This window comes from Halanaerobium sp. MA284_MarDTE_T2 (assembly GCF_003337245.1).
Classification (GTDB): domain Bacteria; phylum Bacillota; class Halanaerobiia; order Halanaerobiales; family Halanaerobiaceae; genus QPJE01.
The window spans coordinates 115344-156284 of sequence record NZ_QPJE01000004.1; the positions used below are offsets into that span (position 1 = coordinate 115344).

Annotated in this window: 36 protein-coding genes (1 of these 36 cut by a window edge); 31 read left to right on the top strand and 5 right to left on the bottom strand. The window is 35.0% G+C overall.

Features of this window, described 5'->3' with window-relative positions:
• The 5 genes from DFR78_RS03340 to DFR78_RS03360 form a co-directional block, all read left to right on the top strand.
• A protein-coding gene (locus tag DFR78_RS03340) for a TolC family protein (RefSeq protein ID WP_233486961.1) crosses the window boundary here: on the top strand, positions 1 to 825 show its 3' portion. It extends 504 nt beyond the left edge of the window; only the last 825 of its 1329 coding nucleotides appear in the window; the start codon falls outside the window, past its left edge; it ends in the stop codon at positions 823 to 825.
• Positions 815 to 2290, top strand: coding sequence for an efflux RND transporter periplasmic adaptor subunit (locus tag DFR78_RS03345; protein WP_114457425.1), 1476 nt, complete (start codon positions 815 to 817; stop codon positions 2288 to 2290). Before DFR78_RS03340 ends, DFR78_RS03345 begins: the two co-directional genes overlap by 11 nt.
• Entirely contained in the window at positions 2290 to 5364 is a 3075-nt protein-coding gene (locus DFR78_RS03350; protein WP_114457426.1) for an efflux RND transporter permease subunit, read from the top strand. The genes DFR78_RS03345 and DFR78_RS03350 overlap by 1 nt, the downstream gene beginning before the upstream one ends.
• 42 nt (positions 5365 to 5406) lie before the next feature.
• The gene (locus DFR78_RS03355) at positions 5407 to 5745 is read left to right on the top strand and encodes a hypothetical protein (protein WP_114457427.1); all 339 of its coding nucleotides are present in this window, start codon (positions 5407 to 5409) and stop codon (positions 5743 to 5745) included.
• A gap of 451 nt (positions 5746 to 6196) precedes the next feature.
• Positions 6197 to 8251: an S-layer homology domain-containing protein gene (locus tag DFR78_RS03360; RefSeq protein WP_114457428.1), complete on the top strand. Its 2055-nt coding sequence runs from the start codon at positions 6197 to 6199 to the stop codon at positions 8249 to 8251.
• A 197-nt stretch (positions 8252 to 8448) separates the two neighbouring features.
• Here DFR78_RS03360 and nrdJ read toward each other — a convergent pair whose 3' ends face one another.
• Positions 8449 to 10836, bottom strand: a complete 2388-nt coding sequence (nrdJ, locus tag DFR78_RS03365) for a ribonucleoside-triphosphate reductase, adenosylcobalamin-dependent (RefSeq protein ID WP_114457429.1) — start codon at positions 10834 to 10836, stop codon at positions 8449 to 8451.
• A 496-nt stretch (positions 10837 to 11332) separates the two neighbouring features.
• Between nrdJ and DFR78_RS03370 the strand changes: the two genes are divergently transcribed.
• On the top strand, positions 11333 to 11815 hold the full coding sequence (locus tag DFR78_RS03370) for a ferritin family protein (RefSeq protein WP_114457430.1): 483 nt from the start codon (positions 11333 to 11335) through the stop codon (positions 11813 to 11815).
• Positions 11796 to 12062 carry a GIY-YIG nuclease family protein gene (locus DFR78_RS03375; protein ID WP_114457431.1) on the top strand — a complete coding sequence of 89 codons (267 nt, stop codon included), beginning with the start codon at positions 11796 to 11798 and terminating at the stop codon, positions 12060 to 12062. The genes DFR78_RS03370 and DFR78_RS03375 overlap by 20 nt, the downstream gene beginning before the upstream one ends.
• Positions 12063 to 12064: 2 nt before the next feature.
• Here DFR78_RS03375 and murB read toward each other — a convergent pair whose 3' ends face one another.
• Positions 12065 to 12976: a UDP-N-acetylmuramate dehydrogenase gene (gene murB / locus DFR78_RS03380; RefSeq protein WP_114457432.1), complete on the bottom strand. Its 912-nt coding sequence runs from the start codon at positions 12974 to 12976 to the stop codon at positions 12065 to 12067.
• Between the two features lie 182 nt (positions 12977 to 13158).
• On the opposite strand from murB, the gene DFR78_RS03385 reads away from it, so the two are divergent.
• Positions 13159 to 14109, top strand: coding sequence for a ParB/RepB/Spo0J family partition protein (locus DFR78_RS03385; protein WP_114457433.1), 951 nt, complete (start codon positions 13159 to 13161; stop codon positions 14107 to 14109).
• Here the strand turns inward: DFR78_RS03385 and thiI are convergent.
• Together thiI and DFR78_RS03395 are read right to left on the bottom strand one after the other, a co-directional pair.
• The gene (gene thiI, locus DFR78_RS03390; protein ID WP_114457434.1) at positions 14094 to 15284 is read right to left on the bottom strand and encodes a tRNA uracil 4-sulfurtransferase ThiI; all 1191 of its coding nucleotides are present in this window, start codon (positions 15282 to 15284) and stop codon (positions 14094 to 14096) included. The genes DFR78_RS03385 and thiI overlap by 16 nt on opposite strands.
• A gap of 194 nt (positions 15285 to 15478) precedes the next feature.
• Positions 15479 to 16627 carry a cysteine desulfurase family protein gene (locus tag DFR78_RS03395; protein WP_114457435.1) on the bottom strand — a complete coding sequence of 383 codons (1149 nt, stop codon included), beginning with the start codon at positions 16625 to 16627 and terminating at the stop codon, positions 15479 to 15481.
• 325 nt (positions 16628 to 16952) lie between these two features.
• Here DFR78_RS03395 and DFR78_RS03400 point away from each other — a divergent pair, with 325 nt between their 5' ends.
• From DFR78_RS03400 to DFR78_RS03490, 19 genes are all read left to right on the top strand, one after another.
• Positions 16953 to 17720: a TatD family hydrolase gene (locus DFR78_RS03400; RefSeq protein ID WP_114457436.1), complete on the top strand. Its 768-nt coding sequence runs from the start codon at positions 16953 to 16955 to the stop codon at positions 17718 to 17720.
• 22 nt (positions 17721 to 17742) lie between these two features.
• A complete protein-coding gene (locus DFR78_RS03405) occupies positions 17743 to 18651 on the top strand; it encodes a Gfo/Idh/MocA family protein (RefSeq protein WP_114457437.1) in 909 nt (302 codons plus the stop codon).
• A gap of 158 nt (positions 18652 to 18809) precedes the next feature.
• A complete protein-coding gene (gene lysA / locus DFR78_RS03410) occupies positions 18810 to 20129 on the top strand; it encodes a diaminopimelate decarboxylase (RefSeq protein ID WP_114457438.1) in 1320 nt (439 codons plus the stop codon).
• Positions 20130 to 20144: 15 nt separating this feature from the next.
• The gene (locus tag DFR78_RS03415) at positions 20145 to 21488 is read left to right on the top strand and encodes an NlpC/P60 family protein (protein WP_114457439.1); all 1344 of its coding nucleotides are present in this window, start codon (positions 20145 to 20147) and stop codon (positions 21486 to 21488) included.
• 20 nt (positions 21489 to 21508) lie between these two features.
• A complete protein-coding gene (locus DFR78_RS03420; protein WP_114457440.1) occupies positions 21509 to 22597 on the top strand; it encodes a mandelate racemase/muconate lactonizing enzyme family protein in 1089 nt (362 codons plus the stop codon).
• A 184-nt stretch (positions 22598 to 22781) separates the two neighbouring features.
• Entirely contained in the window at positions 22782 to 23672 is an 891-nt protein-coding gene (gene rsmA / locus DFR78_RS03425) for a 16S rRNA (adenine(1518)-N(6)/adenine(1519)-N(6))-dimethyltransferase RsmA (protein ID WP_114457441.1), read from the top strand.
• Between the two features lie 14 nt (positions 23673 to 23686).
• The gene (locus DFR78_RS03430; RefSeq protein WP_114457442.1) at positions 23687 to 24166 is read left to right on the top strand and encodes a ribonuclease H-like YkuK family protein; all 480 of its coding nucleotides are present in this window, start codon (positions 23687 to 23689) and stop codon (positions 24164 to 24166) included.
• A gap of 168 nt (positions 24167 to 24334) precedes the next feature.
• Positions 24335 to 24595, top strand: a complete 261-nt coding sequence (locus DFR78_RS03435; RefSeq protein ID WP_114457443.1) for a Veg family protein — start codon at positions 24335 to 24337, stop codon at positions 24593 to 24595.
• A 169-nt stretch (positions 24596 to 24764) separates the two neighbouring features.
• Positions 24765 to 26456 carry a Na/Pi cotransporter family protein gene (locus DFR78_RS03440; RefSeq protein WP_114457444.1) on the top strand — a complete coding sequence of 564 codons (1692 nt, stop codon included), beginning with the start codon at positions 24765 to 24767 and terminating at the stop codon, positions 26454 to 26456.
• A gap of 255 nt (positions 26457 to 26711) precedes the next feature.
• Positions 26712 to 27398 carry a response regulator transcription factor gene (locus DFR78_RS03445; RefSeq protein ID WP_114457445.1) on the top strand — a complete coding sequence of 229 codons (687 nt, stop codon included), beginning with the start codon at positions 26712 to 26714 and terminating at the stop codon, positions 27396 to 27398.
• Positions 27382 to 29166 (top strand): two-component system histidine kinase PnpS, encoded by a 1785-nt coding sequence (pnpS, locus tag DFR78_RS03450; protein ID WP_114457446.1) that lies wholly within the window; start codon positions 27382 to 27384, stop codon positions 29164 to 29166. Before DFR78_RS03445 ends, pnpS begins: the two co-directional genes overlap by 17 nt.
• Before the next feature lie 223 nt (positions 29167 to 29389).
• Positions 29390 to 30211 carry a phosphate ABC transporter substrate-binding protein gene (locus DFR78_RS03455; protein WP_114457447.1) on the top strand — a complete coding sequence of 274 codons (822 nt, stop codon included), beginning with the start codon at positions 29390 to 29392 and terminating at the stop codon, positions 30209 to 30211.
• A gap of 165 nt (positions 30212 to 30376) precedes the next feature.
• The gene (pstC, locus tag DFR78_RS03460; protein ID WP_233486962.1) at positions 30377 to 31264 is read left to right on the top strand and encodes a phosphate ABC transporter permease subunit PstC; all 888 of its coding nucleotides are present in this window, start codon (positions 30377 to 30379) and stop codon (positions 31262 to 31264) included.
• A complete protein-coding gene (pstA, locus tag DFR78_RS03465) occupies positions 31264 to 32130 on the top strand; it encodes a phosphate ABC transporter permease PstA (protein ID WP_114457449.1) in 867 nt (288 codons plus the stop codon). The genes pstC and pstA overlap by 1 nt, the downstream gene beginning before the upstream one ends.
• Positions 32131 to 32164: 34 nt before the next feature.
• Complete coding sequence (gene pstB, locus DFR78_RS03470) at positions 32165 to 32908, top strand: phosphate ABC transporter ATP-binding protein PstB (protein ID WP_199505545.1); 744 nt, start codon at positions 32165 to 32167, stop codon at positions 32906 to 32908.
• 22 nt (positions 32909 to 32930) lie between these two features.
• Positions 32931 to 33581 carry a phosphate signaling complex protein PhoU gene (phoU, locus tag DFR78_RS03475; RefSeq protein WP_114457451.1) on the top strand — a complete coding sequence of 217 codons (651 nt, stop codon included), beginning with the start codon at positions 32931 to 32933 and terminating at the stop codon, positions 33579 to 33581.
• Positions 33582 to 33661: 80 nt separating this feature from the next.
• A complete protein-coding gene (locus tag DFR78_RS03480; protein ID WP_114457452.1) occupies positions 33662 to 35389 on the top strand; it encodes an ABC transporter ATP-binding protein in 1728 nt (575 codons plus the stop codon).
• Positions 35390 to 35461: 72 nt separating this feature from the next.
• Positions 35462 to 36022 carry a PspC domain-containing protein gene (locus tag DFR78_RS03485; protein ID WP_114457453.1) on the top strand — a complete coding sequence of 187 codons (561 nt, stop codon included), beginning with the start codon at positions 35462 to 35464 and terminating at the stop codon, positions 36020 to 36022.
• On the top strand, positions 36012 to 36317 hold the full coding sequence (locus DFR78_RS03490; RefSeq protein ID WP_114457454.1) for a LiaI-LiaF-like domain-containing protein: 306 nt from the start codon (positions 36012 to 36014) through the stop codon (positions 36315 to 36317). The genes DFR78_RS03485 and DFR78_RS03490 overlap by 11 nt, the downstream gene beginning before the upstream one ends.
• Positions 36318 to 36349: 32 nt before the next feature.
• Here DFR78_RS03490 and DFR78_RS03495 read toward each other — a convergent pair whose 3' ends face one another.
• Positions 36350 to 36859, bottom strand: coding sequence for a biotin transporter BioY (locus DFR78_RS03495; protein WP_114457455.1), 510 nt, complete (start codon positions 36857 to 36859; stop codon positions 36350 to 36352).
• A 296-nt stretch (positions 36860 to 37155) separates the two neighbouring features.
• Between DFR78_RS03495 and ispE the strand changes: the two genes are divergently transcribed.
• From ispE to DFR78_RS03515, 4 genes are all read left to right on the top strand, one after another.
• A complete protein-coding gene (ispE, locus tag DFR78_RS03500; protein WP_114457456.1) occupies positions 37156 to 38016 on the top strand; it encodes a 4-(cytidine 5'-diphospho)-2-C-methyl-D-erythritol kinase in 861 nt (286 codons plus the stop codon).
• Between the two features lie 212 nt (positions 38017 to 38228).
• A complete protein-coding gene (locus DFR78_RS03505; RefSeq protein ID WP_114457457.1) occupies positions 38229 to 38633 on the top strand; it encodes a MerR family transcriptional regulator in 405 nt (134 codons plus the stop codon).
• The gene (glnA, locus tag DFR78_RS03510) at positions 38626 to 39957 is read left to right on the top strand and encodes a type I glutamate--ammonia ligase (RefSeq protein ID WP_114457458.1); all 1332 of its coding nucleotides are present in this window, start codon (positions 38626 to 38628) and stop codon (positions 39955 to 39957) included. The genes DFR78_RS03505 and glnA overlap by 8 nt, the downstream gene beginning before the upstream one ends.
• A gap of 602 nt (positions 39958 to 40559) precedes the next feature.
• Positions 40560 to 40941 (top strand): helix-turn-helix domain-containing protein (locus DFR78_RS03515; RefSeq protein ID WP_147267746.1); only part of this gene is annotated, 382 nt, incomplete at its 3' end.

Sequence of the window (40941 nt, forward strand, 5' to 3'; positions counted from 1 at the left end):
AATATTGTAAATGAGCATCTGAGAGTTGTAAAAAATAGGATTGAAGCCGGTACAGCGATAAGGCAGGATCTGCTGCGCAGTCAGATAGAGCAGAGGAGTGCAAAAGAAGAATTGAGCTCAGCCAGAAATGATTTAAAAATTGCCCGCAGAAGGCTGTCCCAGCTTCTTGCTTCTGAAGCAGAATATAATACAGTAAGGCCGGAAATTGATTTTGATATAAATCTCAATCAGAACGAACTTTTTAAAACGGCAGTTGAAAATAATCCGGATTTAATGGTTTTAGAGCTGAACAGACAGATAGTAAAATTAACCAAAAAGCTCGACAGCCAGTATTACCGACCTGATATAGCACTCAATGGATCTTATGACTGGAGTGGAGACGAATTTATGTCAGAAGAGGGAGAAAACTGGTCATTAACAGTTGGAGTTTCTGTTCCACTTTATGATGGTGGAAAGGGAAACATAAATGCTAAAAAAAGAGCAAACCAGATGGAAAAAATTAATAACAATCAGCAGGATTTGCTGGAAAACCTGCAGATAGAAATTAAAGATGTTGTTTTGAATGTAGAAGAAAATAAACAATCAATTGAACTGGAAAAGCTTTCACTGGAAAATGCTAAAGAAAATTTAGCAATTGCCAATGTAAGCTATAGGGCAGGAGTAGCCAGCAATACTGATGTAATAGATGCACAGTCAACATATAACCAGGCCAAGGTTTCACTGCTCCAGGCAGAATACAGTTATGAAATTGAGCAATTTAGAACTTTATATAAAAGCGGACGCATAAAAGAATACTTTAAGGATGTGATAAACAATGAAAAATAAAATAATACTTATCTTACTGCTGTTAGTCTTTATAAGCTCTACAGCCTTTGCGCAGAATAATACTCAGGTTGTAGAAACTGCAAAATCTATTAAAGAAGATATTAGTATAAATGAAATAATTACAGGTATCCTAACTCCAATTCAGGATGTAGATATTCCGGCCCAGATCGGTGGAGTAGCAGAAAAGGTTAATGTAGAAATTGGAGAGGAAGTTAAGAAAGATGAAGAACTTATAAAAATTGATGATGAGTCTCTTTTAATTCAGAAAAAACAGGCAGAGGCTTCTTTGGAGAAAGCTCGTGCAAATTATCAGGAATTAAAAAATGGAGTTACTAAGGAAGAAATGGACAGAGTTCGCTCCACTTATGAAAATGCAAAAGCAAGTTTAGAAAGTGCAGAAATAAATCTTAAATTAATGGAAGAAATATATAATGACAGAAGAGCTTTAGAACAGCAGCTTGTTAGTGCTGAACAGCAGCTTGAAAGCTCAAAACATAATTTAAATCAGGCTAAAATTAATTATGAGCAGGCAAAAAGAGATTATGAGCGTTCAAAAAAATTATATAATGATAATGTTATTTCTGAAAAAGAATTTGATAATGCAACAAGTGCCTTTGAAAATGCTGAAGTTTCTTTAAACCAGGCAAAATCAGCTTTTTCTTTAGCTGAAGAAAATTATCAGCTTGCAAAGAAAACATTTAACAATCCAACAGAATTAAAACAGCAGCTCGAAAATGCGCGGAGGCAGGTTAAAAATGCCCGCAGTAATTTAGAAGTGGCAGCGGCAAATTTAGCAGAGGCAGAGCGTGGTCCCAGGCAGGAAAGAGTAAGAGCCGGTCTGGCTTCAGTAAGACAGGCGGAGGCAAGTCTGGCCCAGGTTGAAGATCAAATTTCTAAAACTCAAATAACAGCACCTGTTGCCGGCTTAATAAATAAAGTTAATATTGACCAGGGAGAAATAATAGCTGCCGGTCAGACCGTTATTCATCTGGTTAATATTAAAGAACTTTATGCAGAAATTGATGTTACAGCCTCAACTGCCTCTGCAGTTAAAAAAGGTGAAACTGTAGAAGTAAAAGCTGAAACAATGCAGCATTATATAGAAGGCGAAATTACCAATATATCACCCGCAGCCGACCCTTCCAGCCGTACCTATTTAGTTAAAGTTAAAATTCCTAATCCTGACCACAGGTTGAGAGCGGGAATGTTTGCTGATGTTAAATTATCTAAGGGAAGTTCAGGTTCAGCAGTTGTGGTACCAATAGAAAGTATAGTTAATTTAAACAGTGACCAGCCCTATTTATTTATTATAAAAAATAACAAAGCAGTAAGAAAAGATGTAAAAATTGGAATTACTACTGACAGTCGGGCTGAAATTTTAAGTGGTCTCAGTGAAGGGGAGGATGTAATCATTAGAGGTCAGAGCAACCTTCAGGATGGTCAGTCAGTTGAGGTGAGAAATTAATGAAGTTATCCGATTTTTCGATAAAAAGATCTGTAACAACTGCGATGATAATCTTGATGGTGCTTTTGATTGGTTCAGTTTCTCTGTCAATGTTAAGCCTTGATTTGTTTCCAGATATAACTTTTCCGGGAGCAGCTATTATTACCAGTTATGAGGGTGTAGGCTCTGAGGAAATAGAAAATTTAATCACAAAAGAAATAGAGAGTGCAGTAGCTACTGTTGAAGGCGTAAAAACTATACGGTCCACCTCTTCGAGGGGATCTTCGACAGTGGTAGTAGAATTTAACTGGGGTCGTGATATGGACTTTGCTGTTCAGGATCTCAGAGAACAGGTTAATTTAATTAGTGATGCAATTTTACCGGAAGATGCAGATGAACCCCTGATCTTTAAATTTGATCCTGCTATGATTCCGATTATGAATTATGGTGTTTCAGCAGATGGATTGGAAATAGATGAAATTAAAGAGGAAGTTGAAGATGAATTAATTCCCCGTCTGGAAAGAATTTCGGGGGTTGCTCAGGTTTATATGCAGGGTGGACTGGAAAGAGAGATAATTGTATCTGTAAAGAGAGAGAAACTTAAACATTATAATCTTGGTTTTAACACGATTACAAATATTGTCAGCAGTGAAAATATAAACGTATCAGCAGGCGATGTCCTGCAGGGTGATACAGAATTTTTAGTTCGGACAATCGGTAAATTTTCTAATTTAGATGAAATTAGAAATATTAATATTCCGGTGGGAAATGGACAGATTAAATTATCCGATGTAGCAGAAGTTAAGGATGGTTTTGCTGATTTAGAAACTTTATCCAGAACTAATGGAAAACGCAGTTTATCACTCGCAATCCAGAAACAAACTGATGCAAATACCGTTAATGTAGCAAATGCTGTTAGAGAAGAAATAGAACAAATAAAAAAGGATTATCCTAATTACCATTTTTCAATTGCAATGGATCAGTCTGAGTTTATAAATAAATCCATTGCCAGTGTAAGTCAAAATGCTATTGTTGGTGGACTGTTAGCTGTAATTATACTTTTTTTGTTTTTAAGAAATATTCGCAGCACAATAATTATTGCAACAGCGATGCCGATTTCAATTATTGGCACTTTTATCTTAATGTACTTTGCTGATGTTAATTTAAATGTTATATCTCTTGGTGGTCTTGCTCTTGGAGTCGGTATGCTGGTTGATAATGCAGTAGTTGTTCTGGAAAATATTTATAGATACCGTAGTTTAGGTGAGGGTAAAGTGGAAGCTGCCCGAGAAGGATCCTCTGAGGTTGGAATGGCTATTGTTGCTTCCACAATTACTACTGTAGTTGTTTTTTTACCCATAGTTTTTGTTGAAGGAATGGCAGGTCAGTTATTTAAAGACCTGGCACTCACAGTAGCTTTTTCTTTAATTGCTTCTCTGATAGTTGCTTTAACCCTGATTCCTATGCTGTCTTCCAAGATTTTGAAAGTTACACAGAAAGAATTAGACAGAACTGAAAAAGAAGGTAGAATAAGAAAAATTTATCGGACAGCACTGAGCAGAGTGCTTAAACACCGCTGGGTAGTTGTCGCATTATTAGTAGTTCTGCTGATCGGTAGTTTGGCACTAATTCCACAAATAGGATTTGAATTTATGCCCAGTACAGATCGGGGATCATTTTCAGTCACCTATGAACTCCCGGTAGGGACTTCATTATCACGTTCCAACGAAGTTTCTACAGAAATTGAATCTGTACTGATGAATATAGAAGAAATTAAAACAGTAATTGCTACAGTTGGATCTGATAGTCAGAGGATGTCTACTTCTTCCAGCAGTCATGTGGGAATTATAAGTGTGGACCTGGTTGATCTGGCTGAGAGAGATCGGTCAACAGCAGAAGTAATGGAAGAAATTCGACAAAAAATTAATATCCCTGATGTAGACCTCACTGTCGAAGAACAGCAGGGCTTTGGTGGAGGTGCACCAGTTAATGTAAAACTATTTGGGGACGATTTAGATGTATTAGAGCAGGAAACTGCAAAAGCCACTACAGCCATAGAAGATATTGAGGGTTTAAGAGAAATTGACAATAGTTTTTCAGAAGGACAGCCCGAATATAGAATAAAGGTTAACCGCTCTATTGCAAGCCGCTTTGGTTTAAATGTAAGTCAAATTGCAAATACAGTTAGAACAGCTATCAATGGAAGTACTGCAACCAAATATGAAGTTGCCGGTGATGAGTATGATATTAGAATTCGTCTGGAAGAAGATCAAATAGAACAGATGTCTCAGGTGCCAGAACTTAATATTCAAACTGCATCTGGTGAAATGATACCATTAAGCAGGATAGCAGATCTGGAAATTGCTGAAGGACCAGTAGAAATTTTACGCAAAGATCAGGAGCGTCATTCTGAAATAACTGCTGATATTCACGGTGTAGACCTTGGTACAGTAATGACTCAGATTCAATCTCGCTTATCAGAATTAGAATTACCGGATGGTTATAGATTCAGCTATGAAGGTGAATTTGAAGATATGCAGGAATCATTCAGCAGTCTTGGGATGGCTTTCGGACTGGCTGTAATTTTAATTTATATGGTTATGGCTTCTCAATTTGAATCATTAGTCCATCCATTTACAATTATGTTCACTATTCCACTGGCTTTGATAGGTGTAATATTTGGGATGTATATAACCAACTCTATAGTTTCTGTTGCTTCAATATTGGGTTTAATAACTCTGTCCGGTATAGTTGTTAATAATGCTATAGTAATGGTTGATTATATTAATCAGCTGCGCCGCAGAGGTACAAAAAAGATGGAAGCTATTATAACAGCTGGAACGGTTAGGCTGAGGCCTATTATGATGACTGCACTGACAACAATTCTGGGTCTGCTGCCTATTGCTATTGGTATTGGCGAAGGTTCAGAATCAACTCAGCCAATGGGGATAGTTATTGTAAGTGGACTGACATTTGCTACTTTCTTAACATTATTTGTAATTCCTATTTTCTATTCCTTAATTACTGATCTAAGGGCATTTATTATTGCTAAATATAAAGGAATAACCCGGGAGGAAGCAGAAAAGAGGATATAGAAGGGTAAAATGTTGACAAAAAATTATAAAGGAGAATAAGATATGACTGTTAGAGAATTTGCAGATGAGTTTGATCTGGAAGTGGTTGCAGGCCCGGCTCTGGATAAAGAAATAGGTGGTGTATATTTTGGTGATATTCCACATGATGTAATGGAAAGGGCAGAAAGGAATGATATCTGGCTTACTATAAGGAATGATCTGGTGGCAGTTGGGGTGGCCCTGCTGGCAAATATATCTGCTGTTATTGTAGTTGAAGGGCTGAACTATGAAAAAATTGCAGTAAAAAAAGCCTGTGAAAATGATGTTAATCTTTTAAAATACAGTGGATCCAAATTTGAACTGTCGGCTAAGTTTATTAAAAAATATTATTCTATAGATTAAAATAAAGTATAAAACAGTATTTATTTGTCACAAATATTAATTTTAAATTAATAACTATTGACAAAGTATAAATTATTGTGATAAACTATGAATGATGATTAGATATGATAATTATGTAATTAATTAACCAGAAGAAATCTTGAAAATTTTTTCATAAATAATTACATCTGAAGACAGCTTGTGACCCCTTGTTGTTCTTTCTAGGATGATTATTTTAGGGACACAGGTTTTCTTCTGGTTTTTTTTAAAAAGGTTTGTCATTCTGTCCTAAAATTTAAAGAAGGGGGGATGGTGAAGTATTAATATTTTTTGGACAGATCGACATAGATAGATCTGGGAGAAAAGTACTAATAAAAGGATAAGGAAACAAGGCAACTTATCTGAAAAAATTAAGAAATTCTATCTCCAGATCAAAAATAATAATTGAAAAACGAAAGGGGATAAAATATTTATGAAAAAGTTGACAGTGCTATTGGTAGCAGTTATGCTGCTGACAGCTGCATTCAGTGTTTCTGCAAGTACATTTTCTGATGTACCCAGCAACCACTGGTCTTATGATGCAATTAACAAATTAGTTGCTTCAGGTGTTATTACAGGTTATCCAGACGGCAGTTTTAGAGGTGGACAGCCAATGACTCGTTACGAAATGGCTGTTATGGTAAGCCGTGCACTTGACAACATTGCTGCAGAGCGTGCCGCTTTGGAAGAAAAAGTGGATGACATGGGCAGTGGACTTACTACTGCACAGGCTCAGGATGTAACAGCAATTGTTAAAGCCTTAATGGAAAAGAACACCAATGAAGAACTTAGTGATGCTCAGGCAGAAGAAGTAGCAGATATGGTAGAATCTCTTACCTTTGAATACAAAGCAGAACTTAAAGTTCTCGGTGCAGATATTGATGCATTAGGTAAAGATGTTGACAAATTAGAAGCTAAAGTAAATGCTTTAGAAGCAGATATGCCTAAAGATCATGTTGAATTTACAGGTACTGTAGCAACATTTGCACAGGTAGGTGACTATGGAGATGAACAGTACGAAAAGAATGCAACAGCTGAAGCACTGGCTGATGGAGATGCAATGGATCTTGATCTACCAACAGCCGACAATGGTGGTGGAGACTATGATGATTTCCCTGCTGAAGAGGCACTGTGGCAGGAAATCGATTTTGGTGTAAATGGAAGTTATAAAGATGTTAACTTCGATTTAGTAGTAGATACCGTTACAAATGGCTTTAGAGATTATGACAGCATTTACTATGGTGATTATGAGGAGCATGTTTTAGGTGAACAGGGTGACGATCAGGATTTTGTAATGGATACAGCTTTACTGACTGTCGAAAAAGGTGGTTATGTATTTACAGCTGGAGACAATGATGATTATACAGTTGAACAGTATTTCTTTGATGATGAAGATATGGAAGGTCTAACACTTTCAGCTCCATTCTACGGCTTTGATGTAAATGCATTTGCATTTGGCTATGATGATGGTTATAGTGAAGGTAATAGAAGTGGTGACGAATACTATGGTGTAACAGCATCTAAAGTATTTAACAATAGCAAAGTAACCGGTAAAGTGTATAATGGTAGATTTGATGCAAAAGATTATGATGCTAATGGTAATGGTATTATTGATACTAGTGAATATAAAACATTCACAGATAAAAATGGTAATGACGTAAACTCTGAAACAGTCACTAATGTAGCTGTAGAAGTTCAATCAGATATTACTGACGCTTTAACTGTTAATGGTGAAGCTGTATTTAATCAGTTAGAAGAAGCAGATACCAGTGACAGCCTGTTCAGAGTTAATGCTGACTATTTATTTAATGACAAGTGGAGCTTCAGAGGTGGAGTAGAAGTAGTTGGTGAAGAATTCAATGGTGGAGCTAAATACGGATATGTTTCAAGCAGATCTGAAGCTGATCTTGAAGAAGACTATGACTATGATAAATATGAGTTAGGTACAACATATGTTGTAAATGACAACAACAGTATTCTTTTTGATGCAGCTATGGTTAAATTTGATAGTGCTTCTTTGAGTGACGATGTTATGAACGCTTTTAGTGTTGCAGATAAAGCAGATGAAGATAAAACTTCATATAAGCTCGGCTGGAAAAATCTTTACGGCAAATTCACCAACCATGCATCTGTAGAATTTATCAAAAACGATTATTATACAGATGAAATTGATGATGATGCAACAGTTGTTGCTTTAGGTACAGTTTATGACTGGAGTGAAAAGACCAATTTAAGAGCAGAAGTTGTCAACAAACAGGCAGACTTATATGACAACGAAGATGTCTGGGATCGCGATATGGAATATACCTATCTTAAAGCTGGTGTAGACTATAAGCTGGCTGAAAACATCGACTGGGTTACAGATGTAATGTATATTACCGGTGATGTTGATCAGTTAGAAGATGTGGATGGCCCAATTAGAGATTCTCATGATAAAGTTGATATCGATGGCAGCTTTATCACAACATCTCTATCAGTTAGTTTCTAAACAGACAGATAATAAGTTGAGAATATAAATTTCTCATCATTTCTAATGGACCCCGGTTTTGCCGGGGTTCTTTTTTTTAATTGAAAAAGATTTTTCTATAGAAAAAGACCCACCATTTTAAATGGCAGGTCTTTCTGCATTTCTAACAGTAATTTTCGGAAACTTCTTAAAGATATTAAAGACAGGTTTATTAATATTTATCTAACCGGACAGGCCCCTGTGTCACAGTCGGCTTCATCCAGTTTTCTTTCCATAAATTCACTTTCATATTTGGAGACCAGGGAAGGGTTGAATCTCTTCATATCTGCTTCCCTTTTATTATATTCTTCTTCGGTTATCTCTTCATATGGCATTAGGTCGTAAAAATTGTCGCTGTAGGATAAGAATGATATTCCAACAGTACTGTCCCAGTTGTTCCAGAGCCATTCTTCTACATCACCCCATTCATTATCTTTAACATGGACTGTTATAGATGCATTGTGGTCAACATAGTTTTCCATAAACATTTTGTATGTTTCCAGCTGTTCGATGGCATCAACATCTGCCTTAACTTTTCCTTCAGGTGCTTTAACTGGAAACTCAATTACCAGGGTTTCTGGGTCATCTGGATTGTGCCCTACTTCTGGATGAATAGGGTAATCAAGTTCCTCACATACTCTGGCCAGTGGATCTGAGGCTGATATGCGCACCCTTCTTATATAATATGGGCTGTGGGAATAATGAAGTCCACTGGAGACGGTAGGCATCTGTGTCTGTGTTCCTTCCGGTTTAACTGTAGTTACCAGCAGTGGTTCATTATCTCCAACTTCTTTGGCTATTTCTGCTGCAGCCTGATGTGCTGTTTCCCGGAGTTCTAACAGCAGTTCTGCTTCCTGTTCTTTAGAAAGCCCGGCAGCGTTTTTCATATCCTGCCATCCAGTAAGGGAAGTTCCTATCAATCTGTCCCTTTTATTAATCTGATCCCATTCCGGTAGTTCAAATTCTATTAAAGCCATTCTATATCCGGCACGTGCTGAGAGCTTTTGTGCTTCAAACATTGTTTTTTTGTCCAGATTACCTTCTTTATCAACAAATGACATTACATTGAGCGATGTAAGGTTGCAGACACCTCTAGAATCAAGCAGTATTTCTGCACAGGGATTTACACCTTTGAAGTTTTCTCTGCGCCTGCTGGCCTCTACAGCATTTATAAAACCAGGTTCTCCACTGTAGCGCATCTGTTTGATATGCCATTTTAGCTGTTCTCTGTCAGGTTTTTTCTCATAGAAGATGCTGTTGTTGCTCATCTGTCTGTGTGATATTTCCGGGTTTATTACCCACTCATCATTTTCTTTTACATAAAGGCTGCTTTTTGCCTGGGCTATTTCTTTGTCATCTCGGCTGAAAAGACATATTTGAGATGATCTTCTTACTCCACCGGAAACTACATTTTCTGCAATTATATTGGCAATATCCATAGCATCTATCGGCTTTAGTTTAACTCTGTTTAAGCTGTCTTTATCTCTGTCCGGTTTCTGGTTGAGCAGCTTATCTATTTTTGTAAACATCCTCTTTAAACTCTGGTGACCGGAAGCTGTTCCACCAAATGTTTTCAGTTTTTCTCCTTTAGGGCGAACAGAATCATAATTGAAGATTATGCTTTTTAAGGGCCTAAAGGCATGGTCAACTAGAAACTTAAAATAATATTCTAATGACTGTATCCAGCCTTCTTTACTATCACCTACATTGATTTTTACCACATCTTCTTCATTAAACTCAAAATTGGTATATTCTCTTCTTTCTTCTTTTGCTGCAGGTTCATAATATTTGTGGATTACTTCTACATCTGTCCTTATTTTTGGCAGTTTTTCAACATCACGGGGAAGTACCCGAAAGCCGACACCTGATCCGATCATCAACAGATAAAAAAGGTCCTGGTAGGCTTTGAAGCTGTCAATTACAGTAAATGAGCAGTTGTAATTGCTCATTCCATATTTTTTAGATGATTCTGTAGAAGCTGTCCAAAGTGTACGTCCAGCTAAAAAGTTCCGCAGATTATATACATTATCATAAAGTTTTTCTGCTTCTTTTCTGGTGGTCTGTGCAAGTGAGCAGTTATATTCCACAGCTCTTTTTACTGTTTCCCACCAGTATTCCCGGCGCTGTTCTTCTTCCAGCCAGCGAGAATAAGTTCTGTAATAAATAAATTCCCCCAGCTCTGTTGGAAATGGATTTGGCTGGTGTTTATATTTGCTTAAAAATTCCTGAGACAAAAGATCATTTTCTTCACTTTTTCTTTTCTTTCTTGATTTCTGCCTTTTACTTCTGTAGATTATATATGTTTTTGCAGTAGAGGTATAGCCTGATTTCATCAGTTCTTCTTCAACTAAATCCTGAATCTCTTCAACCTTAGGCACCCTACCTTCTGCATAAAAGTCTTTGTTTAAGATATTTTCCACTTTTGCCGAGACCTTTTCTGCGTCTTTTTTTTCTGCATTTTCACCTGATTCTATCACAGCACGATAGATGGCATTTGTGATCTTATCCCTTATATAGTCTACTTCTCGTCCATCACGTTTAATGACTGTCTTATTTGATTCTTCCAATAAAAAAACCTCCTTAATAATCTCTGCTTAAATAAGCTGACTTTTAAAAGAATTAATTTTTAAAATAAGTAATTAAAATATGATATAAGTACTAAACATTAAGTATATAAACTAATTTTAAAATATGCAAACAGCATTATAGTTGTTCAAATATATTAAATATGGAATACTATCTGTGAAGTTGGTTAAGCTGTTTGATTCTTAGAATTTAAAATAAACAAAAATGAATATAAAATATTTGTATAATATATTATATCACAGTTGAAAACAGAATTTAATTATACAAATTACCTTTTGTTTTTTAGCAGGATAAAAAATAAAACTTTTAGAACTATTTTTATTGAACAGATATATGTATAAGAGAGTCACTTTGATATATCCTGTGAAGTATAAAAATAAATCCTCAATTATTAAAAGGGAAATTGAATTTAATGTAGTAATTATTATATAATGAATATAAATTTATTTTATAGTTATTGAGAGGGGTGTAATTTTAATGAAAGAAAGATTTAGTGCTTTAGAAGTATTCGAAATGGCAAAAGATATTGAAATAAGGGGTAAGAAATTTTACCTCAAATATGCTGAGGGAACGGAAAATAAAGAGCTGGCAGAATTTTTTAGAAAGCTGGCTTCAGATGAACAGGACCATTATGAACGATTTAGTAATCTGGCTGAACAGCTGAAGGAAAATCAGGATGAGGCAGAATATCTTTATGATGAAGAAGTAAGTGCCTATTTTAAATATTTGGTAGATTTATCTGTTTTCCCTGAGGCGGATAGTGAAGATTCCAAGCAGGCACTGCACAGTGTAGAAAAGGCTTTAAAGCTTGCCATACAGGCGGAAAAAGATTCTATTCTTTTTTATAGAGAAATGTGTGACTATAATGAGGGGAAAACAATTGATGCCATAAAGACTTTAATTGGAGAAGAAAAGCAGCATTTTAAAGACCTAACAGAATATGCCAAAAGATATAAATAAAGAAAAACATTTTGTCTATATAGTAGAATGCAGAGATGGAACTTTTTACACAGGCTACACCACTGATGTGGAGAGGCGGCTTGAAGAACACAACAGTGGGGAAGGAGCAAAATATACTAGAGGAAGATATCCGGTAGAGCTCCGCTATAAAGAGTCTTTTGGTTCCCGCAGCAGTGCCCAGAAAAAAGAATATAAAATAAAACAGCTCTCCCGCAGAGAAAAGGAAGAGCTGATTGATTCAAATTAATATTAAAATTTGCCTAATAAGCGGGGTTCGACTTCAAGTCTGACTCCGCTTATTTTATATACTTCTTCTTTAACCTTTTCTATCAAATTGATTATATCATCAGATGTGGCATTACCTTTATTTACAATAAAACCTGCATGTTTTGTAGAAACCTGGGCCCCACCGATCTGATAACCCTTCATACCTGCTTTTTCTATAAGTGGGCCAGTATAGTGTCCCGGCGGCCGCTTAAAGATACTGCCTGCACTCGGCTGCTCCATTGGCTGTTTGCTCCAGCGTTTAGCATGCAGTTTATCTATTTGTTTTTGTATTTTTTCTTTATCCCCACTTTCCAGTTCCAGGGTTGCTGAGGTTATAATATAATTTTTAGACTGAAGTATACTGCTTCTGTAATCAAGCTGCAGTTCTTGCCTGGAAAGTTCAATTATTTCTCCATTCTGCTGGAGAAGTTCTGCTTTTTTTATAACATCTTTCATTTCTCTTCCATATGCACCGGCATTCATATAAACAGCTCCTCCCAGAGAACCGGGTATGCCGCTGGCAAACTCAAGTCCGCTTAATGAAGCTTTACAGCAGATATCAGCCAGTTCAGAAAGAAGAAGACCGGATTCTGCTTTTACTGTATTGTCCTCAACAGTATAATTTCTGAGGCTTCCTGTATAGATGATGATCCCCCTATAACCTTTATCAGAGGTAATGAGGTTGCTGCCTTTGCCCAGTACAAAATAGGGAAGACCGGATTTTACAATCAAAGGAAGTGCTTTCTGCAGTGATTTGACAGTTTCAGCTTCCACAAAAAGATCTGCCGGACCACCAACTTTAAAGCTGGTATATGGTGCAAGCATCTTATTTTTCTCTATTTTTAGAGAGTTTATTTTTTTCATATTTTCTGTTAAAATATTTATATCAGACATATCTGTACTCCTTTTATAATAATATTATGATTGCACTGCGAAAAGTCAATTTTGGGCATTTAATAATTTGACACTTTTGTCATAAAAGGGATTGTAAATTTAAAAATTGCTAATTAAGACTTTCCCAGTGTAACTATATAATACGTTAATTAAGTTTTGAAATCAACAGGGGGGCTTATAAAATGAAATACAAAAAAATAAAAATTGAAAATATAGAGACTTATCCTGAACAGGTAAGAAGTGATTTTTCTGAAAGAAAAATTGAAGAACTGGCAAAATCAATTGCTGAAGTAGGCCAGCTGCAGCCGATAGTGGTACAGCAAAAGGGTGATAAATATATTTTAATAGCTGGAGAGAGAAGGTTGAGAGCTATTGCAAAGGATGGAAAAGATGTAATAGCAGCTGTTATTTTGGAAGAAGAACTCACTTCTAAAAAGTTCAGACAGATTCAGCTGATAGAAAATCTGCAGAGGCAGGATCTTAATCCTTTAGAAAGAGCGGTTTCTATTCAGAAATTTATAGATGAAAATAATCTCAGCAAAAAAGAAGCTGCAGAAAAGATTGGAGTACCGCGTACTACTCTGATGCTGTGGCTGAATATTCTTTCTGTAAAGAAAAAATATCAGCAGGAAGTGCTTAAGGAAGATTCTCCTATTTCTCTGTCACACATCAGTCTGGCCCAGGCTCTGGCTTCAAAAACAGGTGATCCCAGTAAGATAGATCAGCTGTTAGATGCTGTAATAAAATATAATCTGAGCAGAAGGGAAACACAAAATGTGCTGGATATATTTTACAAATATCTGCATATGCCGATGAAAGAAGCTGTTGCTGCTGTACTTTTAAAAAGAGCCAAGTCAAATGTTAAATTAACTGCAGAAGAAAAAAAGAAAACTAAAAAAGATAAAGCTGATGAAATTTTAAAATCATTGTGCAGAATTAATGATAAAGCAGAAAACTTTATGGAAGAAATCGGCACCATAAAGCCTGAACAGCAGGAAAATTTAATGGATGAATTTCTCTACTTATATCAGATAATGGGACTTTTGATACCTGAGCTAAAAGAAAATGATCCCAAAGTCCTGATAGATAGGATAAAACAGAAAAATCAGGCTTCTAATTATTCCGGCTTTTGATTGATCTGCATAACCTCGGTTTTTTCCAGTGCATTAGCCAGCAGTTTATCAATATCGAGACTGTTTTCAGCTGCTCTTACTTTGTCTAATTTGGGTTTGGTAACAGGATTATCAGGTACAAAAACTGTACAGCAGTCTTCAAAAGGCCTAATTGAAATATCATAACAGTCTATTTTTTTGGAGATATCGACAATTTCATTTTTGTCCATTGTAATCAGCGGCCTCAGAACAGGTAGTTCTGCTGCATCATCGGAAGAAGCAATACCTTCTAAGGTCTGACTTGCGACCTGGCCCAGGCTTTCTCCAGTTATGAGTGCAAGGTCATTATTTTGTGCTGCTATTTTATTGGCTATTCTGAACATCATTCGCCTCATAATTGTAACTGTATATCTTTCTGGGCAGTTTTTGGCAATTTCCTGCTGTATTTCTGTAAAATATGCGATATGAAGTTTTATATTTCCACCATAACGGCTGAGGACCCGGCTGAGGTCAACAACTTTTTCTTTTGCTCTATCTCCTGTATAAGGAAAAGAATGAAAATATACTGCATCTATACTTAATCCCCGTTTAAGGCCAAGCCAGCCGGCCGCCGGACTGTCAATACCCCCCGAAAGAAGAAGCAGAGCTTTTCCAGATGATTTAACAGGAAGTCCACCCGGGCCAGCAAAGCGCTTAATGAAAATATAGATTTTTCCTCGCCTTATTTCCACTTCCAGCATGTGTTCAGGGTTGTGAACATCAACATTTAATTCTCTTTCCGGACTATCTATATTCCGCAGTATCCAGGCACCTATCTCACTATTTATTTCTGGACTTTTGAGAGGGAAACTTTTGTCAGCTCTTCTGGTATTAACCTTAAAAGTGGTGGGATAATCCTGCACTTCTTTTTTAAACAGCTTAAGAGCATTTTTTTTGAGAGATTCAAAGTCGAACTTTACAGTAACAGCCGGACTTATGGAAACAATACCCGGTACATTTGTCAGCCTTTTTGCTGCTTTTTCTAAATTTTTACCATCCACATGGAGGTATATTCTCCCATAAACTGTTGTGATTTCAAAATCTCCCAGATCTGTGACAGCATTATCTATGTTTTTGATAAGCTGACCGATAAAACTGTTTTTGTTCTGTCCTTTTAAACCTATTTCACCATAACGTATAATTAAAACATCGTACAACTTTTTCACCTCAATATATTTTTGCTTTTATTTATTATTATAAAAATTTCATTTATAACTAAATTTATGATGTGTCCACAAAAAAGGTGTTTGCTAAAAATGAGTTAGAGATGCAGATAACCTTTTTGTGGGAGAACCAATTTATTTTTTGTAACCAAAAGTAATTTCGCGGAAATACCTTATTTTCAATATTTCTAAAAAATTTTTAGAAAGTCTATCTGACTTTTCAGTACTTCTAAAGTATAATCCAGATCATCTCTGCTTATATTTTTGTTTAGGCTTATTCGGAGTGCACTATCTCTTTTTTCACTGCTGAGGCCTACAGCTTTTAAAACTTTATTTTCCTTACTTTTAGAACTGCAGGCAGAACCGGTAGAAAGAAAAACACCTTCAGCTTCAAGTGCATGCAGCAGAGTCTCACCTTTGATACCTGGTACAGAAAAATTTAAAATATGTGGTGCTCCCTGTTTTGGCGAATTTATAACTACATCTTCCATTTTGCTTAAACTTTTGTAAAGATAATTTCTTTTTCTGTTCAGCTCAGGATCAGTATTTATATTTCTGTTTAAAATAGGGAGTTTTTTTACAGCAGGGATTAAACCAGCAATTCCCGGAGTATTTTCAGTCCCAGGGCGGATATCATTTTCCTGCCCTCCTCCAAAAAATAGCGGCTGTAATTCAATATTTTCTCTAATATATAAAGCGCCAATACCTTTTGGTGCATGAAATTTATGTCCACTAATACTGTAGAGATCCACGCTGGATTTTTTTAAATCTGTAAAGACTTTACCAAATCCCTGGATTCCATCAACATGGAAAAAACAGAGAGGATTTATTTTTTTTATTATCTTTCCTATTTCTTCAATATTTTGTACAGAACCAAGTTCATTATTGACCTGCATGATGCTTACCAGAACAGTTTTTTTATCAAGTGAATTTTTAAGCTGTTCAATATCTATATATCCCTTTTGGTCAGACTTAAGCCATATAACATCCCAGCCTTCTTTTTCCAGGGCCAGAAAAATATTTCTTACTGAAGGATGTTCAATTTCGGTTGTTATAATTTTGCTGCCCCTGCTGTGGTAGCTTTTTGTAATTCCCTGAACTGCCAGGTTATTGCTTTCTGTACCACCTGAAGTAAATATTATTTCTTTTTTATTTACCTGGAGGTAATCTGCCAGCTCCTTTCTGGCTTTTTCTACAATTTTTTCTGCTTTAAGTCCCAGTCGGTGGGCAGAAGATGGATTGCCGTAATTTTCTGTCAGCATTGAAGTAACAGCCTTTACTACCTCATCATCAGCTGCTGTTGTAGCCGAATTATCAAGATAAACTTTTCTCGACATTTTTTTCACCTCTATATATAATATAAGTTAAGATAATTTAGATTTTTTTGTTTACACTCAACATTATAGCACAGAAAATTATTCTATAAAAATAAAATAGTAAATCTCCTGCTGAATAAACTTTTTTGAACCACAGCTGCTTTTTAGATAAATCTAAAAATTTTAATTACGACTAAATTTTTTTGCAGCTCTAAAAATAATTTTAGATGAACTTCTTATAACAATTTAACTTTTAATATTTTTAGAGTGTGTTATAATATATTTTAAAGATATTTTAAGATATTTATTATTTTTGATTTATATGAGCCTTAAAGGGGGAAAAAAATTGCACTTAATAGATACACATGCTCATCTTGACTGCGAAGATTTTGATGGTGAAAGGGATCAAGTTATTCAAAGAGCAGCAGAAAAAGGAGTAAACAAAATAGTTAATATTGGGGCAGATCTGCAGTCAAGCAGAAAATCTGTGGAACTTGCAGAAAAATATGATAATATATATGCAGCAGTGGGAGTACACCCACATGAAGCAGATACAGTATCTGATGATATTTTAAATAAAATTGCTGAATTGAGCCAAAATAAAAATACTGCAGCTTTTGGAGAGATTGGTCTGGATTTTTATTATGATAATTCGCCGCGAGATATTCAGCAGGATGTTTTTTTAAAACAGCTGCTTTTGGCTAAAGATTTAAATCTGCCTGTGGTAATACATTCCCGCTCTGCAGAAGAGGAAACTCTCAAAATTATGGATAAAGCATCTCCTTTTCCAAAAGGAGTAATTTTTCACTGTTATGCATATGATGAAAGTTATGTAGATAGCTTAATTGAGCGTGATTTTTATATTGCATTTGGTGGGTTGTTAACTTTTCGAAATACAGATGCAGTTAGAGAAGCTTTTAAAAAAGTGCCTTTAAATAGAATATTATTTGAAACAGATGCTCCATATTTGACCCCAACACCATTTAGAGGTAAAAGAAACGAACCTGCTTATGTGGAATATGTTCTTAAAAAAGCTTCAGTAGTAAGAAGAATTAGAGAAATGGAACTTGCTAAAATAACAACTGAAAATGCTGAAAGGATATATAATATTTAAAATTATCGGAGGAGTGATTAATTTGAAGGTAGGAGTAATTGGTCTCGGAGATATAGCTCAAAAAGCATATCTTCCAATAATAACTTCTATGACAGATGTAGATCCTGTTTTTTGTACAAGAACAAGAAGTGTACTGCATAAATTGAGTGACAAATATCATGTTGATAGAAAAGTTGAATCTGTTGAAGAACTTCTCGAACTTGATATTGAAGCTGCATTTGTCCACACAGCTACAGAAGCACATTATGAAATCACTAAAAAACTGCTGAATAGTGGGATTCATACTTATGTGGATAAACCGGCTGCATATTCTTATAAAGAAGTTGAAGCAATGGTAGAACTTGCCCGAAAAAAAAGTCTTGTTTTTATGACGGGCTTTAATCGCCGCTATGTTCCTACTTATAAGGAATTAAGTGATATAAAAGGTCCTAAAATAATTATTATGGAAAAAAATAGAAAATTTCTACCTGATTCTCCTCGGAATATAATTTTTGATGATTTTATCCATGTTGTTGATACACTGAGGTATATGCTGGACACGAAAGTAGAAAATATGTATGTAGATGCTGTTTTAAGGGAAAATAATCTTATTCGTATAATTTTAACTTTAAAGAGTGGAGAAAACACTGCAGTTGGAATTATGAATAGAGATAATGCTGTTACAGAGGAAGAACTGGAAATTATAGGTTCAGGAAGAAAGAAAAAGGTTAAAAATTTAACCGAGATTACTGAATTTAAAAATAACGGAGAGCATGTTAAGAATGTATCTGGCTGGAATAGGATGGAATATAATAGAGGGTTTGTAGATATGGTCAAAAAGTTTTTACAGATGGTAAAAGAAGGGTCAATAAAAGAAGAGAATCTTGAAGCTGATTTAAAGACACATAAGATATGTGAGGATATTTTAAAATCTGTGCATCTTTCCAGTTAAATATATGGCATTAGGTAAATATATGACAGAAGGTAGTTTTTTTGACGGTTTTAATGAATAAATTATAATATAACTAACTTAAAAATTATCAGTGCTTGGAATGTTTTTAGTATAAAATAAATAAGAGTGTGGACAGAGAGAAGTTTGGGAGGAAAGATATGGCTGTTAAAACAGATATAAAGATAGGTATACAAAAAAATAAAAAAGGCGAAATTTTAATCGGACAATTTAAGGCTTCAGAACTTGCCGAAAAATATGGAACACCACTTTTAGTTTATAATGAACAGGTAATCAGAAATATTATGCAGCAGTATGTTAGTGGATTTGAAAAATATTATCCACAGGGGAGAGCTGTTTATGCAGGCAAGGCGTTTTTATCACGGACTATATGCAGAATAGCAGATGAAGAAGGACTTGGTCTTGATGTTGTTTCAGGTGGTGAAATATACACTGCTCTTAAAGCTGGTTTTCCAGCAGATAAAATGATTTTTCACGGTAATAATAAACTGCCTCAGGAGCTGGAAATGGGTGTAAAAGCAGGTATCGGTCTTTTTGTTATCGACAATGAGGAAGAAATTGATGAACTGCGGAAAAAAGCAGCAGAGTTCGGGAAAAGGGTTGATGCTTTAATTAGAATTGCACCTGGAATAGATGTTGATACACATAAATATATAAAAACAGGTAGTGAAGACAGCAAATTTGGAATTAGTCTAAAATCTGACAGGATATTTGATATTCTGGAAAAGATGGCTGATGATGAATTTGTTAATATCAGGGGATTTCATGCTCATATTGGTTCTCAGATTAAAAATGGTGACAGCTATAGTGAGCTTATCAGAAAAGTGTTTTTGTTTTTTGATAGGATAAGGGATAAACTTGGCTTGATTTATGAAGTGCTGGATTTAGGTGGTGGTGTTGGTATAGACACAATGGGGAATTTAAATGTATCGATTTCTGACTTAATTTCACAGCTTGCAGCTATAGTTAAAGAAGAAGCTAAAAAGTTCGATTATCCTCTTCCTGAAATAATTATGGAGCCGGGGAGGTCAATTGCTGGCCCGGCTGGAATTACTCTTTACAGGGCTGGCTACAGCAAAAAAACCCCAAGTGGGAAAAAATATATTTCTGTTGATGGAGGAATGACCGACAATATTAGACCTGCTCTGTATGAAGCAGCTTATGAGGCTCATGTTGATGGGAAGTCGGACAGTGAGGAAAAAGAGACTATTACAATTGCAGGAAAATGCTGTGAAAGTGGTGATATTGTGATAGAAGATGCCAGAATTCACCCGGTAGAGAGTGGTGATATAGTGGCAGTACCTGCAACTGGTGCATATACTTATTCAATGTCCAGCAATTATAATGGTATTCCCAGACCTGCTGTTGTACTTATTAATGGAGATAAAGATAATTTAATTATAAAGCGAGAAAGCTATGCTGATCTAATTAGTAGAGATATTGTGCCAGAAAATTATTAAATTGAGGGTGTTTTTATGCAGAAATTACTGCCTCCAAAAGTAAAAAAACAATATTATAATGATGAGTTTTGGATTAAAAAAATATCCAAACCTGATTCTCTGCTGCTTAAAAATAATGATATTTCAACTTTAAATAGTGAAACATACCAGAAAATGAAGACTTCTCAAAAAGAAGATCAGTATCAAATTTTTGAAAAAATGCCTGAAAAATTAATTCTGAGGGAAATAAAGGAAAAATTTAATCTTTTCTCTGCTGCAGAAAATTTTCCAGTGGGTGATTTTTTCAATAAAAAAGGAATACGTATTACAGATGCTGAAAAAGAAGAAATTATAATTAATACTGATTTAGAACAGATAAAACCTGACAATTTAAAATATGGTTTAACTGTAAGGCGCAGTTCTATCAGGGCTTTTCCCACAGATACTGTTTTTGCCCACAGTCCGGAATATACAGATGTTGATATGATGCAGCTTACAGCGATTTCTCCGGCTGAACCAGCAGTTATTTTGCACGGAAGCCGTGATAAAAGATGGTATTATGTGCAGACAGGAATTCATTCTGGCTGGATAAAGAAAAAAGATACAGCTGCTGCAGAAAATGCTGCGGTTGTTGAGCAATATTTACAGAGACCATATCTTATTACAGCAGACAGCAGAATAATTACAGAGCCGGATCCTTTTGCTGAAAATAGTGAACAGATAGAGTTTCAAATGGGTGATAAAATAAGATTGGCTGAGCACGAAGACGGCCAAACACTGCTGGCTGGGAATCTTCATTCACAGTCAGATACTGGGAGTTATGCAGTGCTGCTGCCGAAAAGAGATAAAAAGGGAGGATTAAATTTTAAGAAAGCCCTTATAGCTTATTCATCCGGGGTGAAAGAGAATTTGCTTCCCTATACACGAGCGGGTATTTTACATCAGGCTTTTAAAATGCTGGGTGAACGCTATGGATGGGGAGGTATGTTTAACCGCAGAGACTGTTCGCGATTTGTTATGGATATTTACCGCAGTTTTGGAATTAACCTGCCCCGTGATGCAGGAATACAGGAAGAATATGCAGCCGGAAGAAAGATTGTATTTAATGGAAATCTTGCAGCAAGAAAAGAAATTCTGCAGCTTATTCAGCCTGGCGATGTTATTTATATGCCAGGTCATGTAGTTATATACCTTGGAGAAGATGACGGCAGCCATTTTATAATTCACTCTGGTGCAGGTTATGCTGTTAAAACTGCAGGAGGTAAATACCGTAATATGTCTGTCCATTCTGTATTTATATGTGATTTGGAGCAGGAAATGATGCAGAAGAAGGGGAAAAAATATTTGGATTATTTTACTTCTGCCAGAAAGTTTTATTAAAATTTTTGAGGAGGAAGAGTATGAAGATTAAAAATCTGAGAATGTTTCACCTTAGTGTACCTTTAAAAAAACCGTTTAAGACAGCCCTCCGCGCAGTAGATTCTGCTGAAGATACGGTGGTAATCATTGAAGGGGAAAAAGGGCTTTTAGGATTTGGAGAAGCACCTCCTACAGCAGTGATAACAGGTGATATCAATCCCGGTATTAGGGGGATAATTAGAGAAAAAATAGCTCCCAAGCTTATTGGTGAGGAGATAGAAAACCTGGAAAAACTGCTCCATATCGTTGACAGGGCAGCAGTTGGAAACTCAAGTGCAAAAGCGGCTGTTGATATAGCTTTATATGACCTTTTTGCCCACAGATATAACATACCTCTTTTTAGACTGCTGGGTGGAAACGGCAGTCAAATAATGACTGACCTCACAGTTAGTGTCAATAAAGCAGATGAGATGGCAGAAGATGCAGTTAAAGCTGTTAAAGAAGGTTATAAAACACTAAAAATTAAAGTTGGTAAGGGGCGGGATAAAGATCTGGAAAGAGTTAAAGCTGTACGTGAAGCAGTAGGTCCAGATATAGCTATCAGGCTGGATGCAAATCAGGGCTGGGAAGCTAAAGAAGCAGTTGGCCTTATAAAAGAGATGGAAGAGCTGGGGCTTAATCTGGAGCTGGTAGAACAGCCGGTTCCCGCGGGAGATCTGGAAGGCCTAAAATTTGTGACCGAAAATGTGATGACAAAAATAATGGCAGATGAAAGTCTGTTTAGTCCTGCCAATGCATTTCTGCTTTTAAAAATGAAGGCATGTGATCTGCTTAATATTAAATTAATGAAATCAGGTGGAATATATAATGCAAATCAGATTAATTCCACTGCTGAAGCCTGGGGAGTGGAATGTATGGTTGGGAGTATGCTGGAAAGCAAAATTTCTGTCACTGCGGCAGCTCATCTGGGTGCAGCACACAAAAATATTACCAGATTTGATCTGGATGCACCAAGCCTCCTGGCTGAAGATCCTGTTCAGGGTGGTATAGAAATCGATGGGCCGATAATTAGACTGCCGGAAAAACCAGGTTTGGGCATAGATGATATTGCTGGTTTAAAAGAAGTTTAATCTGTAAAACAAATGACTGCAGAAGGACTGGCTGATATTGATATTTTTGATGCTGAAACCTGACAGTTTTGCGGTTGAGTTTTGCCAGATCAGTTTTATTGTGATAAAATTATTAATGAAAATAAATTAAAATTATTAGTGAAAATAAATTAATATGAATTATTAAAGGATGATTTAACAGGAAATGGACAAGTATATAGCTACACCCAGTGGAACAAAAAAAATTTTGAATGATTACGATCTTCAGCTAAAAAAAGGGCTGGGGCAGAATTTTTTGATCGATAGAAATATTATAAATATAATTATTGAGGAATCAGAAATTGCTGGTAATGAGTTTATTATTGAAATTGGTTCGGGAATAGGTTCTCTGACAGAGGAGCTTTTGGAAAGCCTGGATGACGGCCTGCTGCTTGCGGTCGAAAAAGATGAGAGAATGGTTGGTGTTCTTAAAGACCTTTTTGCAGATAGTGAAAATCTTATTTTGATCCATGATGATGTATTAAATATTAGCTGGCCGGAGGTTCTAAAAAAATATAATACTAAAGGTAGAAAGATAAAACTTGCTGCAAATCTGCCTTATTATGTCACTACTCCAATTATTATGTCACTTTTGGAGAGTGGTGTAAATTTTGAGTCAATGATATTTATGGTTCAGAGAGAAGTTGGAGAGAGGATCTGTGCTGGCCCGGGAAGTAGAAGTTTTGGTTCTTTAAGTGTGGCAGTTCAATTTTACATGGATGCGGAAATAATACATAAAGTTCCTTCATCTGTATTTATCCCCAGACCTGATGTTGAATCAGCTTTAGTAAAATTAAAACCATACAAAAATAATCTGTACAGGAAAGAAGCTGTAAGTGAAGAATTTTTTTTCAAAATTATGCATTCAATATTTCAGCAGAGGAGAAAAACAATAAGAAATAGTCTGGTCAAATCTTCCCTGATTGATATTGAACGTGATATAATTACTCAGGCATTAAATAATAATGATATAGATTTAAAAAAAAGAGGAGAAAAATTGAGTATTTTAGAAATGATAAAACTTAGTAATGAAATCTACCATTTGCTGGGAAATTGAAAGCAGGTGAAATAATGAAGTTCCTCAGTCCTACTGATGGGCGGTTAACTCTTGATGAGACATACGAAAAAATAATTAATTTTATAAAATCTGACTCAGATTATGAGTATAAATTAATAGTTGGGACTGATTCTCAACCGGGGTTTAGTGAGGTTGTATTTGTAACTGCAATTGTTATTTACCGCATCGGGCGTGGCGGCCGATATTTTTATTATAAAGATAATGTCAGGTTTAAATCCGGGATGAAGCAGCGGATATTTTATGAAGTATCACGCAGCCTGGAGGTGGCAAGTAAGTTAACATTATTTTTATCTGAAGAAGATCAGCTGGAAGAAGATATAGAGCTGGAAATTCATATTGATGTCGGTCATAATGGACCTACAAATGAAATTATTAGAGAAGTTACAGGAATGGTAGTAGGAAGTGGTTTTGAAGCATATATAAAACCTGATGCATATGCTGCTTCAACTGTGGCAGATAAATTCACCAGATAGTTTTTTGTGAAGGAATTTCCTTCAAACCCCTTTTTCTCTGAAAGACTTTCTCCATTTTTCAACTCTAAAAATAATTTTGGGAAATTTTTTCATGGTTTTGCGAAAATTTATCCACTGTGATATAATTAAATATTAGAAAAGATTCATTTTAATATAAGGGGGAGTTTGATGTCGAAGAATGTTCTGGATGAGATAAAAAAAGAAGTTAATTCTTACGTTGGACATAGAGTGACTGTCAAGGCTCACCGTGGTAGACGAAAAACCATAGAAAAAGAAGGTATTTTAGAAAAAACCCATAAAAACTTATTTGTTATAAGAATTAAGGATCACAATCAGGTAAGACGTTTATCATATAGTTATGCTGATCTTTTGACAGACAATGTTGTTGTAAAATCTAAAGATGAGCATATAAAAATTGGGGTTTTGTGAGCAAAACAATAAAATTTGCAGCCGTAAGGCTGCTCTTTTTATGTGAAAGTTTCAAATTGTCTAAAAATTTTGCTGATAAAAATAAAATTTATAAACTTAAATTCTGGTTAAATTATACTAAAATATACTGTAAAATATGATATTTAAACGGCAGGAAGGAGAGATCTAATTGTCAATTGATATGGCTGTCGGATTATTTGGAGGTCTCGGGATATTCATTTATGGAATGAAGCAGATGAGTGAGGGACTGCAGAAAACAGCCGGAAAAAGGTTAAGGCATTTTTTGGCAATACTGACTAACAAACCAATTATGGGAGTTGCAGTTGGCACAATTGTGACAGCTATAATTCAGAGCAGTAGTGCAACAACAGTTATGGTAGTTGGATTTGTTAATGCAGGATTAATGACTCTGGCCCAATCCATTGGTGTTATAATGGGAGCTAATATAGGTACAACAGTTACTGCACAGCTTATAGCATTTAAACTTGGAGATTACGCTTTTCATGCAATAGCGGTTGGATCATTTACATATCTATTTGCAAAAAGTAAAAAATTCCAGTATTTAGGACAGATTTTGCTTGGTTTTGGGCTGCTGTTTTTAGGACTGGAAACTATGAGTGATACAATGTATCCTCTGCGCGAATCCCAATTTTTTATTGATTTAATGGAGAGCTTCAGTGTATATCCAATTCTTGGTGTATTAACAGGAATTTTTGTTACAATCATGGTGCAGAGCAGTAGTGCTTCATTTGGTATTCTGCTGGGACTTGTTACTGTAGGTGCTGTTCATTATGATGCTGCCATACCAATTCTTCTTGGTAGTAATATAGGTACTACAGTAACAGCAATTCTTTCTGCAATTGGAGCAAATCTTACTGCAAAAAGAGCTGCAGCAGCACACTTTACATTCAATGTTGTTGGAGCAGGAATGATGATTATTCTGCTTTATATAGTGCCGGATTTTTCTGGAATGATAGAAAATCTGCTGAGAAATATAAGTGCTTTTTTTGGATATCTTAATCCTTCAGAGGAACGACTCCTTGCAAATACTCATACATTTTTTAATGTACTTAATACACTTATCTGGCTTCCCTTTACCGGTTTTATGGTTATGCTGGTAGAAAAAATACTGCCTGGAGAAGATACAACATTAAAATATGGAGCTACTTTTATAGATGAGAGAATGCTGCAGACTCCATCAGTGGCAATTGAACAGATCAAAAAAGAAGTTATTTATATGCATAATATTGCGAAAGATATGGTATCTGATGCAGTAAATGGTTTTTTAAATAAGGACCGCGATACAGCAGAAAAAATAAGGCGCCATGAAGATATTGTAAATGAGCTCGAAGAAGAACTTTTAAATTTTATTCAGAAAGTACCTCAGGGCCAGCTTTCTGATGTAGATATCCGCACCCTTGATAAATTTTTTGCAATAGTTGATGATATTGAAAGTGTAGCTGATGATGCAAATGATATTGCAAGCCTGACTGAACACAGACTGGATAATAAACTAAGCTTTACAAGTGTAGCTGAAGATACAATTAAGGAAGTACATGAAATCATCTGTGGAGTTTTAGATAAATCAATGAAACTGCTGGAAACAGAAGATTTTACTTTAGCCCGCGAAATACTGGAGACAGAGAAGAAACTGGATAAACTGCAGCTGCAGTTTAGAGAAGAAAATATCGCCAGAATAAAAGGTTCAGCAAAAGAAGAATGTGATCCCAATGCCGGTATAATACTGCTGGAACTGCTTGAGGATATGGAACATGTCAGTGATCAGCTGGCAGATATTGCTCACAGTATTCTGGAAATTTATCAGGTAGATAAAGAACTGGCGGCAGAAGAAGTGATTTAAAGATTTAACATAAATTTAACATAAAATTTGATTATTACTATTAAGACTCCTTTTTTAAGGGGTCTTTTTTTGTTATACTGGGTTTATAAAAGATGTCAATATTAATAAATTACAGAAAGATTCCCGAAATAGATTTAAAACTCCAAAAATAAATTTTGGGCAGGCCAAATGGACCTGGAGATAGAACTGGAAATTGATTCAGATATTAATACATTAATAATTATGAAATAAAATATGTTATCAGGGGGAAGGATAATGGAAAAGATACTTGTTGTTGATGATGAAAAACATATAAGAGATCTTATTGAATTTAATTTAGATAAAGCAGGGTTTGAAGTTTTAACTGCAGTAGATGGTAAAGAAGCTTTAAAAGTCTTAAATAAAAATATTGATTTAATTGTTTTGGATTTGATGCTTCCAGAGATAGATGGGCTTGAGGTATGCAGAAAAATGAGGGCAGATAAAGAACTAAAAAATATTCCTATAATTATGCTTACAGCAAAAGGGGAAGAAGTTGACAAAATACTAGGTCTTGAGATGGGTGCTGATGATTATATGACAAAACCATTTAGCCCCAGGGAGCTGACAGCAAGGATTAAAGCTATCTTTAGAAGGCTAAGCCAGATGAAGGCACCAGATGAATTTGAAGAAGAAATTTTAGAAGAAGGCAATATTAAAATTGATACTGCCCGACATGAAGTTGTGGTAAGTGGAAAAGAAATAAGTCTTACTCCTAAAGAATTTGAACTTCTCCGCTATTTGATTATAAATAAAGGGAGGGTTTTGAGCAGAGACCTGCTGCTGGAAAAAATCTGGGGATATGAATATGCGGGTGATACAAGAACAGTTGATGTTCATGTAAGAAGACTGCGCCAAAAAATTAAAAAAGATTATATAGAAACTGTCAGGGGGGTGGGATATAAATTTGTTAAACTGGAGTAAATATAGTATAAGAAATCGCTTATTTATCATCTTTATAGTCATACAGATTTTAATAATTGGTCTGTCATTTTATTATTTTACAGATAATCATAGAGATTTTTATTTCAATCAGCTTAAAATTAGTCTGGAAAACTATGCTCACCTTATACTTGAAGAAAAAGGGGCAGTGCTGCTCAATACTCCTGCAGATGAACTGGAAGAAATGGTTTTAAACTGGGGCAGGCATACTGGGGCCAGAATTACTATTGTAGATAAAGAAGGTAAGGTTCTGGCAGATTCGCGCTATGATATATCTAAGATGGACAACCATAAAAATAGACCAGAAATTTCTGCTGTTTTTTCAGGAGAGGAAAAAGGGGAATTGATTAGAGAAAGTGATACATTGGAAGAAAAAATGCTTTATTTATCTTTCCCTATTACCAGTTCTGCTGGTGAAACCGCTGGTGTTTTAAGACTTGCCAGAAGTTTAAGCTTTATAAGAGGGGTTTTAATAGAAGACATAAAAAGTTATCTTGTTTTCTTTTTTGTTCTGGCAGTTTTAACAATATTATTAACCTGGCGGCTTACATCTACTGTAATTTATCCACTGGAAAAGATTACAGAGACGGCTGCAAATATAGCAGAAGGAGATTTTTCTCAGAGAATTCCTGCCAGAAGATACAGTAGTGAAATTGAAAAACTTGCAGAGATGTTTAATTTTATGACAGATAAGCTTGAAAAGAAGATTGATGAAATGTCAAGTGAAAAAAATAAAATGGCGACAATTTTGAATAGTATGATAGATGGTGTTATTGCAACCGATAGAAAGCACAGGATAGTTTTGATAAATCCAGCCGCAAAAGATATTTTTAAAATAAAAAAAGATAATATTAAGGGCAAAGAATTGATTGCCTCGGTTTTCAGCCACAGAATTGATATGTATTTGGAAGAGGCATTAAGGGAAAAAAGAACTATAACAAGAGAAATAATTTATCAAAATCCTGATAAAGTTATTATGCAGGCAACTTTTTCTCCGATTTTTGAAGAAGACGGCAGCATCAGTGGAGGTATAATCGTATTTACAGATATTACAGAATTAAGAAAACTGGAGACAGTTCGCAATGATTTTGTTGCCAATGTTTCTCATGAACTCAGAACACCTTTAACATCAATTATTGGTTATGTAAATACCCTTTTGGATAATGATATTGATGATCCGGAAATTAGAGAGAAATTCCTAAAAATTGTTAAAACAGAAGCAGACAGACTGTCAATTTTAATTAAGGATTTATTCAACTTATCAAAAATAGAGAGTTCCACCCCTGATTTAAAAGCAGAAAATCTAAAGAAGGTTATAGATAAAACTATTAATTTGCTGATAGACAGAGCAGAAAAGAAAGATATAATAATAGAAAAAGAAATTGAAGTAGATCTTCCACCTGTATATATGGTTAAGGAGCAGATAGAACAGGTTATGATTAATCTTATAGATAATGCTATTAAATATACGCAAGATAATGGCAAAATAAAAGTTTCAGCTTACAAAAAAGAGGATCGAATTTATGTTGAGGTAGAAGATAATGGTATAGGTGTTCCTAGAGAAGAACAGGATAGAGTCTTCGAGAGATTTTATCGGGTGGATAAAGCAAGATCGAGTTCTCTTGGTGGAACAGGAATTGGCCTTTCTATCGTAAAAAATATTATAAAACAGCACGGCAGTGAAATTAATCTTGAAAGCAGAGAAGGAGAAGGAAGCAGGTTTATATTTAGTTTAAAAATTGCTAAATAAAATTATGTTGTATTTATTGGTACCTTGTTGGTACCGGGTACAAAAATACCGTGTTGGTACCAGGTACAAAAAGGCCTTTTAGTACCTGGTACTCTCTAATGGGCTTTTTTTGTTTACATAGTGTTAACATAAGAGAAATATTGGTGTAACAATAAGATGTTAAATTAGTATTAGAGAAAAATTAAAGTATAAAATTATTAATCCTTAAGGGGGAAAATTATTAATGTCTAAAATTAATTCATTTGCTGTTGTTATGGCTTTACTGTTGGTTGCTGTTATGTCTTTAGGTGTAATGGCTGAAGATTCTCTTGTAATTCAGGGTTCTTCAACTGTTCTGCCGATTGCACAGAAAGCTGCAGAAGTTTATATGGAAAAAAATCCTGGGGTAAATATTTCTGTTCGTGGTGGTGGATCTGGTAATGGTATTGCAGCACTGATTGATGGAGCTGTTGATATTGCAGATTCTTCTAGATTTATCAAAGAAAAAGAAGTTAATGCGGCTGTAAAAAACGGTATTTTCCCGGTACCACATAGAATAGCCATGGATGGTATTGCTGTTGTAATTAATCCAGCAAATAGTGTAGAAGAATTAAGCCTTGAAGATTTAAAAAATATCTATACTGGTAAAGTTACAAACTGGAAAGAATTTGGCGGAAAAGATATGGAAATAGTTGTTGTATCTAGAGATTCAAGTTCTGGTACATTTGAAGTATTTAATGATATTGCACTGGGTGGAGAAAGATTATTCCAGGGTGCACTTTTACAGGCATCTAATGGTGCAGTAGCTGGTGTAGTTGCAGATACAGAAGGTGCAATTGGTTATGTTGGTCTTGGTTATCTATCAGAGTCTCTAAAAGCTGTTAAGGTAAATGGAGTTGCTCCCTCTAATGCGACTGTAGCAAGTGGAGAGTTTCCAATTGCACGTCCACTATTTATGTTCACTGATGGCTGGCCAGAAGGATTAACAGCTAAGTTCATTAACTTTGTCTTAAGCAAAGATGGACAAAAGTTAGTAAAAGACCAGGGATTTGTACCACTTTATTAATAAAAACTTAGTATAATATTAGTAGTAAATAGTAAAGAGTTAAATAGTTAAGCAATATAATATATGTGCAGCTGCTATATAATCTGGAAAAAAGGGAGGCTTTCCTCCCTTTTTCTGGGTGTTTATTTATAAAAAATTTACACCTTAATGAAAGAGGTGAATTTTGTGTTAAACTGGAAAACTAAAGAAAAAGTCATTAAAAATACACTTTTATTTTTTGCTTTTTCCTCTATTTTGTTTTTAGCAGGGATTATAGTTGTTCTCTTTAATGAAGGAGCACCAATTTTTGCTAAAGTTGGAATATTTAAATTTATGTTTACAGGTGACTGGTATCCAACTTATGACCCGGCAGGTTTTGGTATTTATAATCTTCTTGCAGCTTCAATTGTGGTGACAATTGGTGCTATGGTATTTGCAGTTCCATTTGGAGTTGCTTCAGCAGTATATATTTCGTATATACTGCCAAAAAGATTTAAAAATATAGTTAAACCAACAATTGAAATGCTGGCAGGTGTTCCATCTGTTATATATGGTCTTTTTGGAATGAAGATATTGAGTCCATATATTAAAGAACTTTTTGGTCTACCTACAGGGTTGAATGCTTTGACTGCAATGATAATGCTCGGTATTATGGCACTACCTACAATTGTTAGTCTGTCAGAAGATGCTATTACTGCTGTTCCCAAAAGTTTTAGAGATGCTTCTTTGGCACTTGGTGGAACTAGATTGGAAACAATGGTAAGGGTAATTTTACCGACTGCGTCTTCTGGAATAGTGACAGCAATTATTCTGGGCATGGGAAGAGCAATTGGAGAAACAATGACAGTGCTGATGGTTGCAGGAGGGGCTTCGCTTTTTCCTTCTAATATTCTTAAACCTGTTCGACCGATGACTGCAACAATAGCTGCGGAAATGGGTGAGGCTCCTGTGGGAAGTGATCACTATCAGGCACTCTTTGGAATAGCAATTATATTATTTATAATAACTCTTATTTTTAATATTTTTGCTGATATGGCACAGCAGAGATTTAAAAAGAAGGTGAGTGGAGAATAATGGAAAGCAAATTAATTAAGAGAAAATTAACTGAAAAAGTTATTTTTAATATACTCGGTTTATTTTTGTGGATATCTATTGCTATTCTGGGAATAATAATCTTTTTTATTTTCAAAAGAGGAATCGGTGTTATAAGCTGGGAATTTATAACTTCAATGCCCGCAAATGGAATGACAGAAGGTGGTATATTTCCGGCAATTCTTGGTTCTTTTTATCTTGTATCAGGATCGATTTTATTTGCTACACCTTTAGGAGTTTTTGCTGCTATTTATATGACAGAATATGCAAAAAAGGGAAGATTGATTCGACTTATTCGCATAGGGGTCAATAACCTTGCTGGAGTGCCGTCAGTCGTGTTTGGTCTTTTTGGTCTGGCTGTTTTTGTAAAATATTTAAATTTTGGGGTTTCTATTTTATCTGGTGCTTTAACACTGGCCATTGTAATTCTACCAACAATTATTAGAGCTTCAGAAGAAGCTTTAATATCAGTGCCAGATGAATACCGGGAATCATCTCTTGCACTGGGAGCAACAAAATGGCAGACAATTAAAAATGTTGTTTTACCTGCTGCAATTCCAGGTATTTTAACTGGTTGTATTCTGGGGGTTGGTCGTGTGGCTGGAGAGACAGCACCAATAATTTTTACAGCAGCTACTTTTTTCTCAATGAAACTGCCTAATTCTGTTTTTTCGGAGGTTATGGCACTGCCTTATCATATATATGCACTTGTGACAACAGGAACTTTTCCAGCAAAACAGGTTCCATTTGCATATGGTACAGCAGTTGTCTTATTAGTGCTGGTATTATTAATTAATCTTGCAGCTATAATATTGAGAATAAGATACAGCAAAAAATTTAGTAATTAATCTGAAGGGAGGATTTTAAGTGGGTAAAAATAAAATGGAAGTTAAAAATTTAGACTTTTATTATGATGATTTTAAAGCTTTAAAAAATATAAATATGCCTTTAGAAGAAAATAAGGTTACTGCATTAATTGGTCCTTCAGGATGTGGCAAATCCACTTTTTTAAGAACTTTAAATAGAATGAATGATTTAATAGATAAAACAAAAGTTGAAGGTGAGGTTCTTTTGGATGGAAAAAATATTTATTCCAGTGAGGTTGATGTAGTAGAATTAAGAAAAAAAGTTGGTATGGTGTTTCAGCAGCCAAATCCTTTTCCAAAATCTATTTATGATAATGTTGCCTATGGGCCAAGAATCCACGGTATAAAAGACAATGCAAAACTTGATGAAATAGTAGAAAAAAGTTTACGAGGTGCTGCTCTTTTTGATGAAGTAAAAAATCGACTAAATGATTCAGCTCTTGGTCTTTCTGGAGGACAGCAGCAGCGCCTATGTATAGCCAGAGCTTTAGCTGTGACCCCCGAAGTTTTACTGATGGATGAGCCAGCATCAGCTTTAGATCCAGTTGCTACTGCAAAAATAGAGGATTTAATAGCAGAATTGAAGAATAATTATACTATAGTAATTGTTACACACAATATGCAGCAGGCTGCCCGTGTATCTGAGTTAACTGGTTTTTTCCTTATGGGTGATTTAGTAGAATTTGATAAGACAGATAAAATATTTGAGAATCCAGCCGACCAGAGAACTGAAGATTATATAACCGGACGGTTTGGATAATATAAAAATAGGAGGTTAAGATATGAATGCCAGCAGAAGAAATTTTCATGAAGAATTAAATTCTCTGCAGAACGATATGTTAAAAATGGGAAGTTTTGTTGAAGAATCAATTCGCAGAAGTATAGAAGCTTTAAAGAATGGAGATTTAGAATTGGCAAATCAGATTTGCAGAGATGACGATATAATAGATGATTATGAAGTTAATCTGGAAGAGAAATGCACCAGATTGATAGCACTACAGCAGCCAGTTGCTATTGACCTCAGAAAAATAATAGTCATATCCAAACTTGCTACAGATCTGGAGAGAATTGGTGATCATACCTGTAATATAGCAGAAATGGTTATAAATATTGGTGAGAATAATTTAATTAAGCCTTTAATAGATATACCTAAAATGACTGATTTAGTAACCAAAAGATTAAGAAAAAGTCTTGAAGCTTTTGTAGATATGGATATAGAAAAAGCAAAAAAAGTTGTAGAAGGAGATGAGGAAATTGATATTTTAGACCAGCAGATAATTAGTGAACTAATAACAATAATGATTGATGATCCAACAACTATAGAACAGGCAACATCACTGATGTTTGTAAGTAGATTTTTAGAAAGAATAGGAGACCATTCAACAAATATATCTGAAAGAACAATATATATGAAAACAGGCCAGCGGTTATAAACTGCTGGTTTTTTTGCATTCTCAAATCTCCTGTGATAGAATATCTTTTTAGAATGAAAGAGAATTGAGGAGGCAGAAAAATGCTCAAAAAATTTGCAGGTTATTATAAAAAACACTGGAAATTATTTCTGCTGGATATTTTTGGAGCTTTTATTATGTCCGGGCTGGATCTTGCATTTCCAGTAATTATGAGGACCCTGATAGATAAGCACTTTCCGGATAAAAATATAAATATGATTATACGTATGGTAATTATATTATTTATACTTTATCTGCTGCGATATGTTTTTCAATATATAGTTAATTATTGGGGACATGTGGTAGGTATAAGAATGGAGGCTGATATGAGATCAGACCTTTTTTCCCACCTGCAGAAGCTGTCTTTTAAATTCTATGATAACAATAAAGTTGGTTATCTGATGTCAAGAATTATAAATGACCTCAGCAATATATCCGAATTAGCCCACCATGGGCCTGAGGATCTTTTTATTTCACTGGTTTTGCTTGTGGGGTCTTTCTTTATTCTGCTAAATATGCACTGGCGGCTGGCCCTGCTGACATTTATATTATTACCGTTTATGTTCTTGTTTTCTCTCAAATTGGGAGAAAAGATGTATAATTCTTTTAAAAATATAAAAGAAAAAGTGGCAGAGGTTAATAGTATTATAGAAGACAGTTTAAGTGGAATTAGAGTGGTAAAATCATTTACAAATGAAGAATACGAATACGAAAAATTTTGCCAGGGGAACCACAGCCACCGCGAATCGCGAGAATATGCTATGAAAAACATGGCACAATTTCATTCTGGCATGAATTTATTTACAAATTTTATAACATTAATTACTCTTGGCGCTGGAGGGTATTTTATCTATCAGGGAAATTTAACTACAGGTGAGATGGTTGCTTTTTTATTCTATGTTAATATGTTTATCAATCCAATCAGAAGGCTGGTTAATTTTAATGAACAGCTGCAGCGCGGTATGGCGGGTTTTTCTCGCTTTACTGAGATTCTTTCGGTAGAGCCAGAAATTAAAGATCTGCCTGGAGCTGTAGATCTAAAAAATGTTAAAGGACATATTCAGTATGTTAATGTTACTTTTGGTTATGACAACCACTCTAAAGTATTTAATAATATCAATATAGAGGTAGAGCCAGGTAAAACTGTTGCTTTTGTCGGTCCTTCTGGGGCAGGTAAATCAACTTTATGTAAACTTCTGCCCAGATTTTATGAGATTGATTCAGGTGATATTTTGATAGATGGTATAAATATAAAAAATATAACTTTAAGTTCACTGCGGCGAAATATAGGTATAGTACAGCAGGATGTATTTTTGTTTAATGGAACGGTTAGGGATAATATTGCATATGGCAGTTCGGATGCCTGTGATGAAGAAATTGTTGATGCTGCTAAAAAGGCAAATGCACATCAGTTTATTCTTTCCTTACGAGATGGTTATGATACCAATATAGGGGAAAGAGGAGTTAAACTTTCTGGTGGACAGAAACAGAGGATTTCTATTGCCAGATCCTTTTTAAAAAACCCTCCCATATTGATTCTTGATGAAGCTACTTCTTCCCTGGACAATAGAAGTGAAAAGATTATTCAGGCTTCACTGGAAAAACTGGCAGAAGGTAGGACCACTTTAGTTATAGCACACCGCCTGTCTACTGTTATAAATGCTGATGAAATAATTGTGCTGACAGACAAGGGGATTATGGAGCGCGGAAAACACAATGAACTTATAAATAAAGATGGAGTATATAAACAGCTATATAATGACCAGTTTTCCACAAAGCTGTCAGGCTGAAATTATCTGATATATATTTTTTCTATCTGCAGCTGCTGCTGGGGGCTTTTTATATAGAAAGGGTTGAATTCAATGAAAAAAAGAATTTATAGATCAAGAGATGACAGAATCATAGCAGGGATTTGTGGAGGGCTGGCTGAATATTTTAATATTGATGCAACTCTAATTAGACTTGCTTTTATTTTTATCTTTATATTTCAGGGAATCGGATTGATTGCTTATTTAATTTCCTGGTTTATAATTCCTGAAAAGCCGGAGGAAAAAGAACAAAAAGAGCAGTACTATCTTCCCACACAAGATAATAATATAAAAAATGGTGCAGAAAAAGAAGATGATTTTTATTCTAATTACTATCAATCTGATGAACTTGAGAATGATAAGTATCAGGCTGACAAACAGTTTAATAAGGACCATCAAATTGAAGACCACAGAAGTTATGATTCTAAATTTGAAAATAATAATGTGTCAAATGAGAGAAATAAAACACTGGGGTTAATTTTAATAATTATTGGGGCTATATTTTTAGTTAATATTTGGATTCCGGAATTTTACTGGCAGAAATATTGGCCTGTTTTTTTGATTGCTGCTGGATTATTAATTTTGTTTAGAGGAGTAAAAAATAATGACAGCTGACAGCAAAAAAAGATTATTAATAGGTATAATACTCATTGCATTTGGTGTTATTTTTTTAGGTGAAAGTATGGGTAAATACAGTTTTGATTTTATCTGGTTTATAGGAAATTTTTGGCCTGTACTGCTGATTATCGCTGGCATGCATATGATACTGTTAAATTCTAAGCTGTGGTGGATTATTCCAGCACTGCTGATTATTTTTACAATTTATTTTATATATTTTCTTTCTCAGCACGGGGGCAGTGTCGGCTTACCATACAGGTTTTTTCGCTACTATCAGTTCAAGTTTAGATAATTATTATAAATACTTTTTATATTAAATACTTTTCATTTGAGGCGTCTGCTTATTACAGGGCCAGCAGTAATTAAAACTGTGATTTTGAGTATATCTCCTGGCAGAAACGGCAGAATAGTTAAATTTACTGCAGATAGTATATCTGTTCCGGTTAAGAAGATAAAATAACTGCAGCCGATTAAGTATGTTATAACAGCAGCTCCAAGATAAATAAAAAAATCCTTAATTTTGTTATCAGTATAATAACCTGCAGTCCAGGCAGCGGCAGGGAAGGCAAGCAGAAAACCACCGGTAGGCCCAAGAAGTATCCCTATACCTCCTGTCCCGGCTGCAAATACCGGCAGACCTGCTATACCTATCAGCAGATATATTATCTGACTTAGAGCACCATGTTTTTTGCCGAGAATTCTGCCCGAAAAAAGAACAAAAAATGTCTGTAAAGTTATAGGAACAGGTGAAAAGGGAAGTGGTACAATTATATATGCCCCTACTATTGTTAATGCAGCCATAATACCTGTTTTAACTATTTTTTTTGTGTTCATAAAAAACCTCCATGTTCCTGATTTATATTGAATAAATCATCAATTAAACTGACAACCATTTTATCATCAAACAGCAGGAATTTAAAGGCGATTAATGAATAAGTATATATAATCAATTAACTTTTATAGATGTAAAGCAGATTGGCTATATATTTACTGCTATAATCATGCAGCACCACCCCTAAAAGTATTGGACAGGCACCAATCAAGCATTTTATAATAATTATAGGGGTAAAAACAAATGGAAATTGAATAATTGAATATATGATTTAATTAAAATGGAGGAAATTATACATATGAATGAAATAGTTTTAAATGCTTATGCAAAAATTAATCTTGCATTAGATATTAAAGGAATATATGAAGATGGATATCACAGAGTGGAAATGATTATGCAGAGTATTGCTTTACATGACAGAGTAAAAGTAAGAAAGAAAAGTTCTGATATTATTGTTAACTGTTCAGATCCCTGTATTCCATTTGGAAAAGAAAATTTAGCTTTCCAGGCAGCTGAAATGTTTTTTTCGGAAAAAGAAATATCAAAAGGAGCAGAAATATATATACAGAAAAACATACCGGTTGCAGCTGGGCTGGCTGGAGGAAGTGCAGATGCTGCAGCAGTACTGAAGGGTTTATATAAACTTTATGATCTAAAAGAAGATTATATAGAAATGAGAAAGATTCTTTCTTCAATCGGTATGGATGTACCGTTCTGCCTAAAAGGGGGGACTGTTTTTGCCTCTGGAAAGGGAGATGAACTGGAATTTCTTCCTTCTATTAAAGAATATCCGCTCTTGCTTGTTACCCCTTCTGTACAGCTGAGTACAGCAGAAGTTTATGAGCTTTATGACCAGCTTCTCCCTGATGTAAAGATTGATATGGACAGTATATTAAAGAATTTAAAAGAAGATAAGGAAATTAACTGGTCACTTGACTGGAAAAATGTACTGGAAGAGCCGGCCAAAAAGTTAACTCAAGAAATTAAACAGGTGGAAAAGATAATAAAAAATACCGATAATCTTCTGTATATGATGTCAGGCAGTGGTCCCAGTGTGTTTGCTTTATATGACTCTAAAGAAAAAGCAGATAAAGCTGCATCAAACTGGCCGCGCAAAGGTGATTTTGTTATTTCAACCACAACTATGGGGCGGTATTAAGAACTGCGGATTTTTTCGTATTTGCTGATATTTTTCTACTGCTAAATCGACTTTTAGTGAGGAGATAAAAAACTCAAATCATTAATTAAACTTCTGTAAGTAAATAAAGAAGAAAATAAAATTGCAGAAAAACCTAACATGGAGTTGACATAACTTCTATTTTTATGTTATAATCTCTCTATAAATTACTGATGTTGAGGAGTGAAAATGAGATGGATAATGAAAAAACAATTACTATGAAAGAGGCAAAAGAAAGAACAGGTCTCAGTTCACGGCAAATTCGATATTATGATGAGCAGAATCTAATTTTTCCAGGAAGAACAAAAGGCAATCAGAGAATTTTTTCGGAAAATGATATTCAGAGAATGCTTAAAATTAAAGAATTTATTTCAGCCGGATATAATATTGAACGTATTAGAGAAAAACTCAATCCACCATCTTTTGAAGAATTGATTCCAGATGATCTTGATATTGATACAGCTGATTTAAAAAATCGCTTTAATGAAGATAAGCTTGATTCCCTCTTTCCTGTTTCAAATCGTTCAGCCCTGATCAAAAAACTTTCCATCAGTAAAAACCAAAATAAGTCCCATGGGGAGGAAAAAGAAAATGTCTGAATTAACACGAGAGAAAATTTTGCAGCTGGCAGAAAAAGAGGGTGTGGAATTTATTAGGCTTCAGTTTGTTGATGTTTTAGGTATTATTAAGAATGTTGCGATTACGATTGAACAGCTTCCAGAAGCTCTTGAAGGAAACATTATGTTTGATGGTTCTTCAATAGAGGGTTTTACCAGAATTAATGAATCTGATATGTATTTAAAACCGGATTATGATACTTTTGCTATTTTTCCGTGGAGGACAAATGGAGGTACAACCGCCAGAATGATGTGTGATATCCACACTCCAGATGGTGAGCCTTTTATAGGTTGTCCGCGAAGCACCCTTAAGAAAGTTATAGCTGAAGCAGAGGAGATGGGCTTTGAAATGTTTTCTGGTCCTGAACCAGAATTCTTTTTGTTTGAAAAAGACGAGAAGGGGAATGCCACTACTCGTACCCATGATAAAGGTGGATATTTTGATTTATCTCCTGTGGATATGGGTGGTAATGCCAGAAGAGATACTGTACTTGCTTTAAAAAAGATGGGATTTGAAGTAGAAGCAGCCCATCACGAAGTTGCTCCAGGCCAGCATGAAATTGATTTTAAATATGCTCCTGCCCTTCGCACAGCAGACAATATTACTACATTTAAATTTGTCACTAAAATAATTGCCCTTCAGCACGGATTACACGCAACATTTATGCCTAAACCTATCTATGGTGAAAGTGGATCAGGAATGCATGTACATCAATCCTTATATAAAAATGGGGAAAATGCTTTTTATGATCCTGAAGATGAGCTGCAGTTAAGTGAAGAAGCCTACTATTACATTGGAGGTCTTCTCAAACATGCTAAAGCCACTAGTGCAATCTTAAATCCTACCATTAACTCATATAAAAGGCTTGTTCCAGGTTATGAAGCTCCTGTTTATATTTCATGGTCAACACAAAATAGAAGTGCACTTGTTCGGATACCTTCTGCTAGACAAAACAGTACAAGGTTAGAGTTGAGAAATCCTGATCCTACTGCTAATCCGTATCTGGCACTTGCAGTTATGTTAAAGTCGGGTTTGGATGGAATAAAAAATAAAATAAATCCCGGAACTCAGACAACAGATAATATTTATGAAATGGAAGCACAGGAAAGGAAAGAAAGGGGTATAAGCAGTCTTCCAGGCAGTATTATAGAAGCGGTTAATTATTTAAAAGAAGATGAATTAATAAAAGATACTTTAGGTGAACACATTTTTAAACATTTTGTAGAAGCCAAAAAAATAGAGTGGTTGGTATATAAAAAACAGGTTCACAGCTGGGAAATTGAACAGTATCTAACAACTTATTAATTTAATTTACTAGCTCAAAAACTTTTCAGCCGTCAATCTCAATTATTAAGGAGTTTCCCCAAAATTTATTTTCAAGCTGCAAAAAGGGGGCTTTAGTCATCAACGAAATTTTTAGATTTATCTAAAACTCAATTCGGGTGTGAAATAGGGCACACTAATCAATGAGTCCTCCTGACTCATGATTAGCTCACTCCATCCTGCAGTTCAACCCTATTTCTTCCTTCATTTCGTTAAGATTCATTGACTAAAAATTTCAATATTCCTGCATCTCCCCTTTTTGCAGCAGTATATAAAAAATGGGGAAAGTCTATCAATTATTAAGTTTTAAAAGGCTAGTTTTTATGAGTTTTTATGTATAAAAAACCTCACAGGCCTGCCCCGTGGGGCGTCAAAGATTAAGTAAATAAAAGGTAACCAATTTGACTTATGGAGTGATAGAAGTTATAGTCTGCTAGCAAACCTCGTGGGCTTGCCCCGAGAAAATAGCAGACGGTTTTGAATTTCAATTATTATGTTTAGCTAATAATAATTTTGCAAAAAGGAGAACGTTTGTTTGCATAAGCTTCCTATTTAGGGTATAATATTAATAGGGAGATGAAAGCATGGTTAGTAAGAAAATTTTAAGAAAAAAAGGATATAAATTCAGATTATATCCTAATAAAGAACAGAAAATATTAATAAACAAATCAGTTGGTTGTGCAAGGTATATATATAATCATTTTCTTGCAAAAGCTAAAGAAAATGATTATAAAACATATACTGAATATTCTAAGCAACTAACGCAATTAAAAAAAGAATTGCAGTGGTTAAAAGAACCAGACAAGTTTGCTTTACAAAATGCTCTTAAAGATTTAGATAAAGCTTTTAATAATTTTTTTAGTGGCAAATATGATTTTCCCCAGTTTAAATCTAAAAAGGATACTCAAAATTCTTATCGTAGTAATAAGTTTATTAGAAAAAATGGGACTACTAATATTGAAATTA

Coding starts and splice junctions, on each gene's coding strand:
- DFR78_RS03375 (WP_114457431.1), top strand. CDS start 11,796: ATGCCAAAAGATATAAATAAAGAAAAACATTTTGTCTATATAGTAGAA.
- DFR78_RS03455 (WP_114457447.1), top strand. CDS start 29,390: ATGTCTAAAATTAATTCATTTGCTGTTGTTATGGCTTTACTGTTGGTT.
- DFR78_RS03420 (WP_114457440.1), top strand. CDS start 21,509: ATGAAGATTAAAAATCTGAGAATGTTTCACCTTAGTGTACCTTTAAAA.
- pstA (WP_114457449.1), top strand. CDS start 31,264: ATGGAAAGCAAATTAATTAAGAGAAAATTAACTGAAAAAGTTATTTTT.
- pstB (WP_199505545.1), top strand. CDS start 32,165: ATGGAAGTTAAAAATTTAGACTTTTATTATGATGATTTTAAAGCTTTA.
- DFR78_RS03360 (WP_114457428.1), top strand. CDS start 6,197: ATGAAAAAGTTGACAGTGCTATTGGTAGCAGTTATGCTGCTGACAGCT.
- DFR78_RS03505 (WP_114457457.1), top strand. CDS start 38,229: ATGGATAATGAAAAAACAATTACTATGAAAGAGGCAAAAGAAAGAACA.
- DFR78_RS03415 (WP_114457439.1), top strand. CDS start 20,145: ATGCAGAAATTACTGCCTCCAAAAGTAAAAAAACAATATTATAATGAT.
- DFR78_RS03355 (WP_114457427.1), top strand. CDS start 5,407: ATGACTGTTAGAGAATTTGCAGATGAGTTTGATCTGGAAGTGGTTGCA.
- lysA (WP_114457438.1), top strand. CDS start 18,810: ATGGCTGTTAAAACAGATATAAAGATAGGTATACAAAAAAATAAAAAA.
- DFR78_RS03485 (WP_114457453.1), top strand. CDS start 35,462: ATGAAAAAAAGAATTTATAGATCAAGAGATGACAGAATCATAGCAGGG.
- DFR78_RS03395 (WP_114457435.1), bottom strand. CDS start 16,627: ATGTCGAGAAAAGTTTATCTTGATAATTCGGCTACAACAGCAGCTGAT.
- DFR78_RS03345 (WP_114457425.1), top strand. CDS start 815: ATGAAAAATAAAATAATACTTATCTTACTGCTGTTAGTCTTTATAAGC.
- ispE (WP_114457456.1), top strand. CDS start 37,156: ATGAATGAAATAGTTTTAAATGCTTATGCAAAAATTAATCTTGCATTA.
- rsmA (WP_114457441.1), top strand. CDS start 22,782: ATGGACAAGTATATAGCTACACCCAGTGGAACAAAAAAAATTTTGAAT.
- DFR78_RS03350 (WP_114457426.1), top strand. CDS start 2,290: ATGAAGTTATCCGATTTTTCGATAAAAAGATCTGTAACAACTGCGATG.
- glnA (WP_114457458.1), top strand. CDS start 38,626: ATGTCTGAATTAACACGAGAGAAAATTTTGCAGCTGGCAGAAAAAGAG.
- DFR78_RS03490 (WP_114457454.1), top strand. CDS start 36,012: ATGACAGCTGACAGCAAAAAAAGATTATTAATAGGTATAATACTCATT.
- DFR78_RS03430 (WP_114457442.1), top strand. CDS start 23,687: ATGAAGTTCCTCAGTCCTACTGATGGGCGGTTAACTCTTGATGAGACA.
- DFR78_RS03445 (WP_114457445.1), top strand. CDS start 26,712: ATGGAAAAGATACTTGTTGTTGATGATGAAAAACATATAAGAGATCTT.
- phoU (WP_114457451.1), top strand. CDS start 32,931: ATGAATGCCAGCAGAAGAAATTTTCATGAAGAATTAAATTCTCTGCAG.
- DFR78_RS03370 (WP_114457430.1), top strand. CDS start 11,333: ATGAAAGAAAGATTTAGTGCTTTAGAAGTATTCGAAATGGCAAAAGAT.
- DFR78_RS03480 (WP_114457452.1), top strand. CDS start 33,662: ATGCTCAAAAAATTTGCAGGTTATTATAAAAAACACTGGAAATTATTT.
- DFR78_RS03385 (WP_114457433.1), top strand. CDS start 13,159: ATGAAATACAAAAAAATAAAAATTGAAAATATAGAGACTTATCCTGAA.
- DFR78_RS03435 (WP_114457443.1), top strand. CDS start 24,335: ATGTCGAAGAATGTTCTGGATGAGATAAAAAAAGAAGTTAATTCTTAC.
- DFR78_RS03495 (WP_114457455.1), bottom strand. CDS start 36,859: ATGAACACAAAAAAAATAGTTAAAACAGGTATTATGGCTGCATTAACA.
- murB (WP_114457432.1), bottom strand. CDS start 12,976: ATGTCTGATATAAATATTTTAACAGAAAATATGAAAAAAATAAACTCT.